The sequence below is a fragment of the Actinosynnema sp. NPDC091369 genome (assembly GCF_044757065.1).
Classification (GTDB): Bacteria; Actinomycetota; Actinomycetes; order Mycobacteriales; family Pseudonocardiaceae; genus Actinosynnema.
In genome coordinates this window covers 115,344-173,014 of sequence record NZ_JBIVUG010000008.1, presented here as the reverse complement: position 1 = coordinate 173,014, position 57,671 = coordinate 115,344, and the positions used below count along the sequence as shown (strand labels likewise).

The 57,671-nt window shown below is 73.4% G+C and carries 45 protein-coding genes (2 of these 45 cut by a window edge); 19 read left to right on the top strand and 26 right to left on the bottom strand.

The window, feature by feature from the left end:
• Positions 1 to 101, bottom strand: partial view of an RICIN domain-containing protein gene (locus ACIQMJ_RS28310; protein WP_499764045.1) — the 5' portion only. It extends 1,165 nt beyond the left edge of the window; only the first 101 of its 1,266 coding nucleotides appear in the window; the start codon lies at positions 99 to 101; its stop codon lies off the left edge, out of view.
• A 145-nt stretch (positions 102 to 246) separates the two neighbouring features.
• On the opposite strand from ACIQMJ_RS28310, the gene ACIQMJ_RS28305 reads away from it, so the two are divergent.
• Together ACIQMJ_RS28305 and ACIQMJ_RS28300 are read left to right on the top strand one after the other, a co-directional pair.
• Positions 247 to 3,465, top strand: a complete 3,219-nt coding sequence (locus ACIQMJ_RS28305) for a glycoside hydrolase family 3 C-terminal domain-containing protein (RefSeq protein ID WP_499764044.1) — start codon at positions 247 to 249, stop codon at positions 3,463 to 3,465.
• A 346-nt stretch (positions 3,466 to 3,811) separates the two neighbouring features.
• On the top strand, positions 3,812 to 5,893 hold the full coding sequence (locus ACIQMJ_RS28300) for a cellulase family glycosylhydrolase (RefSeq protein WP_499764043.1): 2,082 nt from the start codon (positions 3,812 to 3,814) through the stop codon (positions 5,891 to 5,893).
• A 61-nt stretch (positions 5,894 to 5,954) separates the two neighbouring features.
• On the opposite strand, the gene ACIQMJ_RS28295 is transcribed toward ACIQMJ_RS28300, so the two are convergent.
• Together ACIQMJ_RS28295 and ACIQMJ_RS28290 are read right to left on the bottom strand one after the other, a co-directional pair.
• Complete coding sequence (locus ACIQMJ_RS28295) at positions 5,955 to 6,383, bottom strand: hypothetical protein (RefSeq protein ID WP_499764042.1); 429 nt, start codon at positions 6,381 to 6,383, stop codon at positions 5,955 to 5,957.
• Positions 6,384 to 6,396: 13 nt separating this feature from the next.
• Positions 6,397 to 6,909, bottom strand: a complete 513-nt coding sequence (locus tag ACIQMJ_RS28290; protein ID WP_499764041.1) for a hypothetical protein — start codon at positions 6,907 to 6,909, stop codon at positions 6,397 to 6,399.
• A gap of 255 nt (positions 6,910 to 7,164) precedes the next feature.
• Between ACIQMJ_RS28290 and ACIQMJ_RS28285 the strand changes: the two genes are divergently transcribed.
• Positions 7,165 to 7,482 carry a hypothetical protein gene (locus tag ACIQMJ_RS28285; RefSeq protein WP_499764040.1) on the top strand — a complete coding sequence of 106 codons (318 nt, stop codon included), beginning with the start codon at positions 7,165 to 7,167 and terminating at the stop codon, positions 7,480 to 7,482.
• On the opposite strand, the gene ACIQMJ_RS28280 is transcribed toward ACIQMJ_RS28285, so the two are convergent.
• Genes ACIQMJ_RS28280 through ACIQMJ_RS28260 form a run of 5 tightly spaced genes read right to left on the bottom strand, consistent with a single transcriptional unit; the run spans position 7,479 to position 14,077 of the window.
• Positions 7,479 to 9,497 carry a hypothetical protein gene (locus tag ACIQMJ_RS28280; RefSeq protein ID WP_499764039.1) on the bottom strand — a complete coding sequence of 673 codons (2,019 nt, stop codon included), beginning with the start codon at positions 9,495 to 9,497 and terminating at the stop codon, positions 7,479 to 7,481. The genes ACIQMJ_RS28285 and ACIQMJ_RS28280 overlap by 4 nt on opposite strands.
• Before the next feature lie 50 nt (positions 9,498 to 9,547).
• Positions 9,548 to 10,624 carry a rhamnose ABC transporter substrate-binding protein gene (gene rhaS, locus ACIQMJ_RS28275; protein WP_499764038.1) on the bottom strand — a complete coding sequence of 359 codons (1,077 nt, stop codon included), beginning with the start codon at positions 10,622 to 10,624 and terminating at the stop codon, positions 9,548 to 9,550.
• Between the two features lie 12 nt (positions 10,625 to 10,636).
• The gene (locus tag ACIQMJ_RS28270) at positions 10,637 to 11,599 is read right to left on the bottom strand and encodes an ABC transporter permease (protein WP_499764037.1); all 963 of its coding nucleotides are present in this window, start codon (positions 11,597 to 11,599) and stop codon (positions 10,637 to 10,639) included.
• Positions 11,592 to 12,590, bottom strand: a complete 999-nt coding sequence (locus tag ACIQMJ_RS28265) for an ABC transporter permease (RefSeq protein WP_499764036.1) — start codon at positions 12,588 to 12,590, stop codon at positions 11,592 to 11,594. Before ACIQMJ_RS28265 ends, ACIQMJ_RS28270 begins: the two co-directional genes overlap by 8 nt.
• Positions 12,587 to 14,077: a sugar ABC transporter ATP-binding protein gene (locus tag ACIQMJ_RS28260; protein WP_499764035.1), complete on the bottom strand. Its 1,491-nt coding sequence runs from the start codon at positions 14,075 to 14,077 to the stop codon at positions 12,587 to 12,589. The genes ACIQMJ_RS28265 and ACIQMJ_RS28260 overlap by 4 nt, the downstream gene beginning before the upstream one ends.
• Positions 14,078 to 14,315: 238 nt before the next feature.
• On the opposite strand from ACIQMJ_RS28260, the gene ACIQMJ_RS28255 reads away from it, so the two are divergent.
• Positions 14,316 to 16,178 (top strand): rhamnogalacturonan lyase, encoded by a 1,863-nt coding sequence (locus tag ACIQMJ_RS28255; RefSeq protein ID WP_499764034.1) that lies wholly within the window; start codon positions 14,316 to 14,318, stop codon positions 16,176 to 16,178.
• A gap of 84 nt (positions 16,179 to 16,262) precedes the next feature.
• Here ACIQMJ_RS28255 and ACIQMJ_RS28250 read toward each other — a convergent pair whose 3' ends face one another.
• Complete coding sequence (locus tag ACIQMJ_RS28250) at positions 16,263 to 18,572, bottom strand: glycoside hydrolase family 95 protein (RefSeq protein WP_499764033.1); 2,310 nt, start codon at positions 18,570 to 18,572, stop codon at positions 16,263 to 16,265.
• A gap of 205 nt (positions 18,573 to 18,777) precedes the next feature.
• Between ACIQMJ_RS28250 and ACIQMJ_RS28245 the strand changes: the two genes are divergently transcribed.
• From ACIQMJ_RS28245 to ACIQMJ_RS28230, 4 genes are all read left to right on the top strand, one after another.
• Positions 18,778 to 19,281: a 2Fe-2S iron-sulfur cluster-binding protein gene (locus ACIQMJ_RS28245; RefSeq protein WP_499764032.1), complete on the top strand. Its 504-nt coding sequence runs from the start codon at positions 18,778 to 18,780 to the stop codon at positions 19,279 to 19,281.
• Positions 19,278 to 20,267: an FAD binding domain-containing protein gene (locus tag ACIQMJ_RS28240; RefSeq protein WP_499764031.1), complete on the top strand. Its 990-nt coding sequence runs from the start codon at positions 19,278 to 19,280 to the stop codon at positions 20,265 to 20,267. The genes ACIQMJ_RS28245 and ACIQMJ_RS28240 overlap by 4 nt, the downstream gene beginning before the upstream one ends.
• Positions 20,264 to 22,354 (top strand): xanthine dehydrogenase family protein molybdopterin-binding subunit, encoded by a 2,091-nt coding sequence (locus tag ACIQMJ_RS28235; RefSeq protein WP_499764030.1) that lies wholly within the window; start codon positions 20,264 to 20,266, stop codon positions 22,352 to 22,354. The genes ACIQMJ_RS28240 and ACIQMJ_RS28235 overlap by 4 nt, the downstream gene beginning before the upstream one ends.
• Before the next feature lie 86 nt (positions 22,355 to 22,440).
• On the top strand, positions 22,441 to 23,451 hold the full coding sequence (locus ACIQMJ_RS28230) for an HNH endonuclease signature motif containing protein (RefSeq protein WP_499764029.1): 1,011 nt from the start codon (positions 22,441 to 22,443) through the stop codon (positions 23,449 to 23,451).
• A gap of 18 nt (positions 23,452 to 23,469) precedes the next feature.
• On the opposite strand, the gene ACIQMJ_RS28225 is transcribed toward ACIQMJ_RS28230, so the two are convergent.
• On the bottom strand, positions 23,470 to 25,152 hold the full coding sequence (locus ACIQMJ_RS28225) for a cholesterol oxidase substrate-binding domain-containing protein (protein ID WP_499764028.1): 1,683 nt from the start codon (positions 25,150 to 25,152) through the stop codon (positions 23,470 to 23,472).
• Between the two features lie 199 nt (positions 25,153 to 25,351).
• Here ACIQMJ_RS28225 and ACIQMJ_RS28220 point away from each other — a divergent pair, with 199 nt between their 5' ends.
• Positions 25,352 to 26,455, top strand: coding sequence for a serine hydrolase domain-containing protein (locus ACIQMJ_RS28220; protein ID WP_499764027.1), 1,104 nt, complete (start codon positions 25,352 to 25,354; stop codon positions 26,453 to 26,455).
• Here ACIQMJ_RS28220 and ACIQMJ_RS28215 read toward each other — a convergent pair.
• The 4 genes from ACIQMJ_RS28215 to ACIQMJ_RS28200 all read right to left on the bottom strand — a co-directional run bounded on the left by ACIQMJ_RS28215 (position 26,442) and on the right by ACIQMJ_RS28200 (position 29,508).
• Positions 26,442 to 27,641 (bottom strand): cytochrome P450 family protein, encoded by a 1,200-nt coding sequence (locus tag ACIQMJ_RS28215; protein WP_499764026.1) that lies wholly within the window; start codon positions 27,639 to 27,641, stop codon positions 26,442 to 26,444. The genes ACIQMJ_RS28220 and ACIQMJ_RS28215 overlap by 14 nt on opposite strands.
• 10 nt (positions 27,642 to 27,651) lie before the next feature.
• Complete coding sequence (locus tag ACIQMJ_RS28210) at positions 27,652 to 27,879, bottom strand: hypothetical protein (protein ID WP_499764025.1); 228 nt, start codon at positions 27,877 to 27,879, stop codon at positions 27,652 to 27,654.
• Between the two features lie 210 nt (positions 27,880 to 28,089).
• Positions 28,090 to 28,644 (bottom strand): cysteine hydrolase family protein, encoded by a 555-nt coding sequence (locus ACIQMJ_RS28205; protein ID WP_499764024.1) that lies wholly within the window; start codon positions 28,642 to 28,644, stop codon positions 28,090 to 28,092.
• Between the two features lie 99 nt (positions 28,645 to 28,743).
• Positions 28,744 to 29,508: a maleylpyruvate isomerase N-terminal domain-containing protein gene (locus ACIQMJ_RS28200; protein WP_499764023.1), complete on the bottom strand. Its 765-nt coding sequence runs from the start codon at positions 29,506 to 29,508 to the stop codon at positions 28,744 to 28,746.
• Between the two features lie 127 nt (positions 29,509 to 29,635).
• Between ACIQMJ_RS28200 and ACIQMJ_RS28195 the strand changes: the two genes are divergently transcribed.
• Complete coding sequence (locus ACIQMJ_RS28195) at positions 29,636 to 31,309, top strand: acyltransferase (protein WP_499764022.1); 1,674 nt, start codon at positions 29,636 to 29,638, stop codon at positions 31,307 to 31,309.
• 46 nt (positions 31,310 to 31,355) lie between these two features.
• On the opposite strand, the gene ACIQMJ_RS28190 is transcribed toward ACIQMJ_RS28195, so the two are convergent.
• From ACIQMJ_RS28190 to ACIQMJ_RS28180, 3 genes are all read right to left on the bottom strand, one after another.
• Complete coding sequence (locus ACIQMJ_RS28190; RefSeq protein WP_499764021.1) at positions 31,356 to 32,099, bottom strand: carbonic anhydrase family protein; 744 nt, start codon at positions 32,097 to 32,099, stop codon at positions 31,356 to 31,358.
• Positions 32,100 to 32,412: 313 nt separating this feature from the next.
• Entirely contained in the window at positions 32,413 to 33,462 is a 1,050-nt protein-coding gene (locus ACIQMJ_RS28185; RefSeq protein WP_499764020.1) for a helix-turn-helix domain-containing protein, read from the bottom strand.
• A 596-nt stretch (positions 33,463 to 34,058) separates the two neighbouring features.
• A complete protein-coding gene (locus ACIQMJ_RS28180) occupies positions 34,059 to 35,369 on the bottom strand; it encodes an MFS transporter (protein ID WP_499764019.1) in 1,311 nt (436 codons plus the stop codon).
• Positions 35,370 to 35,535: 166 nt separating this feature from the next.
• Here ACIQMJ_RS28180 and ACIQMJ_RS28175 point away from each other — a divergent pair, with 166 nt between their 5' ends.
• From ACIQMJ_RS28175 to ACIQMJ_RS28165, 3 genes are all read left to right on the top strand, one after another.
• A complete protein-coding gene (locus ACIQMJ_RS28175) occupies positions 35,536 to 35,829 on the top strand; it encodes a DUF3040 domain-containing protein (protein ID WP_499764018.1) in 294 nt (97 codons plus the stop codon).
• 132 nt (positions 35,830 to 35,961) lie between these two features.
• The gene (locus tag ACIQMJ_RS28170; RefSeq protein WP_499764017.1) at positions 35,962 to 37,299 is read left to right on the top strand and encodes a hypothetical protein; all 1,338 of its coding nucleotides are present in this window, start codon (positions 35,962 to 35,964) and stop codon (positions 37,297 to 37,299) included.
• 65 nt (positions 37,300 to 37,364) lie between these two features.
• On the top strand, positions 37,365 to 39,401 hold the full coding sequence (locus tag ACIQMJ_RS28165; RefSeq protein ID WP_499764016.1) for a WXG100 family type VII secretion target: 2,037 nt from the start codon (positions 37,365 to 37,367) through the stop codon (positions 39,399 to 39,401).
• Positions 39,402 to 39,576: 175 nt separating this feature from the next.
• On the opposite strand, the gene ACIQMJ_RS28160 is transcribed toward ACIQMJ_RS28165, so the two are convergent.
• Both ACIQMJ_RS28160 and ACIQMJ_RS28155 read right to left on the bottom strand, forming a co-directional pair.
• Entirely contained in the window at positions 39,577 to 40,812 is a 1,236-nt protein-coding gene (locus tag ACIQMJ_RS28160) for an MFS transporter (protein WP_499764015.1), read from the bottom strand.
• A gap of 98 nt (positions 40,813 to 40,910) precedes the next feature.
• Positions 40,911 to 41,780 (bottom strand): universal stress protein, encoded by an 870-nt coding sequence (locus tag ACIQMJ_RS28155; RefSeq protein WP_499764014.1) that lies wholly within the window; start codon positions 41,778 to 41,780, stop codon positions 40,911 to 40,913.
• 112 nt (positions 41,781 to 41,892) lie between these two features.
• On the opposite strand from ACIQMJ_RS28155, the gene ACIQMJ_RS28150 reads away from it, so the two are divergent.
• Positions 41,893 to 43,515, top strand: a complete 1,623-nt coding sequence (locus ACIQMJ_RS28150; RefSeq protein ID WP_499764013.1) for a serine/threonine-protein kinase — start codon at positions 41,893 to 41,895, stop codon at positions 43,513 to 43,515.
• Between the two features lie 11 nt (positions 43,516 to 43,526).
• Here ACIQMJ_RS28150 and ACIQMJ_RS28145 read toward each other — a convergent pair whose 3' ends face one another.
• From ACIQMJ_RS28145 to ACIQMJ_RS28120, 6 genes are all read right to left on the bottom strand, one after another.
• Entirely contained in the window at positions 43,527 to 45,617 is a 2,091-nt protein-coding gene (locus tag ACIQMJ_RS28145; RefSeq protein ID WP_499764012.1) for a transglutaminase TgpA family protein, read from the bottom strand.
• Positions 45,618 to 45,699: 82 nt separating this feature from the next.
• Positions 45,700 to 45,843 (bottom strand): hypothetical protein, encoded by a 144-nt coding sequence (locus ACIQMJ_RS28140; protein ID WP_499764011.1) that lies wholly within the window; start codon positions 45,841 to 45,843, stop codon positions 45,700 to 45,702.
• A 272-nt stretch (positions 45,844 to 46,115) separates the two neighbouring features.
• Positions 46,116 to 47,264 (bottom strand): DUF58 domain-containing protein, encoded by a 1,149-nt coding sequence (locus ACIQMJ_RS28135; protein ID WP_499764010.1) that lies wholly within the window; start codon positions 47,262 to 47,264, stop codon positions 46,116 to 46,118.
• A complete protein-coding gene (locus ACIQMJ_RS28130; protein ID WP_499764009.1) occupies positions 47,261 to 48,247 on the bottom strand; it encodes an AAA family ATPase in 987 nt (328 codons plus the stop codon). The genes ACIQMJ_RS28135 and ACIQMJ_RS28130 overlap by 4 nt, the downstream gene beginning before the upstream one ends.
• A gap of 13 nt (positions 48,248 to 48,260) precedes the next feature.
• Entirely contained in the window at positions 48,261 to 50,447 is a 2,187-nt protein-coding gene (locus ACIQMJ_RS28125; RefSeq protein ID WP_499764008.1) for an NHL repeat-containing protein, read from the bottom strand.
• 150 nt (positions 50,448 to 50,597) lie between these two features.
• Positions 50,598 to 51,092: a MarR family winged helix-turn-helix transcriptional regulator gene (locus ACIQMJ_RS28120; RefSeq protein WP_499764007.1), complete on the bottom strand. Its 495-nt coding sequence runs from the start codon at positions 51,090 to 51,092 to the stop codon at positions 50,598 to 50,600.
• A 90-nt stretch (positions 51,093 to 51,182) separates the two neighbouring features.
• Here ACIQMJ_RS28120 and ACIQMJ_RS28115 point away from each other — a divergent pair, with 90 nt between their 5' ends.
• Positions 51,183 to 51,728 carry a YceI family protein gene (locus ACIQMJ_RS28115; RefSeq protein WP_499764006.1) on the top strand — a complete coding sequence of 182 codons (546 nt, stop codon included), beginning with the start codon at positions 51,183 to 51,185 and terminating at the stop codon, positions 51,726 to 51,728.
• A 348-nt stretch (positions 51,729 to 52,076) separates the two neighbouring features.
• The gene (locus ACIQMJ_RS28110; RefSeq protein ID WP_499764005.1) at positions 52,077 to 52,577 is read left to right on the top strand and encodes an ATP-binding protein; all 501 of its coding nucleotides are present in this window, start codon (positions 52,077 to 52,079) and stop codon (positions 52,575 to 52,577) included.
• A gap of 46 nt (positions 52,578 to 52,623) precedes the next feature.
• On the opposite strand, the gene ACIQMJ_RS28105 is transcribed toward ACIQMJ_RS28110, so the two are convergent.
• Entirely contained in the window at positions 52,624 to 53,469 is an 846-nt protein-coding gene (locus ACIQMJ_RS28105) for an EamA family transporter (protein ID WP_499764004.1), read from the bottom strand.
• Between the two features lie 212 nt (positions 53,470 to 53,681).
• On the opposite strand from ACIQMJ_RS28105, the gene ACIQMJ_RS28100 reads away from it, so the two are divergent.
• From ACIQMJ_RS28100 to ACIQMJ_RS28090, 3 genes are all read left to right on the top strand, one after another.
• Positions 53,682 to 54,296, top strand: a complete 615-nt coding sequence (locus tag ACIQMJ_RS28100; RefSeq protein ID WP_499764003.1) for a GTP pyrophosphokinase — start codon at positions 53,682 to 53,684, stop codon at positions 54,294 to 54,296.
• A 550-nt stretch (positions 54,297 to 54,846) separates the two neighbouring features.
• The gene (locus ACIQMJ_RS28095; RefSeq protein WP_499764002.1) at positions 54,847 to 56,115 is read left to right on the top strand and encodes a serine hydrolase domain-containing protein; all 1,269 of its coding nucleotides are present in this window, start codon (positions 54,847 to 54,849) and stop codon (positions 56,113 to 56,115) included.
• 94 nt (positions 56,116 to 56,209) lie between these two features.
• Positions 56,210 to 57,671: the 5' portion of an amino acid adenylation domain-containing protein gene (locus ACIQMJ_RS28090; protein ID WP_499764001.1), read on the top strand. It continues 6,200 nt past the right edge of the window; the window shows 1,462 of its 7,662 coding nt (coding positions 1-1,462); it begins with the start codon at positions 56,210 to 56,212; the stop codon falls past the right edge of the window.

Below are 57,671 nucleotides of genomic sequence, written 5' to 3'. Positions count from 1 at the left end.
GTGCGGACGACCGCGCCGTCGCGCAGGTCCGCCATCAGGTCCGGGCTCAGGAAAAGCAGGTCGTCGTCGTGGTGCGCCACGACGTTCAGCACTCTGGTCACCGACATCACCCCGTCTCTGGTCCTGTGGTGGATGTCGTTCGAATGGCGGTCGGTGTTAGGAATCCCGTGCCCTACCGTGGATCCGGGGCGCATCGGCAGCAACACGCGGGCGTCGGGCGGGGTCGCAGCGGCGCGAGGGGGCGTCATGCGGTGGTGGGTTCGTCGTACCGCGGCGGTTCTGGTCCTGGTCCTGGTGTCCGGCACGGGCGCCGCGCCGCGTGCCGCCACCCGGCAGCCCGCCTGGCGCGACGCGGCCGTGCCGCTGGAGCAGCGGGTGACGATCCTGCTCTCCCAGCTGACCCTGGACGAGCAGGCGCGCTTGTTGCGCGGCATCACCACGCCCGCGGGCGAGCACGCGGTCGGGTACGTCGCGGGTGTGCCGCGGCTCGGCATCCCGCCGCTGCGGCTCACCGACGGCCCCGCCGGCGTCCGCGACGGCCTGCCCGCCACCGCGATGCCGGCGCCCGTGTCGCTGGCCGCCACGTTCGACCGCGCGGTGGCCGCCGAGGCGGGTGGCCTGGTCGGTCGCGAGGTCAAGGCGCGCGGCTACCAGGTGCTGTACTCGCCGATGGTCAACATCGTCCGGGTGCCGCAGGCCGGGCGGAATTTCGAGACCTACGGCGAGGACCCGCACCTCGCGGGGCAGCTCGCCGCGAGCTACGTCGCCGGCGTGCAGGGGCAGCGGGTCGCCGCCCAGGTCAAGCACGTCGCCGCGAACAACCAGGAGGAGGGCAGGCTGTGGACGTCGTCCGGAGTGGACGACCGCACCCTGCGCGAGGTCTACCTCCCGGCGTTCGAGACGGCGGTGCGCCGGGGCGGGGTCTGGTCGGCGATGTGCGCCTACAACCAGGTCAACGGGTCCTGGGCGTGCGAGAGCTTCCCGCTGCTGAACGACGCGCTGCGGGACCGGTGGGGTTTCGACGGCGCGGTCGGCTCGGACTACCCGGCCACCCACTCGGGTGTGCCGTCCGCGCTGGCCGGCCTGGACCAGGAGTTCGGCGGCTCGTCGCACTACGCGGGACTGGCCGACGCGGTGCGCTCCGGCGCGCTGGCGCGGCCCGCGTTCGAGGACAACGTGCGCCGGGTGCTGCGGTTGATGATGCGCACCGGGCTGCTGGACGGCGATCCCCGCCCGGTGGTCGACCCGGCCGCGCACGCGGCGGTCGCACGCCGGCACGCCGCGGCGGGCATGGTGCTGCTGCGCGACGACCGCTCGCTGCTGCCGTTGACCACCGGCCGGACCGTGGCCGTGTCCGGCTGGTACGCCGACGTCGCGCACACCGGCGGCAAGGGCAGCTCGTACGTCACGCCGTACCCGGAGCACACCGTGACGCCGTTGGACGGCCTGCGGGCCCGCGTCGGCGCCGGTCTGACGTACACGCCCGGGTCGCGCCCGACGCCGTTCACCGTGCCGGCGGAGGCGTTGTCCGACCTGCGCGTGGACTTCTACGCCAACCGCGACCTGGCGGGGGCGCCGGTGGCGTCGGCCGCGCCCGCCTCGATCGACTTCGACTGGGCGGGCGGCGCGCCCGCGCCCGCCGTGCCGCCCGACCACTGGTCGGCCCGCTTCACCGGCACCCTGACCGTGCCCGCGACCGGCGCCTACGACCTCGCGATCACCAGCGACGACGGCAGCAGGCTCTTCCTCGACGGCGCGCTCGCCGTGGACAACTGGGGCGACCACGCCACGCGGACCCGGTCGACCCGCGTCGCGCTCCAGGCCGGCACCCGGTACCGGGTCCAGGTCGACTACTACGAGGCCGCGGGCGATGCCGGGCTCCGCTTCGGCTGGTACACCCCGGCCGAGGCCGACCCGGAGCTGCGCCGGGCGGTCGACGCGGCGCGGGCCGCGGACGTCGCCGTGGTGATGGTCGGCGACGACAGCACCGAGGGCGCGGACCGGCCGTCGATCGACCTGCCCGGCAACCAGGACGCGCTGGTCGCCGCGGTCACCGCCGCCAACCCGAACGCGGTCGTGGTGCTGGAGACCGGCGGCCCGGTGACCATGCCGTGGCTGCCCGCCGCGCACACCGTGCTCCAAGCCTGGTACCCCGGCGAGCAGGGCGGGCACGCGGTGGCCGACGTCCTGTTCGGCGCGGCGGAGCCGGGCGGTCGGCTGCCGGTGACGTTCCCGACCGGTCTCGACGCCACCCCGATCACCTCGCCCGCGCAGTACCCCGGCGAGGGCGGCGTGGTCGGGTACTCGGAGGGCCTGCGGGTCGGCTACCGCTGGTACGACGCCACCGGCACCGCGCCGCTGTTCCCGTTCGGGCACGGCCTGTCCTACACCTCGTTCCGCTACGCCGACCTGGCCGTGACGCCGTCCGGGCAGGCGGTCACCGTGTCGTTCGACGTGACCAACACCGGCGGCCGGGCGGGCTCGGCGGTGCCGCAGGTGTACGTCGGCTACCCGGACGGCGCGGGCGAGCCGCCTCGGCAAATGCGCGGCTTCACCAAGGTCGCGCTGGCGGCCGGCGCGACCACCCGCGTGTCGGTCGAGCTGGACCACCGGTCGTTCGCGGTGTGGGACCCGGCCGAGCGGTCGTTCCGGGTGCCGGCCGGGACGTACGCGATCAGCGTGGGCGCGTCGTCCCGGGACGTCCGGCTCACCGGGAGCGTGGCCCGGCAGGGCGAGCGGATACCGGACGGCGCCACCGGCCGGGTGGTGCACGCCGGGTCGTGCCTGGACGTGGCCGACGCGAACGACGCGCCCGGCACCCCCGTGCAGCTGTGGGCCTGCAACGGCACGGCCGCGCAGCGGTGGACGGTGACGCCGGAGGGCGAGGTGCGGGCGATGGGCCGGTGCCTCGCGCCCGCCGGGGACGCGGTCGTGCTGGCCGACTGCGGCGGCCGGCGGTGGTCGGTGGCCGACGGCGGGCCGCTCAGGTCCGGTGACCGGTGCCTGGACCCGTCCACCGGCGCGCTGCGGCTCGCGCCGTGCACGGGCGGCGCCGAGCAGGCGTGGCAGCCGCCGCGACCGGCCGACCGGATCACCGGCATCGGCGGGCAGTGCGTCGACGTGGACGGCGCGAGCACGGCGAACGGGACGGTCGTCTGGCTGTTCCGCTGCAACGGCACCGGCGCGCAGGACTTCAAGCTGGACGCGGACGGGTCGGTGCGCGTGGTGGGCAAGTGCCTGGACGTGACCAACGGGTGGACCGACCCGGGCACGCCGGTGCAGCTGTGGGACTGCAACGGCACGGGCGCGCAGCAGTGGCGGGTCCAGCCCGGCGGCGTGCTGCTCAACCCCCGGTCCGGCCGGTGCCTGGACGCCCGCGACGGCGTGCCGCACGACTTCACCCGGTTGCAGGTCTGGGACTGCAACGGCACCGCGGCGCAATCCTGGGTGCTGCCCCGCCGCTGACCGGGCGACGCTTTCGCGAACCGGTGTCGTCGAATTCATTCGACGGATCCGTCGAATGACGGACGGGTCCACCGTCGAATGCGGTCGACTTCCCCGGACGATTCCGAAATGGCCGCGATCGGCGCCGAGTCGATTACCGTCGAAACCCTTGCGTCACCGATCCGTTACCGCCAACATCATGCGAGGCAGCGCTGGAACACGCCGCCGCGCCCGGTCCGACGGTCGTGGCGCGCGGGTGCGCCGTGCGGTGATCGGCGCATCTGGATTCCCACTGCGGCCGGCCTCGCCGCCCGCGCACGTTCGGTTCCCACCCCTCCCGCTGCCGCGTGCGATTACGAGGAGCGTCATGGCCGATATGCGCGACAAGCTGAGAAAAATCCGTTGGCGGGTGGGCCTGCTGGCCACCGGAATGGCCTCGTTGCTCGCGGGCATGGGTGTTGTCGCGGTGACCGACGCCCAGGCCGCGGCGGGGTGCCGGGTGGCGTACTCGGTGCCCAGCCAGTGGCAGGGCGGCTTCACCGGCAACGTCGCCATCACCAACCTGGGTGACCCGATCACCGGCGGGTGGCGGCTCACGTGGGCGTTCCCGTCCGGCCAGACCGTCAGCCAGGCGTGGAACGCCACCGTGACGTCGTCCGGCAGCCAGGTCACCGCCACCAACGTCGGCTACAACCCGAACATCGCCACCGGCGCCACGGTCTCGTTCGGCTTCAACGGCTCGTGGACGGGCTCGAACACCGCGCCCACGTCGTTCGCGCTCAACGGTGTCACCTGCACCGGTAGCACCACGACGACCACGACCACGACGACCACCACCACCACCAACCCGCCGGTGGGCGACGCAATGGCGCGGGTCGCGGAGATGCAGCCGGGCTGGAACCTCGGCAACTCGCTCGACGCCACCGGCGCCGACGAGACGTCGTGGGGCAACCCGCGGATCACCGAGGCGCTGCTGGACAACGTCCGGGCGCAGGGTTTCAAGAGCATCCGCATCCCGGTGACGTGGAGCGCGCACCAGGGCGGCGCGCCGGGCTACACCATCGAGGCGGCGTACCTGGCGCGGGTGAAGGAGGTCGTGGGCTGGGCGCTGGCCGACGGCTTCTACGTGATGATCAACATCCACCACGACTCGTGGCAGTGGATCAACGCCATGCCGACGGACCGGACGAACGTGCTGGCCCGCTACAACGCGGCGTGGACGCAGATCGCGGCCGCGTTCCGGGACGCCTCGCCGAAGCTCATGCTGGAGAGCGTCAACGAGCCGCAGTTCGCCAACAGCTCGGGTGACGCGCAGAACGCCGAACTGCTGCACGAGCTGAACACGTCGTTCCACCGGATCGTGCGCGGCTCGGGCGGCAACAACGCCACCCGCCTGCTGGTGCTGCCGACCCTGCACACGTCGTCGGAGCAGGCGCGGGTGGACGAACTGGTAGCCACCTTCACCTCGCTGAAGGACCCGAACCTGATCGCGACGTTCCACTTCTACGGCTACTGGCCGTTCAGCGTGAACGTGGCGGGCGGGACGAAGTTCGACGCCACCGTGCAGAAGGACCTGACCGACTCGTTCGACCGCGTGGCCAACGCGTTCGTGGCGCGCGGCATCCCGGTCATCCTCGGCGAGTACGGGCTGCTGGGCTTCGACCGGCACACGGGCACCATCCAGCAGGGCGAGAAGCTGAAGTTCTTCGAGTTCCTCGGCTACTACGCCCGCACGAAGAAGATCACCACCATGCTGTGGGACAACGGCCAGCACTTCGGCCGCACGTCGTTCCAGTGGAGCGACCCGGAGCTGACCGCGCAGATCAAGTCGAGCTGGACGACCCGGTCCGGCACGGCGTCGTCGGACCAGGTGTTCAGCGCCAAGTCCGCGGCGGTGACCGACAAGGCGCTGACGCTCAACCTGAACGGCACGTCGTTCGTCGGGCTGCGGCACGGCACCACCGACCTGGTGAACGGCACCGACTACACCGTCAGCGGCGACCAGCTGACCATCAAGGCGGCGACGATCACCCGGCTGAGCGGGTCGCGGGCGTACGGCACGAACGCGACGCTGTCGGCCCGGTTCTCGGCGGGCGTGCCGTGGCGGATCAACCTGGTCACCTACGACACGCCGGTGCTGTCGAACGCGACCGGGACGACGGCGTCGTTCGCCGTCCCGACGCAGTTCCGCGGCGACCAGGTGGCCACGATGGAGGCCAAGTACGCGGACGGCAGCAACGCCGGCCCGCACAACTGGACCTCCTTCAAGGAGTTCGACGTCACGTTCGCGCCGGACTACACCGCCAACACCACCGTGCTGAAGCCCGAGTTCTTCGCCGAGGTCACGGACGGCTCGCGGGTGACGCTCACGTTCCACTACTGGAGCGGCGCCAAGGTGACCTACTACGTCACCAAGTCCGGCACGTCGGTCACCGGCACCACCGCCTGACAGGTCCCGCCCGACCGCCGGCGGCCCGGAGCACCCCGCTCCGGGCCGCCGGTCCGCGCGGCTACTTCGGGTCGCCCTGCTCGTGGCCGATCATGGACAGGGAGAGCTGCCTCATCACCCCGACGCCCGCGACGACCGAGGCCGTCACGAGGGACGCCCCGGCGAGCGACGCCGGCTGCGGGAACGTCGTGCCGCCGACGGTGACGGCCCCGGTGGACAGGGAGACGGTCAGCGTGATCTTGTCCACGCCCTTCGGGTCGAAGGGGTACGAGTCGGGCCACCCGTCGTTCGGGTAGGGGTCCCACCGGTCCGAGTTCCGGGTCCGGGTCAGCTGCCCGGTGATCGAGCCGCCGCTGACGTCGGCCTCGCCCTCGGCGTAGTAGCCGAGGCCGGTGGCGGCGAGCACCATGAGCCGAACGCGCGCTATCCGGTCCACGCCCGGTTGTTCGAGCCAGGTCCGCAATTGGTCGAGGTCGTCGATCCAGGCCACGAATTCCTCCTCATCAGTGTTCGCCGGCCAGCTTCTCGGTGACCGAGGCGAAGTCGACGTAGAAATCGGCGAACGGGTCCGCGCCGGAATAGATGACGATCTCGGTCACCGGGCTGGTGGACTCGCCCCCGGTGAGCGTCAGCCAGGTGCCGACGACGTCGCCGAACGCCGTGGCGCCGGTGCTGCCGCCGTTCCCGACGCCGATCGCGACGCTGCCCTGGACGATGAAGACGCGCACGGTGAACTTCGCCCTCGCCACCGGCTGCGCCGGCGTGAACACCTGGACCAGCCCGGTGTTCGGCGCGGTCGTCGCCACGTGGATCATGCGGGCGTTGGCCGCGTTGCCGATCTCGTACGTCGTCGGCAGCAGGCTCGTCGTCAGGACCGAGCCGTGGCCCGCGGCCTTGGTGTACCAGGCGCTCGCCGCGGACGTCCCGGTGGCCGGGTCGAGCGCCGTGGAGGTGAAGAACCCCTTCGGGCCGCCCTTCTCGAAGCTCCCGTTGATCAGCAGTTCCGGTCCGGGCATGGCCCACCCCCGTGTCGCGCCGAGTCCGGCGATCGGTGCCCCGGATTCCCGACGCACAACACCGGAATCGCCACCGGGATGCGCGGGTTAGCCACCGCCGGCGAATGTCACCCGATCGACCCACAAAAGCAATCGCATGAGTTTTCATCACTTATTCGCGGTCGCCGCAAATACACCTTCTCGGCACGGTTCCGATCCGCGGTTCGCGTAGTGCTACTCATGCGCCGGGCCGGACCGGTCGGCCAGACTGGCCGGGTGATCGAGGTGGAGCGGCGGAAACGGCCCGGGGTGGCGTTCGCGGCGTTCGCGGTGCCGGTCGCGCTGCAGGGCGCGGTGGTGGCCGCCTACCGGGCCGGGACCTTCACGGGCGCGGGCTGGCGCGGTGGGGAGTACGCGTACGCGTTCATCGGGATCGCGGTCGGCGCGATCGTCCTGGGCTGCGCGCTCAAGATCGCCCGACCGCCGTGGAACTCGGTCGGCACCGGGCTGGTCCTGGCGGGCCTGTTCGGCTTCGGCGTCGTCGTGGCGATCTTCGTGGCGATCCTCGTCGCCCTCTCGCAGTGGGGCTCCTAGGCGTCCACCACGTCCCGGCACCACCGCAGCAGCTCTTCGTCGACCACGACCCGGTCGCTGCTCCACCCGCTGCCGGAGGCGGTGTGCCGCCTCGGCCTGGCCAGTTCCTCGCGCAGCAGCGGCACGGCGGGTTCCGCCGCACGTCCCATCCCGGCCAGGAAGCGGGCGACCTCGACCCGCACGTGGGGGTTGCTGCCCCACGCCGAGGTCAGCAGCGGCAACGCGCCCTCGCTGTCACCCGCGGCCCGCCACAGCGCCCGTGCCACGTGCAGGTCCCGCCACCCGGCCGGGTCCGGCCGGTCCAGCAGGGCACGCAGCGCGGGCAGGTGCGCGGCGGCGGCCGGGCCGAGGTCGGCGATCGCCTCCAGCGCGGTGACGCGGTCGAGGTGGGCCAGCAGCGTCGGCAGCACGCGGTCCGCGTCGCCCTCCACCCACCACAGCGCGACCGCGGCGTCGACCGCGATCCGCGGCTCCGGGTGGCCGAGCAGGTCGCGCAACGCGGGCACGGCCGGTGCGGCGAGCGCGCCGAGTGCCCGCAGGGCTCGCAACGCCGCGTGCTCGGGAAGGTGCCGCACGACGTCCGGCACGGCGGGCGCCGCCGCCTCCCCCAGCCCGCCCAGCGCGAGCACCAGGCCGGCGTGCGCGGAGTCGGGGGTCCACCGGTCGCGCAGTCGACTCCGCACGAGCGGCACGAACCCGGCGCCGAGCGGGCCGAGGGCGCGCAAGACGTGACCGATGTCGGTGGGTGGTTCCCGGCGGTCGAGCGCCCACCCCACCGGCTCCACCGCACGCGGGTCGCGCAACCCGGCCAGCGCGCGCACCGTCGGCCCGGTCGTGGACGAGCCGGAGGGCCAGGTCGTGACCCAGGCCGGCGGTCCGGTCACGGCGGTGTGCGGCGCTTCCCGCGGTGCGGCGTCGAGGCTGCCCGCGAGCGCGTCGGCGGCGGGCGCGGCGACCGGGCCGAGGTGGCGCAGCGCGGTCGCGGCGGCCGGAGGCAGGCGTGGTGGCGGGGCCAGGAGCTGGTCCCCGATCAACCGGACCAGTTCCCCGTGGTCACCGCGCCAGTGCTGGATCAGGGGCTCCGCGACCCGGACGGCGTCGAGCCGCGGTTCCCAGCCGGCCGACCCCAGCAGCCCGACGAGCAACCGGGCGCGGTCCTCGACCCGGTCACCGAGCCGGCCCGTGAGCGTCGCCAGCAGGCGGTACGCGCGGGGTGCGCGCCGACCGGCCGCTTCCTGCTCGGCGTGCTCGCGGAGCCCGCCGACCAGCGTGGGCGTGGCGAAGCCTGCGGGTCCGGCGGTCGGGCCGCCCTCGGCGTAGAGCCGGTCGAACCCCTCCAGCGCGACGGCCGTGACGTCGTCGGGCAGCGCGTCGGGGGCGAACTCGGCCAGCTCCGCCAGCGCGGCCAGGCGCACCGCCGGGTCTGCGTGCCCGACGGCCACCCCGGTGAGCAGCCCGAACAGGCGTGACGCGACCTCGTCCCCGAGCCACCGACGAGCGCCGATCGTGCCGAGCGCGACCACGATCGCGCCCCGCACGTCGGCGTCGGTCTCGACCGGCAGCCGCTCGCCCAGTGCCCCGACCGCCCGCGCGGCGTCAGGGCGGCACACCGCCAGCGCCGCGCACGCGGCGGCCCGGACAGCCGGCTCCGGGTCGTGCACCAGGCTCGCGAACACCGGGAACGCGGCCTGGACCGCGTCCACGGCCATGCGCTTGCCCTGCCCCGGCTCGCCGTCCTCCTCACCGAGGCTCGCCAGCAGCTCCACCACCTCGGCCCGCCCGGGCAGGTCGGCGCGCCCCGCCACCTCCAGCAGGAACGGGAGCGCGGCGACGGTGCTGTCGAAGACCGCTCCCTGGTGGTGCACGGCCCCGTAGACGCCGTCCAAGGCCGACTCCCGCACCGCCGGGTCGTCGGACACCAGGCCGCGCAGCAGGTCCGGTACGTCGGTCGCCGGACCGTACGCGTGCGTCAGCGAGCCCCAGTCGACGTCGTCCAGCGAAGCGGGGAGATCCACCCGGCGAGGTTAGCCAACCGAAGAGGTCGGCCGACCCCGTCCGGTGGCGGTCAGAAGTCGAAGTCGTCGATGTTGCCCGCGTTGAACGTCGTGGGCGGGCCGAGGACGACCTCGCCGTTCCCGCCGATGGTCCGCTCGCCCAGCTTGCCCGCGTCGAACCTCTCCCCCGCCGCACCGGTGATCCGGCCGGACGCGAGCGCGGCGGCGGCCTGACCGGCCAGGTAGCCGAGCTGACCCGGGTCCCACAGCGCGAACTCGGTCACCGTGCCGTCCTTGACGAACTGCCGCATCTGGTTCGGCGTGCCGAGGCCGGTCAACGCCACCTTGCCCTTGTAGGGCGACGACGACAGGTACCGCGCGGCGGCGGAGATGCCGACCGTCGTCGGCGACACTATCCCCTTGAGGTCCGGGATGGACTGGAGCAGCGCCTGCGTCTCCTGGAACGACTTCTGGTCGTCGTCGTCCCCGTACACCACCTTCACCAGCTCCAGCCCCTTGTGCTCGGGCTTGGCGAGCTCGTCCTCCATGAACCCGATCCACGTGTTCTGGTTGGTGGCGTTCGGCGTCGCGGACAGGATGGCGATCTTGCCCTGCCCGCCGACCTGAGCCGAGATCAACCGGATCTGCGACCGCCCGATCTCCTCGGAGTCCGCCTGGTTCACGAACACCTGCCGCGCGTCGGGCGCGGCGTCCGAGTCGACCGTCACCACGGCGATGCCCTTGGCCATGGCGTCCTTCAACGCGGGCGCGACGGCGTTCGGGTCGTTCGCCGCGATCACGATCGCGTCCTGCCGCTGCTGCACGAGCGTGTTGATGTAGGACACCTGGGACGACGCGGAGGCGTCCGACGGGCCGACCTCCTTGCCCTCGCCCTTCAGCTCGGTGACCGCCTCGATGCCGCCCCTGTCCATGATGATCTCGTACGGGTTGTCGACCTCCTTGGGCAGGAACGCGACCTTCAGCCCCTCCTTGATCGGCGCGTTCGGATCGGCCGTCCTCCCCGTCCCGGTCGCGCCGCCCGCGGTCGTGCCGGCCGTGGAATCCTTGGTCGTGCCGCCGCACGCGCCGACCAGCAGGAGCGCGAGCAGGGCGCCGGCCGCTCTCGTCGCTGACGCGGAACGGATCATCGTCGGTCCTCCTCATCCGAGCCGCGGGCGACGTCGTCCCCGCAGCGTGTTGGCGGCCACCGGCACGAGCACGGACACGATCAGCAGCAGGCCGTTGACGACGTTCTGCACCTCGTTGGTCACGTCGTTGAGGAACAGCACGTTGCGCAGCCCGGCCATGAGCAGCAACGCGCTCGCCACCCCCAGCACGGTCCCCCGCCCGCCGAAGATCGACACCCCGCCGAGCAGCACGGCCGTGACCGCGATCAGCTCCAGGCCGTTGGCGTTGTCGGCGCGGGCGCTGTTGTACCGCAACGTGTAGATCAGCGACGCCACCGCGCACAGCAGCCCCGACACGACGAACAGCGCGAACTTGACGCGGCGCACCCGGATGCCGGAGAACCGCGCGGTCTGCTCGCCCAGGCCGATGGCGTACAGCGAGCGGCCGACCGGCGTGTGGTGCACGACCACCGCGGCCAGGACCCCGACCACGAGCACCGGGATCATCGCGTAGGGCAGGAACGTGCCGGGGACCAGGTCCGTGGCGAAAGGGCGGTAGTTCTCCGGGAACCCGGTCACCGCGCCGTCGCCGAGCACGCCGTAGGCCAGCCCCCGGTACAGGCCCAGCGTGCCGATGGTGACGGCGAGCGCGGGCAACCCGAACCCCACGACCAACGTCGCGTTGACCGATCCCAGCACCGCGCCCGCGACCAGCACGAGCGGCACGATCGTCTCGAACGGCACGCCCGCGTCCCACAGCACGCCGGTCAACGCCGAGCAGAAGCCCAGGACCGACGCCACCGACAGGTCGATCTCCCCGGTGAGCACGATCGGCAGCAGCGCCATCGCCAGCAGCGCCACCTCGGAGAAGTCCTGGAGCAGGAAGCCGACGTTGCCCGCGTCGGCGAAGCCGGGCGTGCCGGAGGCGCCGAACACGAACACCGCACCGCACAGCAGGAGCAGCACCGCTTCCCAGCGCACCACCTTCTCACGCACGGCTGTGGTTCCTCTCCCGGCGCAGTCGGGCGGCCAGGCGCGCCATCACGGCCCGGTCCAGCGAGATGGCCAGCAGCAGCGCGGCCCCGTCGACCGCGCGCTGCCAGAACGCGGGCACGCCCAGGACCGGCAGCGCGCCGGTGATCGTGGTCAGCAGCAACGCGCCGAGCACCGCGCCCAGGACCGACCCGCTGCCACCGAAGATCGCCACGCCGCCCACCACGACCGCGGCCACCACCGCCAGCTCGCGGCCGGTGCCGACGGAGGCGTTGACGGTGCCGAAGTACGCCGCGTGCAGCACGCCCGCCAACCCGACCAGCGCACCCGACACGACGAACGCGGTGAACACCCGCCGGCCCGCCGGGATGCCCGCCAGCCGCGCGGCCTCCGGGTTCGACCCGATCGCGTACAGCTCGCGGCCGGACCGCCAGTTGTGCAGCGCGTACCCCGTCACCAGCAGCGCCGCCAGCGCGATCAGCGTGAGGTTCGGGATGCCGAGCACGGCGCCGCTGCCGAACGCCAGGAACTCCGGCGCCATCCGGTCGGCGTTGACCTGCCGCACGCCCGTGGCACCGGCCCAGCCGTAGTCCAGACCCCGGAACACGTACAGCGTGCCGAGCGTGACGACCAGCGCGGGCACCTTCGCCACCGCGACCAGCGCCCCGTTCACCGCGCCGCACACCGCGCCCAGCACCATGCCCGCCGCCAGCACCAGCGCGACCGGCGCGCTCGCGTCGGCCAGGTACACCTGACCCGACAGGAACGCGGTCAGCCCCATCACCGAGCCCACCGACAGGTCGATGTTGCGGGTGATCACCAGCAGCGCCTGCCCGATCGCCAGCAGCGCGATGACGGAGGCGTTGAGGAACAGGTCGTGCAGGCCCTGCGCGTCGAGGAACGCGGGCCGCACGGCCGCGGTCACCGCGACCACGACGACGAGCGCGACCACGACGCCCACCTCGCGGCCGGACAGCAGCGCGCGCAGCCTCATGCCGTGCTCCCCGTCGCCGCCCGCATCACGGCCTCCTCGGTGGCGTCGACCCCCGCCAGTTCCGCGGTGATCCGGCCCTCGTGCACCACCAGCACCCGGTCGGCCATGCCCAGCACCTCGGGCAGCTCGGAGGAGATCAGCAGCACGGCCAGCCCTTGCCCGGCCAGGTCGGACAGCAGGGCGTGCACCTCGACCTTCGTGCCGATGTCGATGCCCCGGGTCGGCTCGTCCACGATCAGCACGGACGGCTCGGTGGCCAACCACTTGCCCAGCACGACCTTCTGCTGGTTGCCGCCGGACAGCGTGGCCGCCGGGTCGGCGAGGCGGGCGGCCTTCACCGACAGCCGCCGGGCCCACCGCGCCGCCAGCGCCCGTTCCCGCGAGCGGCGCGTGATCCAGCCGGGCGAGACCTCCCGCAGCCGGGCGAGGCTCGCGTTGCGCTCGATCGACAGCTCCAGCACCAGGCCCTGCTCGCGGCGGTCCTCCGGCACGAGCGCCACACCGCGGTCGATGGCCGCACGAGGGTCGCCCGCGGGCAGCCCGACGCCGTCCACCGACACCGTGCCCGCGTCGGGCCGGTCCACCCCGAACACCGCCCGCGCCACCTCCGTGCGGCCGGAGCCGATCAGCCCGGCCAGGCCGACGATCTCCCCGCGCCGCACGGTGAACGAGACGTCGTGGAACACCCCGGTGCGCGTCAGGCCCTCGACTACCAGGCGCGGCTCGCCGATCTCCGTGCGCCGCTCCGGGAACAACTGCTCGACCTCGCGGCCGACCATGCGCCGCACCAGCGCGTCGCGCGGCACCTCCGCCATCGGGTCGGTCGACACCGGCGCGCCGTCGCGCAGCACCGTGACGCGGTCGCACAGCCGGTACATCTCCTCCAGCCGGTGCGAGATGAACAGCAGCGCCGCGCCGCGCTCGGCCAGGCCGCGCGCCACCCGGAACAGCCGTTCGGCCTCGACCGCGGACAGCGCGGCGGTCGGCTCGTCCATCACGATCACCCGCGCGTCGGCCGACAGCGCCTTGGCGATCTCGATGATCTGCTGGTCGGCGATCGACAGGCCCCTGGTCGGCCGGTCCGGGTCGAGCGGGACGCCGAGGCGGTCGAACAGCTCCGCCGTGCGGCGGCGCAGCTCCCGCCGGTCGATCCGCCGGCCGCGGCGCAGCGGCTGCCTGCCCATGAACACGTTCTCGGCGGCGCTGAGATCGGGGAACTGGACGGGTTCCTGGTGGATGACCGCGACGCCGCGCTGCCGGGCGTCGCGCGGCGAGGAGAACCGCACCGGCTCGCCGTCGAGCAGCACCTCGCCCGCGTCCGGCCGGTGCTCGCCGCCGATGATCCGCACCACGGTCGACTTCCCGGCGCCGTTCTCGCCGGCCAGCGCGTGCACCTCGCCCGCGTGCAGGGACAGCGAGACGCCCCGCAGCGCCCGGACCGCCTGGAACGACTTGGCGACGTCGCGGAGTTCCAGCAGTGGGCGCACGCGGACCTCGCTCTCCCGAGGCGTCGTGAAACGTTTCATTCCACGTCGGCGACGTTATCCAGGTCACTGGGACCCGTCAAGGCACCCGGTACGGCTGATACGTTTCAGACCATTGCGCCCCGGGACCCGGCCTGTGTACGGTCCCCATCCAGGCCGTCACGCAGAGTCGCGGCTGATCGTGAGTTTCGCCGCCGAACGTGTTCGACAACAACGTCGTTCTCGCACATGTGGAGGTAGCGTGCGCGCAAGAACCCTGGGTCGCGGCCTGGCCGCGATCGTGCTCGCGGCGGCGTCGGTGACGACGTCGGCCGCCATGACGGCCCCGGCCGCGTCGTCGGCGCCCAGCCCGCAGGTGGAGCGCCTCAACCGCGGCCTGGTCGCGGTGCACACCGGTGGCGGCAACTACGTCAGCTGGCGGGTCCTGGCCGAGGACGCGCCGGGCACCGCCTTCAACCTCTACCGCGGCGGGGTGAAGGTCAACCCGGCCCCGATCTCGGGCTCGTCCAACTACGTCGACGAGGGCGCGCCGTCGAGCGCCGAGTACGTCGTCCGGCCGGTCGTCGGCGGCGTCGAGCAGGTGTCCGCGGCGGCCGAGGACCGGTCGCTGCGGTTCACCGCGACGTCGGGTGACGTCGGCACCGCGGCGAGCACGCGGGACGTGCCGCTGCAAATCCCGGCCGGCGGTCGCACGCCGTCCGGGGAGGACTACACCTACACCGCGAACGACGCGAGCGTCGGCGACCTCGACGGTGACGGCCAGTACGAGATCGTGCTGAAGTGGGACCCGACCAACGCCAAGGACAACTCGCAGTCCGGCTACACGGGCAACGTCTTCCTCGACGCCTACCGGCTCGACGGCACCCGGTTGTGGCGGATCGACCTGGGCCGCAACATCCGCGCCGGCGCGCACTACACGCAGTTCCAGGTGTTCGACTACGACGGCGACGGCCGGGCCGAGGTGGTCGTGAAGACCGCGGACGGCACCAGGTCGGGCACGGGCCAGGTGATCGGCAACGCGAGCGCCGACCACCGCAACTCGTCGGGCTACGTCCTGACCGGGCCGGAGTACCTGACGGTGTTCCGGGGCAGCGACGGCGCGGTGCTCGCGAGCGCGGACTACGTGCCGCCGCGCGGGACCGTGTCCAGCTGGGGCGATTCCTACGGCAACCGGGTCGACCGGTTCCTGGCCGGCACGGCGTACGTGGACGGGTCGCGGCCGAGCATCATCATGGCGCGCGGCTACTACACGCGGTCCGTGATCAGCGCGTGGGACTGGCGCAACGGGCAGTTGACCCGGCGGTGGACGTTCGACAGCAACAGCTCCACCAACGGCTCGGCGTGGGCGGGCCAGGGCAACCACAACCTGTCCGTCGCCGACGTCGACGCCGACGGCCGGGACGAGATCATCTACGGCGCGATGACCGTGGACGACAACGGCGCGGGCCTGTACACCACGCGGCTCGGGCACGGCGACGCGCTGCACGTGAGCGACTTCGTGCCGAGCCGGGCGGGCCTGGAGGTCTTCGACATCCACGAGAGCGGCACCACCGGGTTCGAGCTGCACGACGCCCGGACCGGCGCGATCATCTTCTCCAAGCCCAACAACACGGGCGGCGAGGGGCCGGGTCGCGGTGTGGCCGCGGACATCTACGCGGGCAACGCGGGCGCGGAGTTCTGGGCGACCGGCGGTGGCGCGCCGTCGAACCTGCTCAACGCCTCGGGCAACAGCGTGGGCCGGCTGCCGTCGTCGGCGAACTTCGTGATCTGGTGGGACGGTGACGCGCAGCGCGAGCTGCTCAACGGCACGACCATCGACAAGTACGGCACCAGCGGCGACACGCGGCTGCTGACCGGGTCGGGCGTGGCGTCCAACAACGGCACCAAGTCCACCCCCGCGCTGTCGGCCGACATCCTCGGCGACTGGCGCGAGGAGGTCATCTGGCGCACGTCGGACAACACCAAGCTGCGCATCTACGCGACCACCGACTCGACGAGCATCTCCCGCCCGTCCCTGATGCAGGACCGCCAGTACCGGGTCGCCGTGGCCTGGCAGAACACCGCCTACAACCAGCCGCCGCACCCGAGCTTCCGCATCGGCTAGGCGTGCTCGTCCCGCCGGGTCCGGCACTCGGGCCGGACCCGGCGGGGCGTCGTCGCACCTCGGCGCGCGCCAGGCAGCAGGTGCTCAGTCGGCCGTGGCCGTGTAGCGGTGGCCGGCGCGGGCGGTGAAGGTGGTGGAATCGCCGTCGCGGCGGTGTGGCACCGGCTTTCCGGTCCGGGTGTCGACGAGCCGGAAGTCGCCGCCGAACAGGGTGCCGCGGACGGTGAGGGTGCCGTCCCGGCCGGTGGCCAGGGTGATCTCGCGGGGCGTGCCGTCGGACCACCGCGCGTCGACCGTGACGTCACCGCGGGCCCGCAGCCCGGTGTACGAGCCGTCCGGCCACTCCGCCGGCAGCGCGGGCAGCACGTGCACCACGCCGTCCTGGCTCTGCAACAGCATTTCCGCCACGCCGGCGGTCGCGCCGAAGTTGCCGTCGATCTGGAACGGCGGGTGGGTGTCCCACAGGTTCGGCAGGGTGCTGCCGACGAGCTGCTCGGCCAGCATCCGGTGCGCGTGGTCGCCGTCGTGGAGCCGCGCCCAGAAGTTGATCTTCCAAGCCTTGCTCCACCCGGTGCCGCCGTCGCCGCGCGCGGTGAGCGAGGTCTTCGCGGCGGCGGCGAGGTCCGGTGTCGTGCGCGGGCTGATCGCGTTGCCGGGGAACAGGGCGAACAGGTGCGACACGTGCCGGTGGGTGTTCGCCGGGTCGTCCCGGTCCTCCTTCCACTCCTGGAGCTGGCCCCAGGAGCCGATCCGCGTGCCGGGGTCGAGGCGGTCCAGCGCCTCGCGAACCTCGGCGCCGAACGCGGCGTCGCCCACGTCGTCGGCGGTGGAGACGACGTGGGCGAACAACTGGCGGACGATCTGCTGCGACATGGCCGCGCCCGCGGAGAAGTCGCCGTGCTCGGGCGAGTAGGAGGGCGTGACGACGAGCGTGCCGTCACGCGGGTCGACCGCCAGCCCGTCGAGCCAGAACCGGGCGAGCTCCTTCAGCACGGGATAGGCCCGTTCGCGCAGGAACCGCTCGTCCTTGGTGAACAGGTAGTGCTCGACGTAGTGGTGCGCGAGCCACGCGCCGGCTTCGGGGAACCAGAACGCGGTGGGCCAGTCGTGCACGCCGGTGAAGCCGAACGGGTTGGTCTCGTTGTTGACGACCCAGCCGCGGCTGCCGTGCAGCTCGCGGGCCGTGACGGCGCCCGGTTCGCGCAGCGCGTCCACGAAGTCGAACAGCGGCCCGGCGGTCTCGGCGAGGTTGGTCGTCTCGGCGGGCCAGTAGTTCATCTGGAGGTTGATGTTGACGTGGTAGTCGCCGCTCCACGGCGGCGTGACCGAGTTGTTCCAGACGCCTTGCAGGTTGGCGGGCAGGGTGCCGGGGCGGGACGAGGCGATCAGCAGGTAGCGGCCGTACTGGAAGTAGAGGGCTTCCAGCGCCCGGCGGGCCGGGGCGGGCGCGGTGGCGTAACCGCGCAGCAGCTCGTCGGTGGGCACGTCGACCGGTTGTTGCCCGAGGTCGAGCCGCACGCGGTCGAACAACGCGCGGTGGTCGCGCAGGTGGGCGTCGAGCAGCGCCTGCCAGCCCTTCGCCGAGGCGGCGTCGACGGTTCGCCGGACGCGCTCGTGCGGGTCCGGACCGCGGTAGGTCGGGTGGTCCGGGGCGTAGTCGGTGCCCGCGGCGAACACCAGGACCGCGCTGTCGGCGTCGGCCACGGTGACGGTGCCGTCGGGGTTGTCGGTGCACGTGCCCCCGTGGTGGAGCAAGTGGAGCTGCGATTCGAAGCGCATCCCGTTGTCGTGCAGAGCTCCGGTGAAAACCGCACGTCCGCGATTCGCGGTGAAGTGTTGCGAGCGGTTGTCCGGCGCGGTGATCGAGGCGGTGAAGCCGATCCGGCCGGGGTGGTCGGCGGACAGCCGGGCGACGATCACCCCGTCGGCGGCACTGGCGAAGTACTCCCTGGTGTACCGCACGCCGTCCGCCCGGTACGTCACCGAGGCGACCGCGCGGGACAGGTCGAGGGCCCGCCGGTAGTCCGCGACCTCGGCGGGCGGGTCGGTGAGCGCCAGGACCAGCTCGCCGAACGGCTGGTGCGCCCCGAACCCCCGTCGCGGCTGCCCCAACGCCGCCGCGACGGTGTCCGGCGACACCCGGTGATCCCGTTCGACCAGCTCCCGCACCTCGTGGAGCGCACGGGGCCGGGGGCTGGTCCAGTTGCCGGAGTCGTAGCCCTCCGCGGAGCCGGGCCCGCCGGTCCACAACGTCTTCTCGTTGAGCTGGACGCGCTCCCGCGCCACCCCGCCGAACACACCGCCGCCGAGCGCGCCGTTGCCGATGGGCAGCGACCCGGTCTCCCAGTCGGTCGCCGGCCCGTCGTACCAGAGCGTGAGCGTCCGCTGGTCCACCCGGCCTCCCCTTCGTCCGCGCTTCGGCATGCCGTTCCTGACGGTAACAATACATCCGAAGTATCGGTAGCCCGACGCTCGACTTTTGCCTAATGACCGGCCATCACCCCACATACATCGGAGGACTGAACCGTTCGGTGGATCGCGGGTTGGCCCGCCGGAGCCCGGGAAGCCCAGGGGGACGCCGAGTCGGAGGAGCCGGGCCGTGGACGCTGGGATCGAGCTGCGCGTGGACGGGCGGCGGAAGCGGTTGCGGGTGGACACCAGGACGACGCTGTTGGACGCGCTCCGGGACGGGGTCGGGGCCACCGCGCCCAAGAAGGGCTGCGACCACGGCCAGTGCGGCGCCTGCACGGTCCTGCTGGACGGCCGGCGCGTGATCAGCTGCCTCACGCCCGCCGTGGCGCACGACGGGGCGGACGTCACGACCGCCGAAGGGCTCGCGGACGGCGAGCGGTTGCACCCGGTGCAGGAGGCGTTCCTCGAACGGGACGCCTTGCAGTGCGGTTTCTGCACGCCGGGGCAGGTCTGCTCGGCGATCGGCGTGCTGGACGAGGTGGCGGCCGGGCACCCGAGCGCGGTCACCGAAGACCTGACCGGGCCGGTGGAGCTGACCGACGACGAGATCCGCGAGCGGATGAGCGGGAACCTGTGCCGGTGCGGCGCGTACGTCGCCATCGTGGCCGCGGTGCGGGACGGTGCGCGGTGATGCCGTTCGACTACCGGCGCGCACCCGACCCCGAAGCCGCCGTGGCCGCCGCGACCGGGTTGGCGGGTGTCGCGTTCCTCGCGGGCGGCACCAACCTGGTCGACCACATGAAGCTCGGCCTCGCCGCACCCGAAGTCCTGGTCGACATCACCCGGCTGCCGCTGGACACCGTGGACGGGCTGCCGGACGGCGGCCTGCGGATCGGGGCGACCGTGCGCAACGCCGACCTTGCCGCGCACCCCGCGGTCCGGCGGGACTACCCGGTGCTGGCGCGGGCGCTGCTGTCGGGCGCGTCGGGGCAGATCCGCAACCTCGCCACCACCGGCGGCAACCTGCTGCAACGGACCCGGTGCGTGTACTTCCGGGACCGGTCCACACCGTGCAACAAGCGCGAACCCGGCACGGGGTGCTCGGCGATCGGCGGCTACACGCGGCACCACGCGATCCTGGGCGCCTCCGCCCACTGCGTGGCCACGCACCCGTCGGACATGGCGGTGGCGATGGCGGCGCTGGACGCGCAGGTGGCCGTGCTGGGCCCGAGCGGACGGCGGGTGATCCCGCTGGTCGAGCTGCACCGGTTGCCCGGCGACGAGCCGCACCGCGACACGGTGCTGTCCCCCGGCGAGCTGATCACGTCGGTGGACCTGCCCCCGCCGCCGCCGGGTGCGCGCTCCCACTACCGGAAGGTGCGCGACCGGGCGTCGTTCGCGTTCGCGCTGGTGTCCGTCGCGGCCGTGCTGCGGGTCGAGGGCGGTGTCGTGCGGGACGTGCGGATCGCGTTGGGCGGTGTGGCGCACAAGCCGTGGCGCGCGCGGCGGGCGGAGGACGTCCTGCTCGGCCAACGGGCAGGCGACGAGGTGTTCGGGCGGGCGGTCGACGCGGAGCTGGCGGGCGCGGCGCCGTTGGGGGGCAACGGTTTCAAGGGGCCGCTGACCCGCAACCTGGTGGTGTCGGCGTTGCGCGAGCTGAGCCGGGAGGAACGATGACGGGCCTGCGGCGGCCACGCGTGCTCGGCCGGTCGCCACGTCGGGTCGACGGTCCGGCCAAGGTGACCGGGACCGCGCGGTACGCGGGCGACCAGCACGTGGTGGACCCCGCACACGTGCACCTGGTGCAAGCCGAGGTCGCCCGAGGCGGGTTGTCCGAAGTGGACACCAGGGCGGCGCGGGCGTTGGACGGCGTGCTGACCGTGCTGACACCCGACAACGCGCCGCGCCTGGCGTCCACGGAGGACGCCGAGCTGGCCGCGTTCCAGTCGCACGGCGTGGCGTTCCGCGGCCAGGTCGTCGCGGCGGTCGTCGCACGCACCCGGGAAACCGCACGGCAGGCGGCGGCACTGGTCCGCGTGACGATCGACCGACGGCCGCACGACGTGCACCTGAGCGCCAACCGCGGCGACCTGTACGCGCCGGAGAAGGTCAACGGGGGCGCGGAGACCGACACCACGCAAGGGGACCTGGGCACGGGTCTGGCGCACTCGCCGTTCACGCTCGACCAGACTTACACCACCGCCTGGTACAACAACAACCCGATGGAGCCGCACACCACCACGGCTCTGTGGCTCGACGGGGACCTGGTGCTCTACGAGTCGACGCAGGGCGTGCACACCACGCGCGCGGCGGTGGCGGAAGTCCTCGGTCTCGCACCGGAACGCGTGCACGTGATCTGCCCGCACGTCGGCGGCGGCTTCGGCTCCAAAGGCACCCCGCACGTGCATTCGATCATCGCCGCGATGGCCGCGCGGGAGGTGCCGGGCACGCCGGTCAAGCTCGCGCTCACCCGGCAGCAGATGTTCTCCCTGGTCGGCTACCGCACGCCGACCGTCCAACGGGTCCGCCTGGGGTGCGACGCGGACGGGCGGCTGGCCGCGGTCGCCCTCGACGCGGTGTCCCAGACCTCCCGCGTCAAGGAGTTCGCCGAGCAGACGTGCCTGCCCACCCGGATGATGTACGCCGCGCCGAACCGCCGCACGACCCACCGGCTGGCCGCGTTGGACGTCCCGGTCCCGGCGTGGATGCGCGCGCCCGGCGAGTGCCCCGGCATGTTCGGGCCCGAGGTGGCGGTGGACGAGCTCGCGCACGCGTGCGGCATCGACCCGGTGGAGTTCCGCGTCCGCAACGAGCCGGACGTGGAGCCGGAGTCGGGCAAGCCGTTCTCCAGCCGCAACCTGGTCGCGTGCCTGCGCGAGGGCGCCCGCCGCTTCGGCTGGGCGGATCGCGACCCGACGCCGCGCGGCCGTGCGGAGGACGGGTGGCTCGTCGGCACGGGTGTGGCGGCGTCGACCTACCCGGTGGGCCGGATGCCGGGTTCGTCCGCCACGATCCGCTGCACCGGACCGGGCCGCTACCTGGTGCGGATCGGCGCGGCCGACCTCGGCACCGGGGCGTGGACGTCCCTGGCGCAGATCGCGGCCGACGCGCTGGGCGTGGACTTCGGCGACGTGGAGCTGAGGATCGGCGACACCGCGCTGCCCCCGGCCTCGGTGGCGGGCGGGTCGTCCGGCACCACGTCGTGGGGTTCGACCGTGGTGGCCGCGGCGGAGGCGTTCCGCGAGGAGTTCGGCGACGACCCCGCGGAGGGCGCCGAGGTCCGTGCGGCGATGCCGGAGAACCCCGCGAGCGGGACGTACGCGATGCACGCGTTCGGCGCCCAGTTCGCGGAGGTCCGGGTGCACGAGGACACCGGCGAGGTGCGGGTGCCCCGGCTGCTCGGCGTGTTCGCGGTCGGCCGGGTGGTGAACCCGCGCCTGGCCCGGTCGCAGCTCGTCGGCGGCATGACCATGGGGTTGTCCATGGCGCTGCACGAGCACAGCGTCCTGGACGAGCGGTTCGGGCACGTCGTCAACCACGACTTCGCCGAGTACCACATCGCCACGAACGCCGACGTGCCGCACGTCGAGGCGCACTGGGTCGAGGAGCACGACCCGCACACCAACCCCATGGGCACCAAGGGCGTCGGCGAGATCGGCATCGTCGGCACCGCCGCCGCCATCGCCAACGCGGCCCACCACGCGACCGGCCTCCGCGTCCGCGACCTGCCGCTGACACTGGACCACTTCCTCGGCCCACCCTGACCCCGCCATCACCCACTCGGGTCGACTTCCCGCCCAGGCCGTCGATCCAGGGCCACGATGGGGTGATGCGCGAACACCAGGAACCCGTGGACGGCCACCACGAGGACAACCCCGTCCGCTGCCCTCCCGCAGTCGGCCTGCTCGGCCTGCAACAGGCCGCGGGGAACCAGGCCGTCACCCTCGTCGTCCAGCGGATGAGGCGGAAGTGGCAGGCCGAAGCCGAACGTGACCGACAGGGCATACCTTTCGCGCCCTCCTCACCCTTCTCGTCAGTGCCACCGGTCCCGTCGGGACAGCAGGCGCCCGCGTGGCCGACGCCAACCCCGACACCGACACCCGCGACCGCACCGACACCCGGCCCGGCCCCGAAGCGGCCGAGACTCCAACCTCCTGCTCCTGCCACCGTGACGACCACGACCACGACCACGACCACCGTCACCGCACCCCCGATCCCGCCCAGGTCGAACGCGCCCGCCGATGTCGTCGACGACATCTGGGCGGCAGCCGTCCCCGAGGGGAAGAGGCCACGCACGATCGAGGTGGTCCCAAGGGCCACCAACCCGTCCCTCGTCCAGCTCCTCACCGCGGCGGAACGGCAGGATGCGGCCGACGAGGTGAAGAGGCTCTTCGACGGCACGATGGAGAAAATCCTGGAGGAGGTGCCGAACCGGCACTCGACCGAGCAGGACGCGACGCTCCACAGGTGCGGCGCCTGCGGGCAGTACGCCACTGCGCACTACCTCACCGCGGACCACAGGACACCGTGGTCGAAGGTGGTGGAATCGGACTTCGACGGATACGTGAAGCCGAGGAACAGGCACGAGATCCGCCTCATCTACAACGACCTGGACAACCTGCGTCCGGTCTGCGCCAGGTGCAACTCCATGCGCAACGCGGACCGCAGGACCGACGAGGACATCGCCGAGGAAGTGGCGTCGAGCCGACAGACCGGTGGGTCCTCCCCTACCCGGGCGATCGCGGAGTTGGCGTCGACCATGACGCCGACGCAGCTGGCGTTGGCCTACCGGTACATGGTGGCGATCAAGGCAGGCGTGATCACGGCCGAGCCCCCGACGACGCCCGACCCGGGCACGTGAGCCGTTGCGCCGAGCGCGTCAGGGCAGCAGCACGTCGAGGAACGGGTTGCTGAACACCCGGTGCGGGTCGAAGGCGTTCAGGGTGGCGCGCGCGGCGTCCCAGGTCGGGTTCGGGCCCTGGCGGTAGGTGTCGGGCACGGTGGAGGTGAGCACGGTGTGGTCGGCCCAGGCGGCCTGGTCGGTGTAGGCCCAGCCCTTGGACCACTCGGCCCGCGTGAACGCGTAGGAGCCCGCGTACCGGGTGAAGAAGAACTGCTCCAGCTCGCGGTAGAACGCCGCCGCGCCGGGGGCGGTCGGGAAGGTCAGCACGTCGAACCACACCGCCACGTCCCACTCGGGGTGGTCCTCGCGCGGCCGCACGGCCGACAGCGCGGGGGTCTGGGCGCCGGGCACGCCGACGTGCGCCGGGTCGTCCAGGCCGCCGACGCGGATCTCCACCTGGCCGGTCACCGGGAACAGCCCCCGGTCCTTGTAGGCCAGCAGCAGGTCCTCGTAGAACGCGGCGAAGTCGCTGACCACGCGCTGCACCTCGGCGCGGCTGGTCAGCACCGCGTACCCGTTCGCCGTCTCGCGCAGGGTGGTCGGCTTGACGTAGAGCAGGAGGTTCTTCGACGCGCCCCACAGGTCGGTGGTGAGCGTGGCGGTCAGCCCGGTGGCCGCGGTCGTGTACTGCAACTGCCCGAACGTCGGGGTGAGCGCCCACGCGCCGGTGATGAGCAGGTCGGCGAGGTCGGATACCGCCTTGGGCACGTTGTCGGAGAACACGTAGTTGTACGGCGTGACGACGTGCCGCGAGGTGGGCGGCTTGGTCGGCGCGACGCTCCACGTCTTGAGCCACGGGCGGTCGGTGAACGCGAACCAGATCGCCTCGACCCGGCCCGCCTGGTCGAGGAAGCTCGCGAACGTGCGGGTCGCGCCGCTGCCCGGCGGCGCGAACAGCTCACCGGTCGGGATGTCGACCCGGCTGACGCAGCGCAGGTTCTGGTTCGCGCCGACCCGCAGGGTCACCTCGGTCACGAACGCGCGGCCCACGTGGGTCAGCAGCGCGGCGCACTCGGGCTCGTCGCGCCCGAACGTGCGCAACCGGTACTCGCCGCCGTCCCACACGACGGCGGTCAGCGAGACGATCAGGTTGCTCAGCGAGCCGTAGGTGTGGCCCGGCACCCGCGCCTCCCCCACCGCGGGGACGGACGTGCCGTGCCCGTTGATCGCCAGCACGCCGCCGACGGTCAGGTCACCCGGCGCGGGGGTGTTGGTCACGCCGAGGCCCGCGTCCTCCAGGAACGCCAGCAGGTCGTCCATCGACGCGCCGGTCTGCGTCCGCACCGCGCCGGGCAGCACGGTCATCGCCTTGAGGTGCTTGGTGGTGTCGACCAGCACGACGCGGTCCGCGCCGGTGGTGCCCGCGGTGACGGTGAGCGGTGCCCAGCCGTGCCGGAAACCCTGCGGCCGCAACGCGAACCCCTGGCCGTGCGCCCAGTTCGCGAGGAGCACCACGTCGGCCGGGGTGCGGGGCGCGCACGTCCACAGCTCGTCGGTGCGGATCTCCCCCGCCCAGTTCCGGTAGGTCTGCCGGTACAGCTCGATCCCCGCCGGGAACGAGGGCGGCGGGTCGGCCGACACCTGCCCCGGCAGGAGCGCGCCGACGGGTAACCAGGCGGCGGCTCCGAGGAAGCCGCGGCGGGAGAAGGCGGGGCTCATGACCCGACCCTAAGTCGACCTCGCGCGGCATCGCGCGCCGGCGGCGCGAGGTTGGGCCGAACAGCGCAGCCGGAGCGTCCGGGTCGGCGCGGGTCGGGCAAGCACGAGGTCGCTGCGGTCGGGCAAGCACGAAGTCGGCACGGGTCGTCGGGCAAGCACGAGGTCGCCGCGCGCCCTCCGCCCGCGTTACGTTCAGCCGGTGGCGGAGATCCGTGGCACGTGCGACGAGCGGTTCACCAGGGTGCGCGAGACCTTCGCGGCGTCGTTGGCGCAGCACGACGTCGGGGCGTCGGTCGCCGTGTACGTGGACGGGGAGGCGGTGGTCGACCTCTGGGGCGGTCACGTCGACGCGGCCCGCACGACGCCGTGGGAACGCGACACGATCGTCAACGTCTGGTCCACCACCAAGACGATGGCGGCGCTGTGCGCGCTGATCCTCGCCGACCGGGGCGTGCTCGACCTGGACGCGCCGGTGGCCGACTACTGGCCGGAGTTCGCGGCGGCGGGCAAGGGCGGTGTGCGGGTGCGGCACGTGCTCGGCCACACGGCCGGCCTGCCGACGTGGGCCGAGCCGATCACCGTGCCGGAGCTGTTCGACCGGGAGGGCGCGACCGCGCGGCTCGCCGCGCAGCCCGCGCGGTGGGAGCCGGGCGCGGTCGGCTGCTACCACCCGTTGACGCAGGGCTTCCTGATCGGCGAGGTGGTCCGCCGGGTCACCGGCCGGAGCCTGGGCGCGTTCTTCGCCGAGGAGGTCGCCGGGCCGCTGGGCGCGGACTTCCACATCGGCCTGCCCGTCGAGCACGACCACCGCGTGGCACCGGTGATCCCGCCGTCGGGCGGGTCGGGCGGCGCCGCGCCGGGGTTGCCCGGGGAGGCGCCGAACCCGGCCATCGTGGCGCGGGACGCGAACAGCGCGGCGTGGCGTCGGGCGGGGATCCCGTCGGCGGGCGGGCACGGCAACGCGCGTTCGGTGGGCCTGGTGCAGTCGGTGCCGGCGTGCGGCGGCGCGGTCGGCGGTGTGCGGCTGCTGTCGGAGGCCGGGTGCCTTCGCGTGCTGGAGGAGCAGTTCCGGGGTGTGGACCACTACCTGGGCGTGCCGATCCGGTACGGCATGGGATATCGGGTCGAGGGACGGACGTGCTCGTGGGGCGGGTGGGGCGGTTCGGTGGTGGTGGTCGACCTCGACATCCGCATGACGGTGGCGTACGTGATGAACCGGATGCTGGAGCAGGGCGTGTTGGGTGACGGCCGGGGCCTCGGGATCGTGCTGGCCGCCTACCAGGGGTTGGCTACCGCAGCCTGACCGGCAGCGTGCGGTGGCCGTTGGAGATGAACGAGGGGACCGGTTCCAGCCCGTCGGCGGGCGCCGCGAGCGAGAGGGCGGGGAACCGGCCGAACAACGCGGGCAACGCCACCTCGGCCTCGATGCGGGCCAGCGGCGCGCCCAGGCAGTAGTGCACGCCGTGGCCGAACGACAGGTGGGTCTTGTCCGCGCGGGTGATGTCGAACTCCCCCGCCGTGGCGCCGTGGTGGTCCGGGTCGCGGCCGGCGGCGGCGTAGCCCGCGAGGATCGCGTCGCCGCGGCGGATCGTCACGCCGTCCAGTTCCAGGTCCTCGACGGCGTAGCGCAGCGGCAGGTTCGCCACCGGCGCCTGCCACCGCAACGACTCCTCGATCACGTCGGCCCACGCGCGGTCGCCGGAGGTGACCAGGCGCAGCTGGTCGGGGTGGGTGAGCAGCGCGGTGACGGCCTGGTCGAGCAGGTTGACCGTCGTCTCGTGGCCGGCGGCGATCAGCATGATCAGCGTGTCGACCAGCTCCGCCTCGGTCAGCCGGGCGTCGTCCTCGTCGCGGGCGGCGATGAGGCCGCTGGTCAGGTCGTCGCCCGGCGCGGCCCGCTTGGCGGCGACCAGGTCGTTGAGGATCTCGTAGAGCAGGCCCTGGTTCGCGATCGCCTCCTCGGGCGTGGTCGTGGTGACGAACAGGCTGTCGACGATCCGGCGCAGCTCGGGGCGGGCGTCGTCGGGCACGCCCATCAGCCGGCAGATGACCTCGATCGGCAGCGGGTGGGCGAACTCGGCGCGCGCGTCCACCACGTCCGGTCCGGCGGCGAGCCGGTCGACGAGGTCGGCCACGATGCGCTCCACCTCCGGCCGCAGCGCCTCGGTGCGGCGGGCGGTGAAGCCCTTGGAGATCAACCTGCGCAGCCTGCGGTGCTCGGCGCCGTAGGCGGTGAACATGTTGTGCGCCGCGACCCAGAGGTAGAGCGGCCAGTCCGGCGTGATGCCCGCGAGGCCGGGCCAGTGCCGGCGGGCGTCCTTGGAGACGCGCGGGTCGGAGAGCAGGCGGCGCAACCGGTCCAGGTCGCCGACCACCCAAGCCTCCACCCCGCCGGGGAGAGCGACCCGGGCCGCGGGGCCGCGGGCGCGCAACGCCGCCGCCTCCGCCTGGATGTCCCGGCCGGTCGGGTCCAGCACATGTATCTCCATGTACTCATCGTTACCGCATGACCACGTTGCGTACAAGGCGCTGTGCGGGTTGTGCAGCGGTCGTGTCCGCGTGGGCAAAGGGCGCGTAATGGGCGATCCGCACCTCGTCGGCACGCACGACGACGAGTGGCACCACGCCGTCTGGCGGGTGGGCGACCGCCTGGTGGTCCTCGCGCAGGGCGAGAACTTCGACACCTACGGCATGGCCGACGACGCGTGCCTGTGGGTCGTGCGCCACGACCCGACCAGCCGGTGCCGACCGGTGATGCCCTGGACGCGTTCCTGTGCGGCGACACGGCCCCCGCCTGACCCGACCCGGGCGCAGCGGGGGTGTCAACGCCTGACAGCCGGGACGCGCACGCCGGCCCGGCAGCCTTGTCTGCCGCCACGCAGCGGCGAACGGCGCACGGGCCGGTCGAGCCGCACCACGCCGGAGCGAGACCCCGGGTCAGCGCCGGTCGCCCGGCCACGCGGCGCACGGCACGACCTCGAACCCCCGGCTGGGGAAGACGGCGTCCACGAAGAAGTCGTGCATGGCCTCGTCGGCGTCGGCGCACCCGTCGCGCAGCACGGTCACCCGGTAGCCGCGGTCCGCCGCGTCGTAGCACGTGGCGGCCACCATCGCGCTGGTCGCGACGCCGGCGACCGCGATCGAGCCGACGCCGGCCGCGCGGAGCACGAGGTCGAGGTCCGTGCCGGCGAACGCGCCGGCACGGCGTTTCACCACGACCACGTCCTCGTCGGCGACGGGCAGTGCGAGGTCGGTGCCGGCCGCCCCCTCGTGGAACGCGTCACCGGCCTCGAAGAACGACCGGTACAGCGCGTTCCCCGGCGGCAGGTCGGCCCCGTTGGCGCGGAAGGCGATGCGCACGAAGACGACGAGCACGCCGGCTGCGCGGGCACGGGGCAGCAGCCCGGTGAGCGGCGGCACGACCCGCGCCGCGAACGGATAGCCGCCCGTGATGCCCTGCTGGACGTCCCCGATGATCAGCGCGGTGGTCACGACAGGCTCCCGGCCATCCCCCGTCAGGCGTCCCGCGGCCACCAGGACGACCATTCCGACGGGCTTGATCGTACGTCGGCGCGGCGCGGCCGGACCGGCTCAGCCAGGTTCCCAGGCCACCAAACGGTCGAACACGCGCCGGTCGCCGTCGAGCTCCAGGGCGTCCATCGGAACGCGGCCGTAGAAGGCCAGGACCAGGTCGCGGGCCGAGGAGCGGGCGGACGCGTCGACCGCGTCACCGGGCGTGGCGAGCCGGTCGACCCGCGCGCCGTCGGCGGAGAGCCACACCCGCCAGGAGCGACCTTCGCTGACGTAGTACTCGACGGTGGCGGGCTCGTGCGGCCAGGCGTGCGTCGTCGCGCAGCAGGTGGACAGAAAGTCCTCGACGCCGTCCAGCGCCACGTCGTCCGGCAGCGGCTCGGGGACGCCGGCGGTGAGCTGGGCGTCGTAGGTGTGCACCGCGATCTCCTGGAGCTGGTGCCGGGCGACGGCGCCGCACGTCCGCGGCGACTGCGACACGCCCCACCACGTCCAGCACCCGCGGTCCGGGCCCGCTTCCCGCAACGCGTCCAGCAGCTGCCGCGTCGAGTCGGCCAGCCAGGCGACCAGCGCCTCGCGCTCCCGGGGCGCGGCCGGGGCGCCGACCGGCACGGCCTTGGCGGTGGCGTCCGGGCCGGCGGTGACGGTGGCGGCCCAGGCCCGGCGACCCTCGCCCAGGTGCCGCGCCAGGTCGAACAGCGTCCAGTCGGGGCAGGTCGGCACCTGCACGTCGAGGCTGGGCGCGGCGGCGATGGCGGCGCGGAACGCGGCCGACCGCTCGTCGATCAGCCGCAGCAGGTCGGGGAAGCCGAGGTTGCTGTGCACCGCGGCTGTCTACCACCGCGACCCGACGTCCGGACAGCGGATTTATCCGCCGGACCGGGCGCGGTCGGGCGGCGCGGGACCGCGCGTGATGCTTGACAGGGGGGCGGTAAGCGTTTTCCATACGGCGGTGACCGGAGCTCCCGCCGACGACCGGCCGTTCGACCGCACCCGCTTCGACTACAGCCCCTGGTCGTTCTGGGACGAGGCCGACGAGCAGGCGCGGCAACGCCAGCTCCACCTCCGGCGGGTCCTGGTCGACCAGCGCGGGTACGAGATCGGTGAGCGCTGCTTCCTGTCCGAGCTCGCTTCCGTGCAGAACGACGAGCTCCGGCTCGGCCACGGCGGCTACGTCGCCGCGGGGGCGTACCTGAGCGGGTCGCTGCACGCCGGGCGCGACTGCTCGATCAACCCCTACGCGGTCGTGCGCGGCGACGTCCGGCTGGGTGACGCGGTGCGGATCGGCGCGCACACCTCGATCCTCGGGTTCGACCACACCGTCGACGACCCCGACACCGAGGTGTTCCGGCAGCCCCTGCGCTCGCTCGGCATCACGATCGGCGACGACGTGTGGATCGGCTCGCACGTCGTGGTCCTGGACGGGGTGGCGGTCGGCGACCGGTCCGTCCTCGCCGCGGGCGCGGTGGTCACCAGGGACGTCCCGGCCGGCGCGATCGTCGGGGGCAACCCGGCCCGGGTCCTGAAGTGGCGCGTGCCGGCCCTCCGGTCGGACGACCTCGTGGGCGCGCTGACCGCGTTCACCGAGACCGCCCACGCCTCCGCGCAGCGGGTGCTGGAGCGCTGCTGGAACCCCGACCTCGGCCTGTTCACGGACGAGCCGGGCTCGCCGCCGACCGTCCGGGCCCAGTGCGACGCGATCGAGGTCGCCGACCTGCTGCTGGGCCGCGCGCCCGACCAGCTGCCCGCCCGGACCCAGGTCGACCGGTTGCGCGGCTGGCAGGACCCGGAGACCGGCCTGGTCGGCCGGCTCGGCCCGGACGGCGTCGTGCGACCGCCCCGCGACGGCCTGGCCGACCCGGACGCGGCGTACCACGTGCTGTCCGTCGGGTACGCGCTCGACCTGCTGGGCAGCGGTCTCCCGGAGCCGGTCCGCGCCGCGGCCCGGCTGCGCGCCGACGAGCTGGTCGCCGACCTGGAACGGCTGCCGTGGACCACCGACGCCTGGTCGGCGGGCGCCCGGGTGGACGCGGTGGGCACGGCGCTGCACTGGAACCGGCGGCGCGGGACGCCCAACGCGCCGGGCACGACCGAGGCGCTGTTCGGCTGGCTGGTCACCGCCGTCGACCCGCGCACCGGGATGTGGGGCCGCCCGTCGCCCGACGACGGCCTGCTCCCGGTCGTCAACGGCTTCTACCGGGCGTCACGCGGCACGTTCGCCCAGTTCGGCCTACCGGTCCCCCATCCGCGGCGGGTGGTCGACACGGTCCTGGAACACGCGCACGACCCCCGTTTCTTCCGGCCGGAGCGGCAGAACGCCTGCAACGTCCTCGACGTCGCACACCCGCTCTGGCTGACCCGCCACACGGGCCACCGCACCGACGAGGTCCTGACCGTCGCCCGCCGACTGCTCACCGACGCGGTGGGCCACTGGACCGACGGCGCGGGCTTCGGCTTCCAGGCCCCGCACCCCACGACCATCGGCCTGCCCGCCACCGCGCCGGGCCTTCAGGGCACCGAGATGTGGCTGGCGGTGATCTGGCTGCTCGCCGACTTGCTGGGCCTGTCCGCCCTCCTGCGCTACCGTCCCCGCGGCGTCCACCGCCCGGCTCCCGCCCCGTGCTGAGCGGGGGCCGGGGCGGGGCGAACCCCCGCTCCGGCCCACGGGCCGGTCAGATGTGCGGCAGCTCGACGTGGACCGTGCGGCCGTTGAGCGGCTGCACGGGACGCGCGTTGCCCGCGTAGAACATGCTCTGGAAGCGGGTCACGGTGGCCTGGGTGACCGTCTTCTCGCTCATCAGGAACCACTGCACGCCCTCGGTGAACGGCGCGGTGGTGAGGGAGCCGTTGTAGCGGGCCGTGGCGCGGTTGACCGGCAGCAGCGTGTTCAGGTCGATGTCGGACAGGTGCACCTCCTCGCCGCACTCGGGCGCGAGGTGCGCCAGCACCGAGTCCACAGTGGACGCCGGGCCGACGCGCAGCGGCACGCCGATCACCAGCAGGGCGCCCGCGGCGCTGCGGTGCACCAGGTGCATCTCCAGCGGGTCGGCGTGGCCGGCGAACCGGTGCTCCGACGGCGTGTGGAAGTGGAACTGCACGAGGTCGTAGCGGACGCCCGACAGCGTGACGTGGCCGGCGCCGGGCTCGACCTCGAACTCCTCGGTCTCCTCGTGGTCGCGCACGGCGCAGCCGTCGGTCTTGACGGCGTCCTTGCGGACGTAGTGCAGGTCACCGGCGACGTGGTGGCCGTACGAGATCTCCAGCTGCGGCAGGTGCGGGTCGATGCGGAGGGCCGACGGCGTGATGTCGATCGGGCTCTGGAGCGGCACCTGCGACTCGGCGGGCGAGACGCCGGCGGTCAGCAACGCGCTGAGGACGACGGGGACGGCTACGGCGACAATGCCTTTTCTTGCCACAGGGGTGCAGCCCTTCGAAGAGCGGAACCCGGGCGGGGGCGACCCGCCGGGGCGGACCATCCCATTTCACCCGTTCGAGTGACGCGCGTCAGGACGACAAATCACCCGAAGGGAGCGGACAAGACATAACTGTCTGTGCCGTTGCTCACACGAGCTGTCACCCGACAGGACGAGCCGGTCCCACCCCCTGGTCGGGACCGGCTCGTCCCGTGACGATTCGCCCGGCGGACGGGGGAACCGTCACCCCCACCGCCACCCCTCCCGCACGCGGCACGGGCCCCCCGGGGTGGCGGGCGACTTCGCGGATCGGCGGCTAGCGCGGCGCGTCGGCCCGGCTCGATCCGGTGCCCTCCTCGAGCCCGATCACGGCCGGCGCCCCGATGACGTCGTCGACGACCAGCCCGCCGTCCGGCGACGGAGCGCGGTGGCGCCGCTCGGGGTCGGTGCGCGGGCCTGCGCCCAGGCACCACGCCGTGGCGATCATCGTGAACAGCAGCGCCATGAGCATGACGACGATCACCTGCTGCCCGGCCGGCCAGCCGCTGGCGAAGATCACCACGGCGGCGGTCAGCCCGGTCGCCACCAGGACGGTCGCCATGGCCAGCACGGGCCGGGCCAGGCCGGTCAACAGCGGGACGACGACCTCGCGGATGGTCAGCGCCTCGTCCGGGTCGGGTTCTTCGGGGGTCGGCGCCGCGGCCTCGTGCGGCGCGGGCTCCGGGTGCGTCGCGGGCGGGCTCGCGGCCACCGGCGCGCCCTGCAACTCGCACCACACCACCATGACCTTCTCGACCTGCGCGTCGGGCAGGCCGCACGCGACGGCGAACGCGCGCACCTGCTCCATCTTCGTGGGCAGAGAGGTGTTCTTCTGGTCGTTGACGAACCGGTAGGCGGTGCTGCGCGGGATGCCGCCACGCGCGGCGACCTCGGCCGGGGTCAGCCCGGACCGCACCTGGATCCGGCGCAGCAGCGAGATGAACTCCGCCGGGGTGCCGGCCGCCAGCTCGTCGTCGCGGACCGGCACGGCCCGCGGCTCGTCCTTGCGCGCCTCGGCAACGTACCGGGACATCGGCACGACGTTCGCGGGTCTCGACGTGCCGGCGCGGCCCGCGGTGTCCAGGCCCCGCCACAGGCCGTGCAGGTGCTCGACCGCGGCGGTGTCGGCCGCGCAGGCGGTGAGGACCCGCCGGTAGAACGACCACTCGCGGACCCGCCGCTGCACGCCGTCGCGCACGCTCTCGGCGGAGCGGCCGAGGTCCTGGGCCAGGTCCGGCACCGACAGGCCCGCGCGGCGCATCTCGACGCGGACGGCGCCGAGGAACGCCGCCGCGGACGGCCGGTGCTCGCGATCCGGCGCCGTCACGACGCGCACCCCCGGTGATCGGGCGCGCGGCGCGCGTCGGTCGTGGTCCGGACGTCGGGTAAGCAGGACTGGTCCATGAGTCGCCCTCCGGGGATCGAGGACGTCGTCGCGTGCCCGGTGTTGCGGTACCGGCAGGCGACGACGCCGTGCAGCCGAGCCTTGGTGCCCGCCGACGGATCGGCGCCCGCGCGGCCAGTTGGCCCTGCCCGCGCGGGGTCCGGCGGCCTGGTCGCCGGACGTGACCACGCTTACCACCGCCACCTCGTCGTTTCCATCGCTCTCGACGGGTTCCCTGGTTGGGGCGGTGGGCCGCGCGGCGGAGGTGGTGCGCCCGGCGCGTCCCACCGCATCCCGCGCCGTCCACCCGCCGCCTTCAAGCCGGTCCCGCCGCCCGGCCGCGCCACCCGGCCCGACCACCGGAGGGTCCGGTGTTTGCGCAGTTGACAGCGATCCCACGGCGTCCAACGGCTTGATCCCACGCCCTCGTGCGCCGGTATGGTGGCCCGGCAGTCGCGGTTCGACCCCGAACGCCGCCGTGCAGCCGACGTCCGGGGGTCAGGCGGCCTCCTGTTGGCCCAGGAGTCCGCCCGCCGCCGTCACGCGCGCCTGCCCGGCTTGGCGCCCAGCGCGAGGGCGAGCAGCGCGCCGCCGACCATGCACGCCCCGACGAGCCACATGCCGGCGCGCTGCGTGCCGGTGAGGTCGCGCAGCCAGCCGGTGATGTAGGGAGCGGCGAACCCGCTGGTGTTGCCCAGCGAGTTGATCAGCGCGATGCCGCCCGCCGCCGCGGTGCCGGTGAGGAAGTTCGACGGCAGCGCCCAGAACGTCGGCAGCGCGCAGCACACGCCGACCGCGCACACCGTCACCGCGACCATCGCCGCGTACGGGTTGCCCAGGTAGAGCGCGACCGGGATGGCGCACCCGCCGACGAGCATCGGCAGCGCCACATGCCACTTGCGCTCGTTCGTGCGGTCGCCGTGACGCGCCCAGAACACCATCACCGCCGCCGCGACCACGTACGGGACGGCGGTCACCAGCCCGGCTTCCAGCACCGACAGCTTCGTGCCGAACTGCCGGCCGAACCCGGCGATGATGGTCGGCAGGAAGAACCCCAGCGCGTACAGGCCGTAGGCGATGGCGAAGTACACGAACGCCAGCCCGAGGACGCGCGGGTGCGCCAGCGCCTTGCGCAGCGGCCAGTGGTGCTCGGCCTCCGTGCTGCGGCGCTCCGCCTCCAGCTCCTCGGCGAGCCAGCGGCGCTCGTCCTCGGCCAGCCAGGTCGCCTGGTCCGGGCGGTCGGTGAGGTAGAACCAGGTGACGAACGCGAGCAGGATCGCGGGGACGCCCTCGACCAGGAACATGAACCGCCAGCCGGACAGCCCGAACAGGCCGTCGCCGTGCGCGATGAGCAGGCTCGACACGGTGGACCCGATGGCCGAGGAGACGGGGACGGCGGCCATGAACAGCGCGACCGCCTTCGCGCGCTGCGCGGCCGGGAACCAGTAGGTCAGGTAGAGGATGATGCCGGGGAAGAACCCGGCCTCCGCGACGCCGAGCAGGAACCGCAGGACGACCAGCGCCGTCGCGTTGGGCACGAACGCCATCGCCGTGGCCACCACGCCCCACGTGATCATGATGCGGGCCATCCAGCGGCGGGCGCCGAACCGGTGCAGCGCGAGGTTGCTCGGCACTTCGAGGATCAGGTAGCCGAGGAAGAAGATGCCGGAGGCGAACCCGAAGGCGGTCGCGCTGAGCCCGAGCTCGTCGTTCATGCCGTTCGGGCCGGCGAACCCGATGTTGACGCGGTCCAGGTAGTTGACGAAGTACAGCAGGCCCAGGAACGGCAGGATGCGGACGGCGACCTTGGCGAGCACGCGGTCACCCGCGCTGGTTGACCCCTTCGGCATGATCGGATCCAAGTCCCGGCGCGCGGGGTTCGTCAATCCCGCGGCGGCCGGCGGGCGCGTTCTCACCGATTGCCGCACGGCTCCGATTTCATAGCGTTCCGGTCTCGTTCGGGTCACACTGGGGAAGGCGAGAGCACGGGCCCCCGACGCGGAAGTGGAGTGGCAGATGGGACTGACGGACCAGGAAGCACGTGCGCTGGCGCAGATCGAGCGGCACCTGAACGACGACGACCCCCGCTTCGCCGCCCGCCTCGGCCGCGCCCGCTCGTGGTTGCGCATCCCGCGGCGCGTGCTGGTCGCGGTGGCGTTGTGCCTGACCTACTCGGTGGGCCTGGTGACCGTGATCGCCGGGGTGACCGCGTCGTCGGCGCTGTGGTCGGCGGTGCTGGTCACGATCGGCTCCGCGATCACCGCCGCGATCCCGACCGTCGTGGCGGTGCGGGCCTGGCGCCGGCGCTGACCTCCGGGCGCGGGAGGCGTGCCGGGACTTGATCGTTAGCCCAACGTTGGCGCGGCGTTGGCGGCGATCACTTGACTGCGGCGGGTCAGTCGTCCCGGCACGAACCCCAGCGCTTCGAGGAAGGTCCGGCTCATGGCAACAGGCGTCCCCGCGCAGACGATGCTCAGGAAAGCCGCGGTCAGGGCTGATGTCGACCAGCGGATCCAGGCGATCGGCCAGGAGGCGCAGGCCGAGCCGGACTCCGTGGTGGGCCGGCCGACCGGTGGCCAGGTGCCCGCGGACCCGTTCGCGAGCCTGCGGGGTGTGGCGGGCTGGGCGGTCGACTACGTGGCGTTCCTGCGGGAGCCGGTCGACCGGTTGGAGGGCGACCGGCAGAGCGTGCAGGCGACCGTCGACGCGATCCGGGCCGCGGCGGAGCGGATGCGGGAGCTGGCGCGGGGGCAGCAGGAGACGCTCGCGCGGCCGGAGAGGTGGACCGGCACGGCCGCGGACGCGTACCGGGCCAGCATGGAGAAGCTCGGCGAGGAGCTGGGTTCGCTGGCCGAGGCGGTGGCCGTGAAGGGCGTGATCGTCGAGAACACCGGGGCGATGGTGCAGGCGTTGCGCGAAGCCCTGCTGCACACGCTCGGGCAGTACTCCGATTCGCTGGTGCCGGGCGCGATCCAAGCCTACGTGTTCGCGCCGGTCACGTTCGGGGCGTCGATCGCGGTGTTCCTGGGTTCGGTGGTGGGCAGCGCGACGCAGCTCGGGTCGAGCATCGCGGCCAAGATGGACGACCTGAACGCGGCGTTGACGCGTCAGGTGGACCGGATGAAGCAGCTCGACGGCATTTCCGACGACATCGGGCGGGAGTGGGAGCGGTTCGAGTCGGTCGCGGGCGGGGAGACGACCGCGACGATGGCGCGCACGGCCTCCAGGCCGCTCGCGGCGGAGCGCGGGACCGAGGCCCTGAGGCCGATGGAGAGCAGGCGGATGCTCGCCGTCGAGGAGACCGAGGCGTTGAGGCCGATGCAGGCCGTGGCACGGGAGCACGAAGCGCTGCGACCCATGGGCGTCGCTGCACGGGAACACGAAGCGTTGCAGCCGATGCAGGCAACTGCACGGGAATACGAAGCTTTGCGTCCGATGCAGGCCGTTGCAGCAGAAAACGCAACGTTGCAGCCGATGCGGGTCGCCGCGGCGGAACCCGTCCACCACGCCCTCGCGGAGGAGCCGGTCCAAGCGCGTCACGCCGTCCGCGCCGAGCCGATGATGCAGGCGATGCGCGTGGAGGCACCCGTCCACGAGGCGCAGCCGACGATGCGCGCCACCGAGCCCGTCACCGCATACCGCGTCGCCGAACACCAGGTCGCCGCACACCCGGTCACCGAGCACCAAGTCGCCGCCCACCGGGTCGCCGAGCCGTTGCAGGCGCGCGCCGTGACCGCCACCCACGAGGCGACCGTCCGCCGGGTCGAGGCGACCGAGTAGGCCGCGAGCGGTCGCCGAACGCCTCCCTCCTCGTCCACTTCCTGCCGTTCCGCGGAGAAAACGCCATGGTCACCAACCTGACACCGACCACGCTCAGCACGCCCCCTCCCGGCGGCGGCTCGGGCTTCACGATGGACGAGTCCGCGATCGACTCGCTCCAGCAGCAGGCCGACACCTTGCGCACCGGCTACCAGGAGGTGTCGTCGACCCTGTCCGGCCAGACCTTGGCGGGCAACGCCTTCGGCACCGTCGGGACGTTCGCCGCGGAAGCGTTCAACGCCGCCCACGGCAAGTCGGTCGAGCTGGCGGGCAAGGCCGCCTCGACGTTGGGGCTCGTCGGCGAAGGTCTGAAGGCCACCGCGCGAACCCACCTGGAAGCCGACCGCGCCAACGGCGAGCAGTTCACCTCCCTCGAACGCGCCGAGATCACCGACGGTCCCCAGGGCGCTCCTTCGGGCGGCCCCACCGGCACCCCGACCCCTCAGGGCCCGCCGGTCACCCCGACCGAACAACTCCCCGGCGCGTCCGGCGGCGGCAACCCCTCCCAACCGGCGAGTCCCCCACCGGAGACTTCCGGCACCACCACGGGCCAGAACAGCACCCCACCTCCCACCACTCAACCCGCCCCGGTCCCCGACTTCCCGGAAGTCCCCGACCCCCAAGCAGCGACCCCGACCGGTTCCACCGGCGGCGGCAACCCCTCCCAACCGGCGAGTCCCCCACCGGAGACTTCCGGCACCACCACGGGCCAGAACAGCACCCCACCTCCCACCACCCAGCCGGCCCCGGTCCCCGACTTCCCGGAAGTCCCCGACCCCCAGGCGGCGATCCCCACCGGCTCCGCCGGAGGCGGCACGGCGAGCGGCGGCTCCCCCACCACACCGCCCGCCGGCACGACGCCTCCGCCGATGCCGCCCATCCCCGAGGCGCCGAACGACCTCTTCAAGCAACCCGGCATCCCCGACTCCGGCACGGGCGGCAGCTCGGCGGGCACGACCCCGCCGCCGACTCCCTCCATCCCCGAAGTGCCCAAGGAGATGTTCAACCAGCCCGGCATGCCGGACCTCGGCACGGGCGGCGGCACGGGTGGCCCGTCCGGCGGCGGCACCGCGACCTCACCATCGGCCGGCACGACGCCGCCCCCGATGCCGCCCATTCCCGAGGTGCCGAAAGACCTCTTCAAGCAACCCGGCATCCCGGACCTCGGCACGGCCACCGGCTCGGGTTCGAGCGGCAGCGGCTCCGGAACGCCGGCCGGCACCGCGACCTCACCGTCCACCGGCACGACCCCGCCCCCGATGCCACCCATTCCCGAGGTGCCGAAAGACCTCTTCAAGCAACCGGGCATCCCCGACCTCGGCACGGGCGGTTCGAGCGGCGGTGGTGCCGCGACCTCACCGTCCACCGGCACCACCCCGCCCACCACGCCACCCATCCCCGAGGTGCCCAAGGACCTGTTCGAACGGCCCGGCATGCCGGAGCCCGGCGCGGGTCTGCCGTCGACCGGCGGCGGAGCCGACACACCGGCGCGTCCGGACACCCCCGGCATCGAGGACGGTGACCGCAAGCCCGGGGAGTCGGACGATCGGGAGCGCACGGGTGAGGAACGTCCCGACCGCGACGCGCTGCGCGAAGTCCGGCACGAGCGTGACGAGCACGGCTTCCCGATCACCTCGGTGGACGGCAAGCCCTGTCTCGACCTGCGCGACCTCCCGGCCGAGGAGGGCGAGCGGTGGCAGGAGAACATCCGCGACATCCTGGCCACCAAGGGCGAGGGGTCCTTCTTCTGGGCCGGCGACACCATCGACGCCGAGGGCCGACGCCACTCCCTCATGGACCTCGCCGAGTTCATGACCAATCTCGACAGCCGCCCCGACACGACCGACCAGGCACCACGGGAACTGTCGGACACCGTCACGGACAGCCCGGCCCGCAGCGCCAACGGCGACGTCTACGTCCTCCTGGGCCCCAACCGCGCCGAAGACGGCCCGGTCGACCTGGCGGACTTCCCGACGCTGCAGGGCAACCCGCGCATCGAGCGGGTGTTCGCGATCGACGCCGTCACCGGCCGCGAAACCCAGATCCACCCGAAGGTCACCTGATCACGCGGGGGGCGCGGGAGGTCCACCCTCCCGCGCCCCCACCCGATCACACGTCACCGGCCCGGCACCTCCGGGCCGCGGTGGCCCGTCCAATCGACCCCGGCGGACTCGGTGACCTGTTCGGGTGAGGGGCGGCGTTTGGGCGCTGGTGCTCGTCGTGGTGGTGACGGCTCGGTCAGAGCGGCACGCGGTCGAAGTCCGGTGACACCAGCGACGCGCGCAGGTGGTCGCGGCGCACCACCGCCAGCACCGCCATCAGGGCCGCGACCAGCGCGAAGCCCGACGCGACGGTCAGCGCCGCCAGCGGACCCGCCGCGCTGACGACCGCGCCCGCCACCACGATGCCGACCGCGCCCGAGCACGCGGTGATCGCGCCGACGGTGGCGAGCACGCGGCCCCGGACCGCGTCCGACGTCCGGGCCTGCACCAGGCCGTTCAGCGTCACGCTCTGCACCGAGCCGCACGCGCCGGCGACCAGCCACGCGACCGCGTTGACCACGAGGTGCGGCAGCTGCGCGGGCGCGGCCAGCGCCAACGCCAGCACCAGGTTGCCCCCGGCGAACGCCACGACCAGCGCCCGCGGGGTGGTGAACCGGCGGGTCAGCTTCGGGCCGAGCAGCAGGCCCGCGGTCCAGCAGGCGAGCACCGCGCTGTAGGTGAACGGGGTGCCGCCGATCGGGCCGAGGACCAGGAACACCTCGTTGACCAGCGCGATCGCCACCGCCACCCCGACCACGGCCTGCGCGACCACCCGCCCGAGCAGCAACCGGTCGCTGCGCAGCAGCACCCACCCGCTCCACTGGCCGCTCGACGGGGCGCCGGCGTCGTCCTGCCCGGGGGCGCGGTCCACCCGCAGCCACAGCACCACCAGCGCCAGGTGCGCGAACGCGCACACCGCGTCCAGCATCACGGCCCACTCGACGCCCGGACCGGCCGCGATCACGCCGCCGAGCACGATGCCCGCGACGGCCGCGGTGTTCTGCGCCGACGACAGCGCCGCGTGCCCGGCCGCCGCGCCGGCCGCGCCGGTCGCGACCGGGACCAGCGCGGACGCGCACGTCCGCACCACCCCGCCGGCCACGCCCAGCACCGCCACCAGCCCGTACAGCACCGCCGGCCGCTCGTGCCCGAACAGCAGCCCGATCAGCAGCAGCACCTGCGCGAACACCGCCACGGTCAGCAGCAGCCGGTGCGGGAACCGGTCGACGGCCCACCCGGCGACGGGCGCGCCGAGCAGCGCCCCGACCGCGACGGCCACGAACAGCCCGGCCACGGCGAACGCGCCGGACCCGGCCAGCGCGGTGGTGAACCCGATCAGCGTGAGCTGCGCGCCGAGGCCCGCCACGCCGGACCCGCCCACCAGCACCGCCAGGTCGCGGTTACCCCGCAGACCGCCGAGCACTGCGACCATTCCGCTCCCCCGCCGCGTCGCCGGTACGGACCGAGGCGTTCACCTCGCGGTGCCGATCATGCCCGAAGATCACCCCGGCCGGCGTGCGCGGTCGGGGGTCAATCCGCCGAACGGTCCGGTCGGACGACCGCCAGCGGGCACGACGCGTGGTAGACCAGCGCCTGGCTGGTGGAGCCGAGGAGCATGCCCGCGATGCCGCCGCGCCCCCGGCTGCCGACGACGAGCAGCTGCGCGTCGCGGGACGCGTCGAGCAGGGCTTTCGTCGAGCGCTCGCGCACCACCCGCCGGTCGACCGCCACGTCCGGGTACTCCTCCTGCCACCCGGCCAGCCGCTGGGCGAGCAACTGCCGCTGCTGCTCCTCCATCTCGTCCCAGTGCACCCGCATCTTGTCGGCGTAAGGGGTGCCCACGAGCAACGGCGTCCACGCGATCAGCGCGACCAGCGTGGCGTTCCGCGCCGACGCCTCCTCGAACGCCAGCCCGATCGCCGCCTCCCCCGCCGGCGAGCCGTCCACGCCGAGCACGACCGGGCCGGTCGCCGGGTACGGGCCGCGGACGACGACCACCGGGCTGCGGCCGTGCGCGGCGACCGACACCGCCACCGACCCCACGACCATGCCGAGGAACCCGCCCAGCCCCTGCGAGCCGAGGACGACCAGCCGGGCGTTCCCGGAGGCGGCGATCATCGCAGCGGCGGGCTGAGCGGCCACCACCGCCGTGCCCACGTCCGGCACCAGGTCGCGCACGCTCGCCGCCGCCGTCTCCAGCCACTGCCTGCCCTGCTCCTCGAACGCCTCCCGCACCTGGCTGCTGGTCACCACGACGTCCGGGTAGCCGCGCTTGGGCAGCAGGTAGGCGTGCACGAGGTGGAGCGGCACGCGGTGCCGCGCGGCTTCCTCCGCCGCCCACCGCACGGCCGTCAGCGCCGACTCCGAGCCGTCCACTCCGACCACGATCGGGCCACTCATCCCACGTTCCCTCCAGCCAACGTCAGCGACACCCCCACCATCCGACGACCGGCGGCCGGCCGCACGTCGACCACCCCTTCCGATGTCGTGCCCGGCCGATACGATCCTGGGCGTGGACCCCGCCGACGACCTCCGGGCTTGGGCGCCGCCGCCCGGCCGGAGCGGCGCGGGGCAGCCGGTCGCCCTGCCCGGCTACAGCGACTTCCGGCTCGTCGCGCACGGCGGCGAGGGCACCGTGTACCGGGCCACGCAGGACGGGCTGGGCCGTGACGTCGCGGTGAAGGTGCTGGACGTGACCGACCAGGACACGGTCAGCCGGTTCCACCGCGAGCTGGAGATCACCGTCCGGCTGGGCCGCCAGCACCCGCACATCGTGACCGTGCTGGACACCGGCGTGATCGCCGGCCGGCCGTGCATCGTGATGGAGTACCACGACCTGGGGTCGCTGCACGACCGGCTGCAACAGCGCGGGCCGTTGCCGGTGCACGAGGTGGTCGCGGCCGGGATCGCGGTGGCCGACGCGCTGGCGTTCGCGCACGGGCAGGGCATCCTGCACCGGGACGTGAAGCCGCAGAACATCCTGGTGCTGCCCACGTCGTACGTGCTGGCCGACTTCGGCATCGCGCGCGGCGCGGACGCGGCGCACACCGCGTCGCTGGGGATGGTGAGCTACCGGCACGCCGCGCCGCAGATGGTGGACGGCCGGCCGCCCGCCGCGGCCGACGACCTGTGGTCGTTGGGCTCGACGCTGTTCACCCTGCTGGACGGGCAGCCGCCGTTCGCGTCGGACAACCCCGGCGAGGACACGATGCTCGCCTACCTGGGCCGGGTGCGGGAGGCGTCGCCGAGGTCGTTGCTGCGCCGGGACGTGCCGGTGGAGCTGGTCGCGATCATCCTGCGGTGCCTGCGCAAGGAGCGGGAGGAGCGGTTCGCGGACGCGGCGGCGCTGCGGGCCGCGCTGGCGTCGGTGCCGACGTGGAGCCCGCAGTCCACTGTGGACCCGGATCGCACGGCGGCGGTGCGGCACGAGGTGCCGGAGCGCTACCCGGAGGGTCCGACGGAGCTGCCGGACTTCGGGCCGAAGCCGGTGGCCGAGGCCGCACCGGAACCGGTCGCCGCCGCCGCGCCCGAGCCGGTGCGGACGTGGACCGAGGACCTGGCCGACCTGACCGTGCGGCACCACACCGAACGCCGCGCGCCTGTGCCGCCGCCCCCGCCGCCGGTGGTGGAGCTGCCGGAACCGCCGCCGTCCCGGCCGCGCCGGTCGTGGAAGTCGGCCGCGGTGAGCGCGGTGTTCGTGGGCGTGGCGGTGGGGGTGGCGTTGAGCCTGCCCGGTCGGTCGCCGGAGGTGGCGTCCGCGCCGTCCACGACGACCACGCCGTCCACCGCGGTCACGACGAGCACCCCGGTGGCCACGACGACGTCCGCGAGCCTGCCGGAGGGCGGTGATCCGCGGTTCACGCCGGTGCTCAAGCGGGTGGAGGACGACGGTGACCGGATCGAGCTGATCTGGACGGATCCGAGCGGTGGGAAGGCGCAGTTCGTGGTGGTGGACGTGACGGGCTCGTCGGCCAAGCCGTTGGTGACGGTGGCGGCCGGTGCGACGTCGCACGTGCTGGAGGGCTTGGAACCGAAGGCGCCGCAGTACTGCTTCCAGGTGCTCGCCATCGGTCTGGACGACCCGGCCACGCAACGGGGCGCGTCCGCCCGCACGTGCGCCGTGCGCAACGGCTGACGCCTGCACGCCTAGCGTCGCCGGAGGGGTCGCGGGTCAATCGTCCAGAAGACCCTGCGGTACCATGGAATCCCGCGCCGCAACCCGGCCCGGACCTGCCGCGCGAGCCGCCACGCTGCCTCGTCGTGCACCCCCGGCCCGTGCGCGTGCATCCCCTGCCTGTGCGGGAGGCTTCCCGCTGTCGGCGCGAAGGCCGCGTAGTCCGCCATCCGGGCCAACTCCCGCGCGGCCGGTGACGCGAGCCCGGCGGCGATGTCGGGCGCGGTCCGGTCGGCGGGCGGCGTTCGACCGGCCAGCAGGAGACCGTCCAGCACGTAGGTCCACGCGCCGGTCGCACCGGCCGCGCGCAGGCGTCCGCGCCGCACGAGCCGGGCCAGGCCGAGCACCACCAGCAGCAGCACCGGCACACCGCCCAGCACCGCGTACCCGATCCACCGCTGCGACCCACCCGACGTGGCCTGCGTGGCGACGGCGCTCGACGGCGTCACCAACGGCGGTGGCGGCGCGGACAGCGGCGTGCTGGTCGGCGTGGCCGTGATCGACGCCAGCCGGTCCAGCACCTCGCGCTTCTGCGCTGCGCTCGAACCACCCGACGACACGCCGGCCACCGGGTCGAACGGCACCCAGCCCCACCCGGCGAAGTACACCTCGGGCCACGCGGTCGCGTCGCTGCCGCGCACCACGCGTTCCCCACCTTGCTCGTCACCGGCGGGCTGGAACCCGACCACCACCCGGGTCGGCAACCCCACCACCCGGGCCAGCACGGCGAACGCCGACGCGAACTGCTCGGCCGTCCCGGCGTTCGCGCCCGGCTCACCGGGGTTGCCGAACAGGAACCGCTCCAGCCGCGCGTACGACGACCCGACAGGCGCCTGCGCGTCCGGCGTGCGCCCCTGCTTGACCACCTGCTCGATCGCCACGGCACGTTCGTAGGGCGTGCGGGCGTTCTGCACGATCTGCCGCGCGTACTCGGCCAACGAGTACGGCAGGCCCGGCAGCTCCAGGTAGCGACCCGCGTCGGTGGGCACGGTCGCGGTGAGCAGGTCCGTGTCGTCGGGGACGTCGAGGACACCGCGCACCCGGTACGACAGGCCCGGCGTCACTTCGGTGCGCAGCACCAACGATCCCGAGTCCGGGTCGACCATCGCGCCGTCCAACGTCACCGCCGTGGGCCGCCCGACCGTCGGCAACCACCGACCGCCCAGCTCCCCGACCGTGATCTCCACCTCGGCCTCGTCCACCCGCGCCCCGGCCGGCAGGTCGGGCTCCGCCACCGCGCCGATCGGCCCGTACAACGACGCCGCCCGCCACGCCGCACCCGAGTAGTCCGACAACGCCACCAACCGCACCGCCCGCTCGGGCCCGCGCACCCGGAACAGCTCGGTGTCTCCCGCATTCGCCCACGACGCCAACTGCGGCAGCGGACTGGCCACCCCCAGGTCGCTGACGGGCGGCTCCACCAACTCCCGCGGCTCGAACGCGTCCCCCCTGGGCAACACCACCGCCACCAACGCCACCACCGCCACCGGCAGGGCGGGCAACCCCAGCAGCACCCGACCACCGGCCTCCACCCGATCGAGCACCAACCACCCGACCGCCACCAACGCCACCAATCCGACCGCCACCACCCCGTGCCGATCGGCCCGCCCCGCGGTCAACAGCGCCGTGGCCGTGTACAACACCGCCACCCCACCGACGGGCCCGATCAACGACCGCCCGCGCCCGATCGCCAGCACCACCACCAGCGACACCCCGAACACCAGCAAAGCGCCCGGCACCAGCAACTCGGGCGTCGCCGGCGCGGGCCGGGCTGCGGTCAGCAGGCGCGGCACCAGGTCCAGCAGCACGGACGCCGGATCGGCCACCCCGACCGCCGAGTCCCGCGCCACCCAGTACCCGCCGACCAACGCCAGCACCACGAGCGAGAACACCACCAACCCCACCGGCATCCGCCGCCACCGCAACAACGGCAAACACGCGAACCCGACCACCGCCGCGCCCGCGAACACCAGCGACGCCACATATCCCTGCCACCCCGAGCCGAGGTGCAACGCCGCCACCACGACCAGCGACGCCGCCCACGCCACGCGGGCACTCGTCACACGCGCACTCACCACACCCGCGCTCGTCACGCCCGCGCTCGCAGCCCGCGCACTCGGGCCCGGCCACTCGCGGCCTGACCACTCACACTCGCACTTCCGCCACCGACGCCAGCCTCAGCGGTTCCAGCACCGCCACCAGCACCCGCACCGGCTCCGTCACGGCCACGACCCGCACCGAGGCCCGCTCCGCCACGAGCGGCACGGGCACGGGCAGGGGCGGCTGCACGGGTGGGGGCGGGACGGGCAGGCGTGGCCCTGTCGGCGGCGGGCGTCTCCTTACCGGCGGGCGTCCCCTCACCGGTGTCGGTGTCGGTGTCGGCGGTCGTGTGGGTGGGGGTTGGGTGGTGGGGTTTCACGGGGCCACCGCCAGGAGACACCCAGGGCCGGGGCGCCGCGCCTCCATACTTCCGGCAACAAAACCGGCGCTTCCATTCATCCCCCGGGCCACGATCACGATCGGGTGATCTCCCTGGGGCAGACCAGCGGCAGGTGGTGGGGTCATCGGGACACCGCCGTGTTCCAGGCGTCCAGCAAACCCTCTGCCTTGGCGTTGCGCAACACCAGGACCGAGCCCACCGCCGAGATCGGCTGGGCAGGATCGGGGTCGACGGCCAGCACGACGCCCACCGAGGCGCGGCCCGCCTCCAGCATCAGAGCGGGCAGGTCGGCTCGGGCCCCGCACACCACGGCCACCACGTCGAGGTCCCGGATCGGCAACGTCCGGGAGGCCGCAAGTCCTTCCGCCGCACGCAGATCCGCCAACGCCGCCAGCACCACCGACGCGTCGGCGTCCACCGCACCCGCCGGCAGCTCCACGTCCACCGCACCGGACGACGACACCAGCCGCACCGGGTGGCCCTCGGCGATCGCCACCGTCACCAGGGACGCCGCCACCTCCACGGCGTCCTCCAAGTCACCCGCCTCCGCGTACGACCCCACGTGGTCGTCCAGCACGACCGCCAGGTGCGGCCGGGCCGGGTCGGCGTCCTCGCGGATCATCAACGTGCCGGTGCGGGCCGAAGTCGCCCAGTGCAACCGCCGCAGGTCGTCACCCGGCACGTACTCCCGCAGCCCCACCAGGTCCGTGCCACCGCGCTCCACCCGCTCGTCCGCGCCGACGTGCCCGCGCCGCACCCCGCCGGGCAGGCCGCGAACCGGCAGCACGCGCGGCACCACGCGGACCTCCACCACGTCACCCACGACGGTGCGGGCGTGGGCCAGGCCGGCCAGGCCGCGCCGGCTCAACGTCAACGGACCCACCCGCAGCAGGCCGCGCGTGTGCGTCGGGATCGGGTACTCGACCTTGACCCGCTGACCGGGCGCGAGCAGCGGGATGTCCACCGGCACGGCCTCGCCCGCCACCTGGTCGGTCGCGTCGAACACCACGGGGAACCGCCGGCTGGTGCCCGTCAGCTCGACCACGCCGGTGCACGCGCCCAGCCGCTGCACGGTCCGCGGCCGCACGGTCCGCTTCGGCGCGACCTGCGCCCGCGACAGCACCGACACCACGCCCGCAACCACCAGGGCCACCAGCGCGACGCCCATCCCGGCCACACCCGGGTAACGCCACCACAGCCCGAACCCCGCCAGCGGCACGCCCACCAGCACCGCGCCCCACCCGCGCGCGGTCAGCCGGACGCCGGTCACCGCGCGGTCGGTCGCGGCACCGCCACGCCCGCCAGGACGTCGGCCAGGACCTCCTCGGTGGTCGTGCCCGCCAACTGGGCCTCCCGCGTGAGCACCAGCCGGTGCGCCAGCACCGGCACGGCCAACGCCTGCACGTCGCCCGGCACCACGAAGTGCCTGCCCTGCGCCGCCGCGTACACCTGCACGCACCGCACCAGGGCACGCAGCCCGCGCGTGCTCGCGCCCAACCGCAACCGGCTGTCCTCGCGCGAGGCGACGCCGATGTCGCTGATGTAGCGCAGCAACGGGTCCGCGACGTGCAGCGTGGCCAGTCGACGCCCCTGCTCCGCGATCACGTGCGGGTTGCTCACCGTCGGCACCGCGCCGACCTGGCCCGCGCCGCTGCCGGGCCGCAGCACGTCGATCTCGTGCTCCACCGCCGGGTAGCCGATGGACGTGCGCAGCATGAACCGGTCGAGCTGCGCCTCGGGCAGCCGGTACGTGCCGTCCAGGTCGATCGGGTTCTGCGTGGCCACCACCAGGAACGGCGCGGGCACGGCGTGCGCGACGCCGTCCACCGTGACCGTCCGCTCCTCCATGACCTCCAGCAGCGCCGACTGGGTCTTGGCCGCCGCGCGGTTGATCTCGTCCGCCAGCACGATGTTCGCGAACACCGGCCCCGGCCGGAACCGCACCTCGCCGGTCTGCGGGTCGTACACCGACGTGCCCGTGACGTCCGAGGGCAGCAGGTCGGGCGTGAACTGCACCCGCCGCGACACCCCGCCCAACGCGCCCGCGACCGCGCGGGCCAGCGTCGTCTTGCCCGTGCCCGGCACGTCCTCCAGCAGCACGTGCCCGCCGGCGAACAGAGCCACCAGCACGAGGTCGACCACGTCCCGCTTGCCCCGCACCGCCGACTCGACCGCGTCGCCGAGGCGCGCGTGCAGGGCGCGGAACACCGCGATCTCGTCCTCGCCGATCGCCGGCACCGCCGTTGTCGTCACGCCACGTCCTTCATCACTCGCCCGACCCGTCCGACTCGCGCCGCATGCGCCGGTTGCGCAACGTCAACAGCCACGCCGTGGCCAACAACCCGATGCCGCCGCCGACGAGCTGGTTGTCCTCGTCGGACGCGGGCAGGCTCTTCGGCTGGCAGATCCGGCCGCCGCCGCAGTTCTCGACCGGTTCGCGGACGAGCGTGGTCCACACCGCCGACTCCGCGTATCCCGACCCGGACGCCGCGTAGGCCCGCACCACCAACGCGTTCGAGCCGTAGTCGACCGCGATCGTCGCCGTGCCTCCGGCGCAGGCGATCGGCGCGGTGGCGTCCAAGGTCAGGTTGACGACCTGGCACTGCCCGCCGTGGCTCGCCCAGTCCGCCGGAGGTGCCGTCGTCACCCGCTTCTCGAACACGTGCGAACCCGCACCGACCGTGCTGATCACGACGGCCCCGTTGCTCGGCAACGACGGAGGCGGCGGTGGCGGAGGCGTCGTGGTCGTCGTGGTGATCACGACCGGTGGCTGGGTCGTCGTGGTCGTGGTGGTCACCACGACCGGCGGCTGGGTGGTCGTGGTCGTCGTCGTCACGGCGGCGGGCCGGACCGTCCACGACGCCGTGCCCGCGTCACCCGCGCCGAACCGGTTGTACGCCGCCACCGCGACGTCCAGCTTCCCGCTCGCGCAGAACGTGGAACCCGCGCACGGCAGCACCAACTCCGCCGACGTGCCCGCCACCCGGGTCTCCTGGGAGCCGCCCGAGAACGCGCCGGTCGCCGTCACCGCGTACCCGGTGATCGGCTCGCCGCCGTCCGGCACCGCGCTCCAGCTCACCGCCACGACCACCGACGTGCCGTTGTTGCTGCGCTGCGTCACGGTCACACCGGCCGGACGTCCCGGCGCGCCACCCGACACACCGGCGCTCGGCGTCGTGGTCGTGACCGGAGCGGCGGACGTCGTCCCGTCGCGCGGCTGCGTGTGCTGGCCGTTGCCCCGGTTGTCGCGCGTCGGCGGGTCCGGGCGCGGCGGGGGCGGGCTGGGCACGCTCGGCATCGGGGACCGCTCCGGGTCCAGCACCGGCAGCTCGGGGCTGCGGATCACGACCTCGCGGGTGCGCCCGTCGGCGTCCACGATCACGCCCGACTCCGCGCCCGGCGCGTTGATGAACAGCTTGCCGTCGTCGAACACCAGCGCCGGGTCGCCCGACCCGGCCGTGCGCACGTCGGCCGCGCCGCGCCGGCCCGACCGGTCCAGCACCACGACCTTGCCCGAACCGAGGCACGGCACGTAGACCCGGTCGCGGAACACCGCGGGCCGGCCCGGCCTGGGGCAGTCGAGCTGCCGCATGTCGACCTGGACCACCTCGTCGCCGACGACCAGCACGACCACCGCCGCGTCCGGGACTGACGCGGGAGCCAGGCCCGTCGGGCTCGTCTGCGCGGCCAGCACCTCGCCGCCGAACGTCTTCGTGCTCGCGGTGAGGTCGCGGCCGGTGCCGTCGCGCACCACCACGCCGCCCTCCAACCCGAGCAGCGTCACGCCGCGCTCGTGCGGCACCAGCGCCGTGCGGGGACCCGCGCCGGCGACCGCCTTGTCGGACCGCTCCAGGAACTTCAGCTCCTCGTCGGACCACTCCAGCGCGTGCAGGTTGCCGCCGTGGTCGACGGCCCAGATCACGCCGTCGTCGTCGGCCACCACGTCGGCCAGCGGCTGCCCCGCGAACCACGGCGAGCCGATGTCGGCCAGCGTCACCGGGTCCGCGTTGTGCACCGAGCCCGCGGCGCGGTCGACCACGAACACCCTGTCCCAGGCGATGAGCACCTTCGCCGACGGCCCGGGAGCAGCCTGCCGGCGACCGGAGGACAGCAGCGTGGCGAGGTCGATCACCGTGATCTGGCCCGTGCGGCGGTCGAGCACGATCAGCTTGTCGTCGGACTGCGCGATCTCCAGCTGCGCGTCGGCGCCGCTGACCTGCAAGCGGGTCTGCGGTTTCCCGGAGCTCGGGTTGACCTGCACGACCTCGCCGCGCTGGTCGTCGTTCAACCACGTGAGGCCGTCGGACACCTCGACGGCGGTGCGCGAGATGCCGTCGCCGAGAGCGGCGCCGACCAGCAACAACAGCCCCAACGCGGCGGCGCTGACACTGGCCGACTCGCGCCGGCCCGCGCCGATGGCCCGACGCGCGATCCTGCCCAGCTTCGCTCCCACGGGCGGGATGCTAACGGCCCCGTATGACAATTCCGCGACAACCGGCGAGCCTGCTCCGCTCGGCCCACGCCCGCTGCGCCGGATGCGTCCACATCGGACTCGACCTCCCCCGCACGTGGGATGTCCGGCGGTGTGGGACCGGGGCCGGACCTACAGGTCGGCGAACTCCTCGCGGCGCACCTTCGCGCACTCGGCGGTCAACCCGGCGTCCACGGCCCGGCTGATCTCCGCCAGCGACCGCAGCTGTTCCGGCGTCAGCACGTCGAACAGGTGCTCGCGCACCGCCGTCACGTGCCCGGCCGCCGCCTGCTCCAGCACCCGGAAGCCGATGTCGGTGAGCGCGGCGATGGAACCGCGGCGGTCCGAAGGGCAGGCGCGGCGTTCCACCCAGCCCTCCTTCTCCAACCGGGCCACGGCGTGCGAGAGTCTTGACCGTGACGAGTGGCACACCGACGCCAGCTCACTCATCCTCAGCGAGCGCTCCGGGGCCTCCGAGAGGGCGACCAGGATCTCGTAGTACGCCATGGGCATCCCGGAGTCGCGCTGCAACTGCCGGTCCAGGTGCTCGGTGAACTTGGTCACGGCGGTCATGAAGGCACGCCACACCTGCTGCTCTTCGGCGCTCAGCCACCGCACGTCGCTCATGCCCCCATCATACGTCCGTTGTTGAACCTTCAACCAGGATGCGCTATGTTCGGTTGAGAGTTCAACCAGACCAACCCAGAAGGACCATCCATGACCTCGCAGACTGTGCAGATCCCCGGCTACCTCGCGGGCACGTGGGCGATCGACCCGGTGCACTCGGACATCTCCTTCGTGGTCCGCCACCTCGGCGTGTCCAAGGTCCGCGGCCACTTCGGGACGTTCGAGGGCACCGTCGTCACCGCCGAGAACCCCCTGGAGTCCACGGTCACCGCGAAGATCGACGCGGGTTCGGTCAACACCCGCAACGACCAGCGCGACGCCCACGTCAGGGGCGAGGACTTCCTGGACGTCGAGAAGTTCCCCGAGCTCACCTTCACCTCCACCGGCGTGCGCGCGCACGGCGAGGGCTTCCTCGTCGACGGCGAGCTGTCGCTGCACGGTGTGACCAAGGCCGTGACGCTGGAGCTGGAGATCAACGGCTTCGGCGACGGGTTCGAGGGCTCGAAGGTCGTCGGCTTCTCCGCCTCGACCGAGATCAACCGCCGCGAGTTCGGCGTGACCGGCGGCCCGGCCGGCGCCGTGGTCGGCGACAAGATCACCATCCTGCTGGAGATCGAGGCCGTCAAGCAGGGCTGACCCCTGTCCCGCCGAAGGGCCCGCCGACTCGCCGGCGGGCCCTTCGCGCTGTCCAGGGCCCCCTACGCTGCGTAGGTCAAGTCCCTGGACCGGGCGAACGCGGGCCGTCATTCCATTTCACAGCGCCTTTCGGTAGTTTCGTCCGCGCCGGCGCAACCTGTCTGAACCGCGCACCGCCTCCACCCGTAGTAGGTCGTGAAGCCAGGGTTTTGCTTCGGTCAGCACTGAAGCTGTAGAACTCGATGCGGACACAGTCCGCTCACGGTCGTAGACCGCGTGGGTGACATCGGACGCAGTCATGGCACCATCTGGCGCAGCACGCGCCGGACGCAGGCGAGGAGGATCGGTGTGAACGCCCAGACCGAACAGGTCGACGACCTTCGACTCGTCGCGCTGCCCACCGCGGTGAACGTGGCGGACATGTTCGTGCGCTTCTCGCTGGGCGAGTGGCGCCTGCGCGCGATGCAGGACGAGGCCGCGCAGACCGTCCGCCGCCTGGTCGGCGCCGCGGTCGAGGTGGCCGACCGGCGCGCGCCCGGCTTCCTGCTCGTGCGCCTGCGGCTGACCGGCACGTACCTGGTGGTCGAGGTCGAGGGCAACCGCGTCGCGCTGCCGCCGGAGCTGGCCGGGACCCGCGCGGGCCTGGTCGACCTCACGGCGGGCGGCCACCTGGCGTGGTGCGAGCTGGCGCTGCCGTCGGGCATGAACGCCTCCGCCGTGCCGCTGCCGCGCCGCGAACCCCGCCGCTCCCCCGCCGCCGAGGCGCTGGGCGACGAGCCGGACGTGGACCCCGAGGTCATCCAGCGCATCCTCTACGGCCTGGGCGGCGGGGCCCACCGGCCCGACTAGTACCCACCGGGAGGCCGGCGTCCGGTGTGGACGCCGGCCGACCCGGTCACCTCCGGGCGAGCGCGACCAGCGCGACCGCCAGCACGGCCATCCCGCACCACGACGCGAGCGGCAGCCGTTCGCCCAGCACGACCACGCCCAGCACCGCCGCCACGGCCGGCTCGGCGAGGGTCAGCGTGGTCGCCGCCGCCGCGCCGGTGTGCCGCAGCCCGCGGGCGAACAGCAGGTAGGCGGCGAACGTGGTGAACACCGCGAGGTGCGCGGTCACCGCCAGCCCGGACGGGCTCGCCACCCACGTGACGCCGAGCGCGAGCAGCACCGGCGCCGTCAACGCCGAGGCGCCGCCGAACACCACGCCCACCACGGCGCGGGACGGGTGCCCGCGGCCGATCAGGTGCGCGCAGACCACCGAGTACACGGCGTACGACAGGCCCGCGACGAGCGCCAGCGCCACGCCGAGCAGGTCGACGTGGGCGTTGCCGTCACCCAGCACGAGGGCCGTGCAGCCGACCACGGCGGCCGACGTGAGCAGCGGCCGGGACCGCAGCCCGAGCACGATCGGCGCGACGGCCAGCGCGACCGTGGTGCCCACCGCCACGCCGGTGCGGGCGACCGCCGGGTAGAACGCGAGCACGTAGCCCGCCGCGGTCACGGCGCCGAGCAGCAGCAGCCGCCGGTCGGCGGTCCGCAGCACGGCGCGCGTGCCTCTCGACGTGGCGAAGAGCAGGAAGCCGCCGAGCACGAGGCCCGCCGCGCCGACGGCCGGGGCCGGTGCGGAGGCGGGCGCGAGCGAGCTGACGGTGCCGGTGGTGCCCCACAGGACGCACGCGGCCAGGATCGGCAGCGGTCCGCGGGAGGAACGAGGGCGTGTTTCCACGGCAAGGGTCGACACGGGGTCTCCGTTCGCGAGACGGGGGAAGAGGACGCGAACGGGCGCACCGCGGGACCGGACCGGACCGCCGGGCGGTCGGGTCGGATCAGGCAGGCGTGGAGGCGTGCGTCAGCGTGTGCGCCCGGTCAGGCGCACGGCGGCGGGAGGACCACGTGCCAGTGGGTGTTCACGCCCGGCATCCTAGCGCCGGCGCGCCCGGTATCGTGGGGATCATGGACATCGGCGTCGCGGATGACCTGCTGCGGCGGTCCCTCGTGGTCTACAAGTTCGCGGTCGACGAGCTGATGACGAAGCTGCGGATCCTCAGCGAGGAGTTCGACCTCGTCCACCGGCACGACCCGATCGAGCACGTGACGCACCGCGTGAAGCGGCCCGACGCGATCCTCGACAAGCTGCGCCGCAAGGGGTTGCCGGCGGACCTGTCGCTGGCCGCCGAGCACCTGGACGACGTGGCGGGCGTGCGGGTGGTGTGCCCCTTCGTGTCCGATGTGTACCGGGTGCGCGACATGCTGGCCCGGCAGAGCGACGTGGAGATCCTGCGCACCAAGGACTACGTCGCCGCACCCAAGCCCAACGGCTACCGCAGCCTGCACCTGATCGTGCGCATCCCGGTGTTCCTGTCCGACCGGGTCGAGCACGTCAAGGTCGAGGTCCAGCTGCGGACCATCGCGATGGACTTCTGGGCCACGCTGGAGCACAAGCTGTACTACAAGTACGACGACCAGGTGCCCGCGGGCTTCGTCGAGGAGCTGACCGCCACCGCCGCGATCGCGGCCGAGCTGGACGCCCGGATGGAAGCCCTGCACCACGAGGTCCAGCGGGACTAGCCGCGACCCACCCCCACCACCCCGCGCGGGAGATGCCGTGCGGCGCGTGCCCGCGCGCCCGAACGTTGAACTCGGGTGTCCTGAACGCAGGACACGCGCGACGTGAACGTAGGACACGCGCGTGCTGAACGTAGGACACACGCGTTCCAGGGGTAGGACTCGCGGTTACGGGCGGGTAGCGTCAAACGAGGCGGACGAGCAAAGGTTACGGCCGTCTCACAATATCGTCGAAATCTTTACGGGCGGAGCACGAAGACATTTCATGCTCCGTTGATGGACAGCCTACGACGGCCCGCAAGGGTGTTGACACGCGACTGCGAATAACCCTCGCGTACTGGGGATCTTTACGAAACGGGCCGGTCCAAACCAGCCGAACGAGTGAATCGTGGAAGTCACACTTCTAACACGGGGTTACACTTCCCTCAAAATAGGGAATGCCCATTCGGTGAATGCTCCGTTCGGCGGTCGCGACGATCTCCCGGTGACCGTCAACGTTGTGCCCGCAGCCGCGGCCTCATAACCACTGTGGCTCATTCTCAGAGGATCACGCATGGACACCGACCGGATCTCCACCCGATTAGCTGCGCTGACCCGTGCGCACCTCGTGCCCGGCGCGCAGCTCGCCGTGCACCACGCGGGACGCACGTGGACGCACGAGGTGGGCCTGGCCGCCGACGCGGCCGTGCCCATCGGCTCGATCACCAAGACGTTCACCGCGACCGTCGCCATGGCCCTGGTCTCCGACGGGGACCTGGAGCTGGACGCGCCGCTGTCCGACCACCTGCCCGGCGTGGCCGACGAGCTCACGCTGCGCCACCTGCTCAGCCACACCGGCGGGCTGCCGTCGGACCCGGAGGACGTGCGCACCACGTCCCTGCGCCACCACGTGCGGCAGGCGCTGCGCGAGCTGCACCCGCTGCACGAGCCCGGCGCCGGCTTCTCCTACTCCAACATCGGCTACTGCCTCGTCGGCCACCTGATCGAGGTGAGCACCGGCATGACCTGGGCGGAAGCGGTGGAAGCGGTCCTGCTGCGCCCGCTCGGGGTGCGCGCCAGGTTCACCACGACCCCGGACGCCGACGTGGTCGCGGGTCACGCGGTCAACGCCGCCACGGGTCGGGTCGTGCCGGTGGCGCAGTCGCTGGCCCCGGTCGAGGCGCCCGCCGGCGCCCTGGCCGCCAGCGCGACCGACCTGGTGGCGTTCGGCCGGATGCTCGGCGGCGCGCCGCCGCACCTGATGGGGCCCGACGAGCTGGCCCTGATGCGCGAGCCGGTCCGGCACGCCGAGCCGTTCGGCATGGCCGACGGCTGGGGCCTGGGCCTGGCGCTGTTCCAGCGCGACGGCGTGCGCTGGGTCGGCCACGACGGCACCGCCGACGGCACGTCGTGCCACCTGCGGATCAACCCGGCCGACGGCACCGCGGTCGCCCTGACGACCAACGGGAGCAGCGGCTTCGCGCTGTGGCGCGAGCTCGTGCCCGAATTGGTCGCGGCCGGGCTGCCGGTGGCCGATTACGACGGAATGCGCGGCCTGGACCACCCCATCGCCCCTCCGCCGGACTGCACCGGCAGGTTCCGCAACGGCGACGTCGAATACGCCGTGCGGGCCGTGGACCGGGAGCGGCTGGCCCTGACGGTGGACGGCGAGCCGTTCGCGGACCTGTCGCTGTTCGACGGCCTCGTGTTCGCGATGCGCGATTCCGACACCGGCGACACCAACCAGACCGGGCGTTTCCTGCGCGACCCGGGCGACGGCGGGATCAGGTGGATCCAGATCGGCGGTCGACTGGCCCGCAGGCAGGTCGCGACAATGGCCTGAAAATCACGTTTGAACCCCTGCGGAATTGGGTAAGCCGCGCCCCCGAGCCAGAAAGGCACCTCTCGCGATGACGCACGCCCGCACACTGCCGGAATTGATCGCCGCGCAGGCGCTGCGCACTCCCGACGCCCCCGCCGTCATCTCCGCGGACGGCGTGGTCGACCACCGTGAACTCGACGAGCGCGCGAACCGGCTCGCGCACCTGCTCCTCGCCAAGGGGGCGCGGCGGGAGCGGGTCGTGGCGGTGGCCATGCCGCGCTCGGTGGACAACGTGGTGGCCCGGCTCGCGGTGCTCAGGACCGGCGCCGCGTACCTGCCGATCGACCCGGAGTACCCGGCCGACCGGATCGCGTTCATGGTCGCCGACGCCGAGCCGCTGCTCGTGCTCGACGCCCTGCCGGACCTCGCCGACCAGCCCGTCACCGCGCCGGACGTCGCGATCCACCCGGAGGACCCCGCGTACGTGATCTACACGTCCGGGTCGACCGGCCGGCCGAAGGGGGTGGTGGTGCCGCACAGAGGCTTACCCGCGTTCTCCGCCGCCGAGATCGACCACTTCGACGTGCGCCCCGGCGACCGGGTCCTCCAGTTCTCCTCCCCCAGCTTCGACGCCTCCGTGCTGGAGCTGTGCATGGCCCTGCCCGCCGGCGCGGCCCTCGTCGTGCCGCCGCCCGGCCCGCTGCTCGGCGACCAGCTCGCCGACGTGATCCGCACCTTCGGCGTCACCCACGCCCTCATCCCGCCGGTCGCCCTGGCGACGATGCCCGACGAGGAGCTGCCCACGTTCCGCACGCTCATCGTCGGCGGTGACGCGTGCCCCCCGGATCTGGTGGCGAAGTGGGCGCCCGGTCGGCGCATGGTCAACGCCTACGGGCCGACCGAGTCCACCGTGGTCACGTCGTGGAGCGAGCCGCTGGAGCCCGGCGGCACGCCCCCGATCGGCCGGCCGATCCCCGGCACGGCGGTCCGCGTGCTGGACGCGGACCTGCGGCCGGGCGCCGAGGGCGAGCTGTACGTGACCGGCGTCGGCCTGGCCCGCGGCTACCTGGACCGGCCGGGGCTGACCGCGCAGCGGTTCGTCGCCGACCCGTTCGGGCCGCCCGGCTCCCGCATGTACCGCACCGGCGACGTGGTGCGCACCCGCGCCGACGGCCAGCTGGAGTTCGTCGGGCGCGCCGACCACCAGGTGAAGATCCGGGGCTTCCGGGTCGAGCCCGGCGAGATCGAGTCGGTGCTGCGCGAGCAGCCGGGCGTCGAGCACGCCGTGGTCGTCGCCCGCGGCGAGCCGAAGCGGCTGGTCGCGTACGTGGTCGGCGAGACCGGGGGGCTGCGCGAGCGCCTGGCCGGGAGACTGCCCGACTACCTCGTGCCGTCGGCCTTCGTGGCGCTGGAAGCGTTCCCGCTCACCCCCAACGGGAAGCTGGACCGCGACGCGCTGCCGGAGCCGGTCGTCGGCGACGCCGTGCCGGAGGACCACGTCGAGCCGCGCACGGCGGCCGAGCGCCGGGTCGCCGAGGTGTGGTCGGAGGTGCTGGGCGTGCCGCGGGTCGGCGCGC

Coding starts and splice junctions, on each gene's coding strand:
- ACIQMJ_RS28305 (WP_499764044.1), top strand. CDS start 247: ATGCGGTGGTGGGTTCGTCGTACCGCGGCGGTTCTGGTCCTGGTCCTG.
- ACIQMJ_RS28300 (WP_499764043.1), top strand. CDS start 3,812: ATGGCCGATATGCGCGACAAGCTGAGAAAAATCCGTTGGCGGGTGGGC.
- ACIQMJ_RS28290 (WP_499764041.1), bottom strand. CDS start 6,909: ATGCCCGGACCGGAACTGCTGATCAACGGGAGCTTCGAGAAGGGCGGC.
- rhaS (WP_499764038.1), bottom strand. CDS start 10,624: ATGATCCGTTCCGCGTCAGCGACGAGAGCGGCCGGCGCCCTGCTCGCG.
- ACIQMJ_RS28265 (WP_499764036.1), bottom strand. CDS start 12,590: ATGAGGCTGCGCGCGCTGCTGTCCGGCCGCGAGGTGGGCGTCGTGGTC.
- ACIQMJ_RS28235 (WP_499764030.1), top strand. CDS start 20,264: ATGACGGGCCTGCGGCGGCCACGCGTGCTCGGCCGGTCGCCACGTCGG.
- ACIQMJ_RS28225 (WP_499764028.1), bottom strand. CDS start 25,152: ATGAGCCCCGCCTTCTCCCGCCGCGGCTTCCTCGGAGCCGCCGCCTGG.
- ACIQMJ_RS28215 (WP_499764026.1), bottom strand. CDS start 27,641: ATGGAGATACATGTGCTGGACCCGACCGGCCGGGACATCCAGGCGGAG.
- ACIQMJ_RS28180 (WP_499764019.1), bottom strand. CDS start 35,369: ATGCCGAAGGGGTCAACCAGCGCGGGTGACCGCGTGCTCGCCAAGGTC.
- ACIQMJ_RS28175 (WP_499764018.1), top strand. CDS start 35,536: ATGGGACTGACGGACCAGGAAGCACGTGCGCTGGCGCAGATCGAGCGG.
- ACIQMJ_RS28170 (WP_499764017.1), top strand. CDS start 35,962: ATGGCAACAGGCGTCCCCGCGCAGACGATGCTCAGGAAAGCCGCGGTC.
- ACIQMJ_RS28165 (WP_499764016.1), top strand. CDS start 37,365: ATGGTCACCAACCTGACACCGACCACGCTCAGCACGCCCCCTCCCGGC.
- ACIQMJ_RS28160 (WP_499764015.1), bottom strand. CDS start 40,812: ATGGTCGCAGTGCTCGGCGGTCTGCGGGGTAACCGCGACCTGGCGGTG.
- ACIQMJ_RS28155 (WP_499764014.1), bottom strand. CDS start 41,780: ATGAGTGGCCCGATCGTGGTCGGAGTGGACGGCTCGGAGTCGGCGCTG.
- ACIQMJ_RS28120 (WP_499764007.1), bottom strand. CDS start 51,092: ATGAGCGACGTGCGGTGGCTGAGCGCCGAAGAGCAGCAGGTGTGGCGT.
- ACIQMJ_RS28115 (WP_499764006.1), top strand. CDS start 51,183: ATGACCTCGCAGACTGTGCAGATCCCCGGCTACCTCGCGGGCACGTGG.
- ACIQMJ_RS28100 (WP_499764003.1), top strand. CDS start 53,682: ATGGACATCGGCGTCGCGGATGACCTGCTGCGGCGGTCCCTCGTGGTC.
- ACIQMJ_RS28095 (WP_499764002.1), top strand. CDS start 54,847: ATGGACACCGACCGGATCTCCACCCGATTAGCTGCGCTGACCCGTGCG.